This is a genomic window from Motiliproteus sediminis (assembly GCF_017912535.1).
In the GTDB taxonomy this organism is placed as follows: domain Bacteria; phylum Pseudomonadota; class Gammaproteobacteria; order Pseudomonadales; family Balneatricaceae; genus Motiliproteus; species Motiliproteus sediminis.
Map to the genome: position 1 here is coordinate 57,672 of NZ_JAERQK010000006.1, position 56,300 is coordinate 113,971.

Annotated in this window: 55 protein-coding genes and 9 tRNA genes (2 of these 64 cut by a window edge); 24 read left to right on the forward strand and 40 right to left on the reverse strand. The window is 59.0% G+C overall.

What is annotated here, in order from left to right:
* A protein-coding gene (locus JJQ76_RS11760; RefSeq protein ID WP_210397028.1) for a response regulator crosses the window boundary here: on the reverse strand, positions 1-1,153 show its 5' portion. Its footprint begins 449 nt before the window's first position; the window shows 1,153 of its 1,602 coding nt (coding positions 1-1,153); it begins with the start codon at positions 1,151-1,153; its stop codon lies beyond the left edge, outside the window.
* Between the two features lie 318 nt (positions 1,154-1,471).
* Between JJQ76_RS11760 and JJQ76_RS11765 the strand changes: the two genes are divergently transcribed.
* Complete coding sequence (locus JJQ76_RS11765) at positions 1,472-2,395, forward strand: histone deacetylase family protein (RefSeq protein ID WP_210397029.1); 924 nt, start codon at positions 1,472-1,474, stop codon at positions 2,393-2,395.
* Positions 2,396-2,409: 14 nt separating this feature from the next.
* Here JJQ76_RS11765 and thiI read toward each other — a convergent pair whose 3' ends face one another.
* Together thiI and JJQ76_RS11775 are read right to left on the reverse strand one after the other, a co-directional pair.
* On the reverse strand, positions 2,410-3,867 hold the full coding sequence (gene thiI / locus JJQ76_RS11770) for a tRNA uracil 4-sulfurtransferase ThiI (protein ID WP_210397030.1): 1,458 nt from the start codon (positions 3,865-3,867) through the stop codon (positions 2,410-2,412).
* A gap of 70 nt (positions 3,868-3,937) precedes the next feature.
* Positions 3,938-5,902 carry a methyl-accepting chemotaxis protein gene (locus JJQ76_RS11775; protein ID WP_210397031.1) on the reverse strand — a complete coding sequence of 655 codons (1,965 nt, stop codon included), beginning with the start codon at positions 5,900-5,902 and terminating at the stop codon, positions 3,938-3,940.
* A gap of 55 nt (positions 5,903-5,957) precedes the next feature.
* Here JJQ76_RS11775 and JJQ76_RS18155 point away from each other — a divergent pair, with 55 nt between their 5' ends.
* A complete protein-coding gene (locus JJQ76_RS18155; protein WP_281411997.1) occupies positions 5,958-6,086 on the forward strand; it encodes a hypothetical protein in 129 nt (42 codons plus the stop codon).
* A gap of 73 nt (positions 6,087-6,159) precedes the next feature.
* Positions 6,160-7,998 (forward strand): bifunctional diguanylate cyclase/phosphodiesterase, encoded by a 1,839-nt coding sequence (locus JJQ76_RS11780; RefSeq protein ID WP_210397032.1) that lies wholly within the window; start codon positions 6,160-6,162, stop codon positions 7,996-7,998.
* A 492-nt stretch (positions 7,999-8,490) separates the two neighbouring features.
* On the opposite strand, the gene JJQ76_RS11785 is transcribed toward JJQ76_RS11780, so the two are convergent.
* The 8 genes from JJQ76_RS11785 to JJQ76_RS11820 all read right to left on the reverse strand — a co-directional run bounded on the left by JJQ76_RS11785 (position 8,491) and on the right by JJQ76_RS11820 (position 13,860).
* Positions 8,491-8,567, reverse strand: a tRNA-Arg gene (locus JJQ76_RS11785).
* 44 nt (positions 8,568-8,611) lie between these two features.
* Positions 8,612-8,688 (reverse strand) — tRNA-Arg (locus JJQ76_RS11790).
* A gap of 52 nt (positions 8,689-8,740) precedes the next feature.
* Positions 8,741-8,817, reverse strand: a tRNA-Arg gene (locus tag JJQ76_RS11795).
* Between the two features lie 4 nt (positions 8,818-8,821).
* A tRNA-Ser gene (locus JJQ76_RS11800) sits at positions 8,822-8,911 on the reverse strand.
* A gap of 67 nt (positions 8,912-8,978) precedes the next feature.
* Positions 8,979-9,161, reverse strand: a complete 183-nt coding sequence (csrA, locus tag JJQ76_RS11805; RefSeq protein ID WP_210397033.1) for a carbon storage regulator CsrA — start codon at positions 9,159-9,161, stop codon at positions 8,979-8,981.
* A gap of 170 nt (positions 9,162-9,331) precedes the next feature.
* Positions 9,332-10,570: an aspartate kinase gene (locus JJQ76_RS11810; RefSeq protein ID WP_210397034.1), complete on the reverse strand. Its 1,239-nt coding sequence runs from the start codon at positions 10,568-10,570 to the stop codon at positions 9,332-9,334.
* Between the two features lie 33 nt (positions 10,571-10,603).
* Entirely contained in the window at positions 10,604-13,222 is a 2,619-nt protein-coding gene (gene alaS / locus JJQ76_RS11815) for an alanine--tRNA ligase (RefSeq protein WP_210397192.1), read from the reverse strand.
* Between the two features lie 167 nt (positions 13,223-13,389).
* Positions 13,390-13,860 carry a regulatory protein RecX gene (locus JJQ76_RS11820; RefSeq protein WP_210397035.1) on the reverse strand — a complete coding sequence of 157 codons (471 nt, stop codon included), beginning with the start codon at positions 13,858-13,860 and terminating at the stop codon, positions 13,390-13,392.
* A gap of 137 nt (positions 13,861-13,997) precedes the next feature.
* Here JJQ76_RS11820 and JJQ76_RS11825 point away from each other — a divergent pair, with 137 nt between their 5' ends.
* Positions 13,998-15,257 (forward strand): valine--pyruvate transaminase, encoded by a 1,260-nt coding sequence (locus tag JJQ76_RS11825; RefSeq protein WP_210397036.1) that lies wholly within the window; start codon positions 13,998-14,000, stop codon positions 15,255-15,257.
* 1 nt (position 15,258) lies between these two features.
* Here JJQ76_RS11825 and yciA read toward each other — a convergent pair whose 3' ends face one another.
* Genes yciA through JJQ76_RS11850 form a run of 5 tightly spaced genes read right to left on the reverse strand, consistent with a single transcriptional unit; the run spans position 15,259 to position 18,191 of the window.
* Positions 15,259-15,657: an acyl-CoA thioester hydrolase YciA gene (yciA, locus tag JJQ76_RS11830; RefSeq protein ID WP_210397037.1), complete on the reverse strand. Its 399-nt coding sequence runs from the start codon at positions 15,655-15,657 to the stop codon at positions 15,259-15,261.
* Positions 15,654-16,448, reverse strand: a complete 795-nt coding sequence (locus JJQ76_RS11835; protein ID WP_210397038.1) for a hypothetical protein — start codon at positions 16,446-16,448, stop codon at positions 15,654-15,656. Before JJQ76_RS11835 ends, yciA begins: the two co-directional genes overlap by 4 nt.
* Positions 16,449-16,465: 17 nt before the next feature.
* Positions 16,466-16,918 (reverse strand): hypothetical protein, encoded by a 453-nt coding sequence (locus JJQ76_RS11840; protein WP_210397039.1) that lies wholly within the window; start codon positions 16,916-16,918, stop codon positions 16,466-16,468.
* Between the two features lie 2 nt (positions 16,919-16,920).
* Entirely contained in the window at positions 16,921-17,532 is a 612-nt protein-coding gene (locus tag JJQ76_RS11845) for a DUF2589 domain-containing protein (protein ID WP_210397040.1), read from the reverse strand.
* Positions 17,532-18,191: a DUF2589 domain-containing protein gene (locus tag JJQ76_RS11850; RefSeq protein WP_210397041.1), complete on the reverse strand. Its 660-nt coding sequence runs from the start codon at positions 18,189-18,191 to the stop codon at positions 17,532-17,534. Before JJQ76_RS11850 ends, JJQ76_RS11845 begins: the two co-directional genes overlap by 1 nt.
* 213 nt (positions 18,192-18,404) lie before the next feature.
* Here JJQ76_RS11850 and JJQ76_RS11855 point away from each other — a divergent pair, with 213 nt between their 5' ends.
* The 5 genes from JJQ76_RS11855 (at position 18,405) to xdp1 (ending at position 24,362) form a co-directional block, all read left to right on the forward strand.
* Complete coding sequence (locus JJQ76_RS11855) at positions 18,405-19,037, forward strand: LysE family translocator (protein WP_210397042.1); 633 nt, start codon at positions 18,405-18,407, stop codon at positions 19,035-19,037.
* Between the two features lie 41 nt (positions 19,038-19,078).
* On the forward strand, positions 19,079-19,684 hold the full coding sequence (locus JJQ76_RS11860; RefSeq protein ID WP_210397043.1) for a DUF2238 domain-containing protein: 606 nt from the start codon (positions 19,079-19,081) through the stop codon (positions 19,682-19,684).
* A gap of 275 nt (positions 19,685-19,959) precedes the next feature.
* Positions 19,960-20,430: an Lrp/AsnC family transcriptional regulator gene (locus JJQ76_RS11865; RefSeq protein WP_210397044.1), complete on the forward strand. Its 471-nt coding sequence runs from the start codon at positions 19,960-19,962 to the stop codon at positions 20,428-20,430.
* A gap of 79 nt (positions 20,431-20,509) precedes the next feature.
* The gene (gene prsT / locus JJQ76_RS11870; RefSeq protein WP_210397045.1) at positions 20,510-23,320 is read left to right on the forward strand and encodes an XrtA/PEP-CTERM system TPR-repeat protein PrsT; all 2,811 of its coding nucleotides are present in this window, start codon (positions 20,510-20,512) and stop codon (positions 23,318-23,320) included.
* A 148-nt stretch (positions 23,321-23,468) separates the two neighbouring features.
* Positions 23,469-24,362, forward strand: coding sequence for an exosortase-dependent surface protein XDP1 (xdp1, locus tag JJQ76_RS11875; protein WP_210397046.1), 894 nt, complete (start codon positions 23,469-23,471; stop codon positions 24,360-24,362).
* Between the two features lie 66 nt (positions 24,363-24,428).
* Here the strand turns inward: xdp1 and pnp are convergent, their stop codons facing one another.
* From pnp to rlmE, 14 genes are all read right to left on the reverse strand, one after another.
* Positions 24,429-26,534 (reverse strand): polyribonucleotide nucleotidyltransferase, encoded by a 2,106-nt coding sequence (gene pnp / locus JJQ76_RS11880; protein ID WP_425515234.1) that lies wholly within the window; start codon positions 26,532-26,534, stop codon positions 24,429-24,431.
* 300 nt (positions 26,535-26,834) lie between these two features.
* The gene (gene rpsO, locus JJQ76_RS11885; RefSeq protein WP_210397047.1) at positions 26,835-27,104 is read right to left on the reverse strand and encodes a 30S ribosomal protein S15; all 270 of its coding nucleotides are present in this window, start codon (positions 27,102-27,104) and stop codon (positions 26,835-26,837) included.
* 93 nt (positions 27,105-27,197) lie between these two features.
* Positions 27,198-28,142: a tRNA pseudouridine(55) synthase TruB gene (gene truB, locus JJQ76_RS11890; protein ID WP_210397048.1), complete on the reverse strand. Its 945-nt coding sequence runs from the start codon at positions 28,140-28,142 to the stop codon at positions 27,198-27,200.
* 2 nt (positions 28,143-28,144) lie between these two features.
* The gene (gene rbfA / locus JJQ76_RS11895) at positions 28,145-28,537 is read right to left on the reverse strand and encodes a 30S ribosome-binding factor RbfA (RefSeq protein WP_210397049.1); all 393 of its coding nucleotides are present in this window, start codon (positions 28,535-28,537) and stop codon (positions 28,145-28,147) included.
* Between the two features lies 1 nt (position 28,538).
* Entirely contained in the window at positions 28,539-31,055 is a 2,517-nt protein-coding gene (gene infB, locus JJQ76_RS11900) for a translation initiation factor IF-2 (RefSeq protein ID WP_210397050.1), read from the reverse strand.
* 33 nt (positions 31,056-31,088) lie between these two features.
* Positions 31,089-32,573, reverse strand: a complete 1,485-nt coding sequence (gene nusA, locus JJQ76_RS11905; RefSeq protein ID WP_210397051.1) for a transcription termination factor NusA — start codon at positions 32,571-32,573, stop codon at positions 31,089-31,091.
* Positions 32,574-32,605: 32 nt separating this feature from the next.
* Positions 32,606-33,094, reverse strand: a complete 489-nt coding sequence (gene rimP, locus JJQ76_RS11910; protein ID WP_246480665.1) for a ribosome maturation factor RimP — start codon at positions 33,092-33,094, stop codon at positions 32,606-32,608.
* A 174-nt stretch (positions 33,095-33,268) separates the two neighbouring features.
* A tRNA-Leu gene (locus JJQ76_RS11915) sits at positions 33,269-33,355 on the reverse strand.
* A gap of 11 nt (positions 33,356-33,366) precedes the next feature.
* A complete protein-coding gene (gene secG / locus JJQ76_RS11920) occupies positions 33,367-33,732 on the reverse strand; it encodes a preprotein translocase subunit SecG (RefSeq protein WP_210397052.1) in 366 nt (121 codons plus the stop codon).
* 19 nt (positions 33,733-33,751) lie between these two features.
* Positions 33,752-34,501, reverse strand: coding sequence for a triose-phosphate isomerase (tpiA, locus tag JJQ76_RS11925; RefSeq protein ID WP_210397054.1), 750 nt, complete (start codon positions 34,499-34,501; stop codon positions 33,752-33,754).
* A gap of 83 nt (positions 34,502-34,584) precedes the next feature.
* Positions 34,585-35,922 carry a phosphoglucosamine mutase gene (glmM, locus tag JJQ76_RS11930; RefSeq protein WP_210397055.1) on the reverse strand — a complete coding sequence of 446 codons (1,338 nt, stop codon included), beginning with the start codon at positions 35,920-35,922 and terminating at the stop codon, positions 34,585-34,587.
* The gene (gene folP, locus JJQ76_RS11935) at positions 35,915-36,778 is read right to left on the reverse strand and encodes a dihydropteroate synthase (RefSeq protein WP_343232532.1); all 864 of its coding nucleotides are present in this window, start codon (positions 36,776-36,778) and stop codon (positions 35,915-35,917) included. Before folP ends, glmM begins: the two co-directional genes overlap by 8 nt.
* A 67-nt stretch (positions 36,779-36,845) precedes the next feature.
* Positions 36,846-38,807 carry an ATP-dependent zinc metalloprotease FtsH gene (gene ftsH / locus JJQ76_RS11940; protein ID WP_210397196.1) on the reverse strand — a complete coding sequence of 654 codons (1,962 nt, stop codon included), beginning with the start codon at positions 38,805-38,807 and terminating at the stop codon, positions 36,846-36,848.
* A 59-nt stretch (positions 38,808-38,866) separates the two neighbouring features.
* Positions 38,867-39,487, reverse strand: a complete 621-nt coding sequence (gene rlmE, locus JJQ76_RS11945; protein WP_210397057.1) for a 23S rRNA (uridine(2552)-2'-O)-methyltransferase RlmE — start codon at positions 39,485-39,487, stop codon at positions 38,867-38,869.
* 128 nt (positions 39,488-39,615) lie between these two features.
* Between rlmE and JJQ76_RS11950 the strand changes: the two genes are divergently transcribed.
* The 4 genes from JJQ76_RS11950 (at position 39,616) to JJQ76_RS11965 (ending at position 42,117) form a co-directional block, all read left to right on the forward strand.
* Positions 39,616-39,918, forward strand: coding sequence for a YhbY family RNA-binding protein (locus JJQ76_RS11950; protein WP_210397059.1), 303 nt, complete (start codon positions 39,616-39,618; stop codon positions 39,916-39,918).
* A gap of 152 nt (positions 39,919-40,070) precedes the next feature.
* Positions 40,071-40,271, forward strand: a complete 201-nt coding sequence (locus JJQ76_RS11955) for a hypothetical protein (RefSeq protein WP_210397061.1) — start codon at positions 40,071-40,073, stop codon at positions 40,269-40,271.
* Positions 40,272-40,349: 78 nt separating this feature from the next.
* Entirely contained in the window at positions 40,350-41,486 is a 1,137-nt protein-coding gene (gene dapE / locus JJQ76_RS11960) for a succinyl-diaminopimelate desuccinylase (protein ID WP_210397062.1), read from the forward strand.
* A 238-nt stretch (positions 41,487-41,724) separates the two neighbouring features.
* Positions 41,725-42,117, forward strand: a complete 393-nt coding sequence (locus JJQ76_RS11965; RefSeq protein WP_246480667.1) for a hypothetical protein — start codon at positions 41,725-41,727, stop codon at positions 42,115-42,117.
* Here the strand turns inward: JJQ76_RS11965 and JJQ76_RS11970 are convergent, their stop codons facing one another.
* Positions 42,118-42,546, reverse strand: a complete 429-nt coding sequence (locus JJQ76_RS11970) for a hypothetical protein (RefSeq protein WP_210397064.1) — start codon at positions 42,544-42,546, stop codon at positions 42,118-42,120.
* A gap of 278 nt (positions 42,547-42,824) precedes the next feature.
* Between JJQ76_RS11970 and JJQ76_RS11975 the strand changes: the two genes are divergently transcribed.
* On the forward strand, positions 42,825-43,826 hold the full coding sequence (locus JJQ76_RS11975; RefSeq protein WP_210397066.1) for a cytochrome c3 family protein: 1,002 nt from the start codon (positions 42,825-42,827) through the stop codon (positions 43,824-43,826).
* 4 nt (positions 43,827-43,830) lie between these two features.
* On the opposite strand, the gene JJQ76_RS11980 is transcribed toward JJQ76_RS11975, so the two are convergent.
* Positions 43,831-44,910, reverse strand: a complete 1,080-nt coding sequence (locus tag JJQ76_RS11980) for an NHL repeat-containing protein (RefSeq protein WP_210397068.1) — start codon at positions 44,908-44,910, stop codon at positions 43,831-43,833.
* Positions 44,911-45,007: 97 nt separating this feature from the next.
* On the opposite strand from JJQ76_RS11980, the gene greB reads away from it, so the two are divergent.
* On the forward strand, positions 45,008-45,508 hold the full coding sequence (greB, locus tag JJQ76_RS11985) for a transcription elongation factor GreB (protein ID WP_210397070.1): 501 nt from the start codon (positions 45,008-45,010) through the stop codon (positions 45,506-45,508).
* Positions 45,509-45,540: 32 nt separating this feature from the next.
* Here the strand turns inward: greB and JJQ76_RS11990 are convergent.
* The 4 genes from JJQ76_RS11990 to JJQ76_RS12005 form a co-directional block, all read right to left on the reverse strand.
* Positions 45,541-45,616: transfer RNA gene (locus JJQ76_RS11990), tRNA-Lys, on the reverse strand.
* A 32-nt stretch (positions 45,617-45,648) separates the two neighbouring features.
* Positions 45,649-45,724: transfer RNA gene (locus JJQ76_RS11995), tRNA-Lys, on the reverse strand.
* A 55-nt stretch (positions 45,725-45,779) separates the two neighbouring features.
* Positions 45,780-45,855: transfer RNA gene (locus JJQ76_RS12000), tRNA-Asn, on the reverse strand.
* 14 nt (positions 45,856-45,869) lie between these two features.
* Positions 45,870-45,960, reverse strand: a tRNA-Ser gene (locus tag JJQ76_RS12005).
* A gap of 363 nt (positions 45,961-46,323) precedes the next feature.
* Here JJQ76_RS12005 and JJQ76_RS12010 point away from each other — a divergent pair.
* From JJQ76_RS12010 to JJQ76_RS12050, 9 genes are all read left to right on the forward strand, one after another.
* Positions 46,324-47,436: a branched-chain amino acid ABC transporter substrate-binding protein gene (locus JJQ76_RS12010; protein WP_210397073.1), complete on the forward strand. Its 1,113-nt coding sequence runs from the start codon at positions 46,324-46,326 to the stop codon at positions 47,434-47,436.
* 72 nt (positions 47,437-47,508) lie between these two features.
* The gene (livH, locus tag JJQ76_RS12015; RefSeq protein WP_210397075.1) at positions 47,509-48,435 is read left to right on the forward strand and encodes a high-affinity branched-chain amino acid ABC transporter permease LivH; all 927 of its coding nucleotides are present in this window, start codon (positions 47,509-47,511) and stop codon (positions 48,433-48,435) included.
* Positions 48,435-49,694 (forward strand): high-affinity branched-chain amino acid ABC transporter permease LivM, encoded by a 1,260-nt coding sequence (locus JJQ76_RS12020; protein WP_210397077.1) that lies wholly within the window; start codon positions 48,435-48,437, stop codon positions 49,692-49,694. Before livH ends, JJQ76_RS12020 begins: the two co-directional genes overlap by 1 nt.
* Entirely contained in the window at positions 49,687-50,454 is a 768-nt protein-coding gene (livG, locus tag JJQ76_RS12025; RefSeq protein WP_210397080.1) for a high-affinity branched-chain amino acid ABC transporter ATP-binding protein LivG, read from the forward strand. The genes JJQ76_RS12020 and livG overlap by 8 nt, the downstream gene beginning before the upstream one ends.
* A gap of 3 nt (positions 50,455-50,457) precedes the next feature.
* Positions 50,458-51,159 (forward strand): ABC transporter ATP-binding protein, encoded by a 702-nt coding sequence (locus JJQ76_RS12030; RefSeq protein ID WP_210397083.1) that lies wholly within the window; start codon positions 50,458-50,460, stop codon positions 51,157-51,159.
* Positions 51,160-51,284: 125 nt separating this feature from the next.
* Entirely contained in the window at positions 51,285-51,554 is a 270-nt protein-coding gene (locus JJQ76_RS12035) for a hypothetical protein (RefSeq protein ID WP_210397085.1), read from the forward strand.
* Between the two features lie 128 nt (positions 51,555-51,682).
* Entirely contained in the window at positions 51,683-52,096 is a 414-nt protein-coding gene (locus JJQ76_RS12040) for an acyl-CoA thioesterase (RefSeq protein ID WP_210397087.1), read from the forward strand.
* On the forward strand, positions 52,089-52,703 hold the full coding sequence (locus tag JJQ76_RS12045; RefSeq protein ID WP_210397089.1) for an ankyrin repeat domain-containing protein: 615 nt from the start codon (positions 52,089-52,091) through the stop codon (positions 52,701-52,703). Before JJQ76_RS12040 ends, JJQ76_RS12045 begins: the two co-directional genes overlap by 8 nt.
* Before the next feature lie 32 nt (positions 52,704-52,735).
* Entirely contained in the window at positions 52,736-53,614 is an 879-nt protein-coding gene (locus JJQ76_RS12050) for a Dyp-type peroxidase (RefSeq protein WP_210397091.1), read from the forward strand.
* Positions 53,615-53,818: 204 nt separating this feature from the next.
* Here the strand turns inward: JJQ76_RS12050 and luxS are convergent, their stop codons facing one another.
* The 4 genes in view from luxS to prmC are tightly spaced (at most 3 nt apart) and all read right to left on the reverse strand, a layout consistent with a single transcriptional unit that may run on beyond the window.
* Positions 53,819-54,328: an S-ribosylhomocysteine lyase gene (gene luxS / locus JJQ76_RS12055; protein ID WP_210397093.1), complete on the reverse strand. Its 510-nt coding sequence runs from the start codon at positions 54,326-54,328 to the stop codon at positions 53,819-53,821.
* Positions 54,329-54,331: 3 nt separating this feature from the next.
* On the reverse strand, positions 54,332-54,784 hold the full coding sequence (locus tag JJQ76_RS12060) for a CoA-binding protein (RefSeq protein ID WP_210397095.1): 453 nt from the start codon (positions 54,782-54,784) through the stop codon (positions 54,332-54,334).
* A 2-nt stretch (positions 54,785-54,786) separates the two neighbouring features.
* On the reverse strand, positions 54,787-55,533 hold the full coding sequence (moeB, locus tag JJQ76_RS12065; RefSeq protein WP_210397097.1) for a molybdopterin-synthase adenylyltransferase MoeB: 747 nt from the start codon (positions 55,531-55,533) through the stop codon (positions 54,787-54,789).
* Positions 55,526-56,300, reverse strand: the 3' portion of a protein-coding gene (gene prmC, locus JJQ76_RS12070; protein WP_210397099.1) for a peptide chain release factor N(5)-glutamine methyltransferase. Its footprint extends 80 nt past the window's final position; the window shows 775 of its 855 coding nt (coding positions 81-855); the start codon falls outside the window, past its right edge — the gene reads right to left on this strand; its stop codon occupies positions 55,526-55,528. Before prmC ends, moeB begins: the two co-directional genes overlap by 8 nt.

The following is a 56,300-nucleotide window of genomic DNA, read 5'->3' on the forward strand; positions in this document are numbered from 1 at the left end:
GCTGCGCCGCCTGCTGAGCACGCTCATAACACTGCTGCGCCGCGTCGGGATTGCCCAGCGTCTCCTCCACTTTGGCTTGCAGCAGTTCACAACGAACCATCAGATCCGGCTCATTAGCAAAGCGCTTGCGAGCCTCGGCAACCATTTTCTCGATCGCCTGCAGCTTCGACTGCCGTTCCTCGGGTGCACCCTGTTCCATCTGCAGTCGGGTCACATTGGCCAGCTTCAGCAACGGCGCCGAACTGGCCCGACAGCTGTGCTCGCCCAGATGCACCGAACGCCGGTAAGCACGTTCAGCCACCGGCAGATCGGCGTTGTTGACCGCCAGCCGACCGAGGTTCATCTGCCGGTCAATGCTGCGCGGCGACTGGTCGGTGGCCTGCACCAGAATCAACTGCGCATCTCGCTGCTGACCACGTGCCTCATAAACCCGCGCCAGCAGATCGTAAGCCGGTATCAGCAAGGGGTGTTCTTCAATCACCGCCTGCAGGCGCTGCTCAGCCTGGTCCAGATCGCCCAGCAAAAAATCACATTCAGAGAGTTTGTAGCCCGGCAGCAAACCGTGACCGGCCCAATGTAACTGTTCAAAAACCGGACGCGCCTGAGCGTACTCGCCCATATCCATCAGCAATCGCCCTTTGATCAGTTGCGCCTGCACATAATTGGGATCGGATTTATTCATCAACGAATCGCACAGCTTGATGGCGCGATTGTAGGCCTGGCGCTCGACTGCACGTTCGATCGGCTCCATCGCCTGTTTGCGCTTGCACAAGGCGCGCAGCCGACGCTCCAGCGTCTGCATGGTGAAGGGCTTGGTGATCACTTCGTCGGGCTGGATCTCGATCGCAAACAACACCGACTCTTGCGAAGCATCGCTGGTCAGCAGCACCCAGCTGCAGGTAGGCTTGATCAGCCCCTTGTAGCGTGCCTCTTCCAACAGCTGCAGACCGGAATAGCGGTCATGAACGTTGTGGCCGATGAGAATGATGTCAAAGCTGCTGTCGGCAACGGTATCGAGCACGCTCTGGCTGATATTGAGGGTGGCGACCTCGCCGAAGCCCATCGACTCCAGCAGTCCTTTCACCGTCCAGCGCAAATTGCCGCTGCTATCGACCAGTAGTACCCGCTTATCTTTAAGCGCCGCTTCCGTCACTGCCTCACCGGCTCCCTTTCCTTCGCATCCACCCCCACAAATAGCGGAGCGCTCTCTTTTTCGCAACAAAAAAACGCCAGAGCGATGAAGCGTACTGGCGCCAAAACAGATCTATGCTGCCCCTGCATCATAAGACGATGCCCAGCCGTCCCTCGCTGACATAGATCAACCGCCACTCTTTTACTCTGCACCGAAATTACGCACAATCAGCACCAGAGGGATGCCAGGGAGCGGTGCGACCTTAGGATAAGCGCCGATGGCATCGACATTCGCTAGACTGTAACGTTCTGCGAGCCAGCTTATATAAGAACTCTAACTATGGTCACCACCTATATCAGCCACCGCGACTGCGGGCTGCACAACATGGGGCCGGAGCATCCAGAGAGCCCCATCCGCCTGCTAGCGATCGAGCGGCAACTGGAGCGTTCAGGCCTTCAGGACCACCTGCAGCGGATGCAAGCGGTCCACTGCACCGACGAGCAGATCATGCTTGCCCACCACCCGCTGCACGCCAAACGTCTGCATATGCGCCTGCCCGACAAGGGCGTGGTGTACACCGATGACGACACCGCCCTCTGCCCCGACTCGCTCCATGCGGCCAGCCTGGCCGTGGGCGGCGTGGTACTGGCTACCAACCGCGTGGCCGGCGGCAAGTCGCAGAATGCCTTCTGTGCGGTGCGCCCCCCCGGGCATCACGCCGAACACAACATTCCTATGGGGTTCTGCTTCTACAATAACGTCGCGATCGGTGCCATTCATGCGCTCTCCCTGCCCGGCATCGAACGGGTGGCGGTACTTGATTTCGACGTTCATCACGGCAACGGTACCGTCGACATCTTTAAGGACCGCCCCGAGGTGTTGGTGTGCTCGACATTCCAGCACCCTTTCTATCCCGAGCGTTACTGCGACATCAACCGCCCTAATATCGTCAACTGCCCGCTGGCGGCGTTCAGCGATGGCAACGCCTTCCGCGCAGCATTGGAGAGCCACTGGCTACCCGCACTACAGGCTCACAAACCGGACATGATCTTTATCTCGGCCGGCTTTGACGCACATATCGACGACCCTATGGCCGACCTGAAACTGACCGAAGAAGACTACCGCTGGGCCACACGGATGATCCTCGACCAGGCGCGCATCTACTCCCAGAATCGAGTGGTCTCGGTGCTGGAGGGTGGCTATAACCCGGTATCGCTGGCCCACAGCGTGCAGGCCCATCTGGAGGTGCTGGCCGGCTTTTAATTCGGCTGCTAACACTACCGAGAAGGTCGATAGACCTTAACGTTGCCAAAGCCCTGATCCTTGAGGTAGAGGGCGTGCAGCTGGCTCATCACCCCCTTGGGGCAATAGAGCAGGTACTGGCGCTGCCGATCCAGTTCTGCAAACCGGCTACCGATGCTATAGAAGGGGATTTTGATCACCTCGACGCCACTCACCTTCAGCGGAGCCTGCTCCTCTTCGTCCGGGTGGCGGATATCGATGATGACTTCGCCTGCGGTCACCTGCTGCTCGGTTTCCACTTCAACCTGAGCCTCGGCATCCTGTTCAATCTGATCGATACGAATCACCTTGGCACTGGCGATCGCCGCCTCCAGCACGCCGTTATCGAACTTGGACTCTTCCTCCTCAATCCGTTCGCGACGGGCATGGGTAGTCGGGCGATCAGAGATCACCCCACAGTACTCCGGCATGGTCTCGGCAAAGTCGAAGGTCCCGATAGCACGGGCGGTATCGATGATATCCTGTTTGTCGGACACCACCAGCGGGCGCAGCACCAGGCGGTTACAGACCGAATCAATCAGAGACAGGTTAGGCAGCGTCTGACTGGACACCTGGGCCACACTTTCCCCGGTCACCAGCGCATCAACACCCAAGCGTTCGGCCACCGCCTCACCGGCACGCATCATCATCCGCTTCAGCACCACCCCCATCTGAGAGTGATGGACATTCTTGAGAATTTCCTCGACCACCCCCTCAAAGGGCACGCTTACAAACTTGACCCGGTGCGAGGAGCTGTAGCGACGCCACAGGTAGTGGGAGACCTGTTTGACTCCGGTCTCGTGAGCAGCGCCACCCAGATTGAAAAAGCAGAAGTGGGTTTTGCAACCCCGTTTCATGGTCAGGTAGCTGGACACGGTGGAATCGAAGCCGCCGGAGATCAGCGACAACACGCCCTCCAGACTACCCATCGGGAAGCCGCCAAGGCCGGGAAAGCGGTTTTCCACCAGAAACAACCGCTGGTCGCGCACCTCTAGCTTGACCGTCACCTCGGGGTGATGCAGATCGACCCCGGCGGCTTCGGTATGCTGCAGCAAGCCGCCACCCACGTAGCGCTCCAGATCGCTGGAGGTGAAATCATGCTTGCCGGCTCGCTTCACCCTGACGACAAAGCGCTTCCCTTTGAGCTGCGCGGCAAAGGCATCGCGGGTAAGCTCAAACACCTGATGAAAGTCGCCAAGCGGGTATTCCTGAACCTGCAAAAAGTGGTTGATACCGGGCGTATCGCCCAGCGCCTCAATCACCGCCTGGTGAACCGCGGCATCCTCGCTGTGAACGTTGACTTCAACCTTATCCCATTTGCCGCTGACGCCGATTTCCGGATCGATACGCTTGAGAATAATCTGCAGGTTGGATTGCAGCCGCTGAATAAAGCGGCGCCGCACCGGCTTGCTCTTGATGGTGATTTCCGGAAACAGCTTGACGATAAACTTCATGGAGAAACGCTTCTGGGACGAGGGAAAGGGCAGAAATTATACCCAAGCCCTCCCCAGCGGCCAAACCGCTTTACACCGCGAAGCGCTCGACCAAAGCTCCCAACTCGTGACTGACACCGTTCAGCTGGCGGCTTTGGCGCCCCATCTCTTGGGTACGTTCAGACGAGCGCTGGGCATGCTGGAGCACCTGCCCCGCGCTTTCCTGCACCCCTGCCGCCGATCCCGCCTGCTCTTCGGTGGTTTGGGCAATCAGGGTGTTAAGCTCATGAATCCGGTCGATTGCAGCCACCGCCTCAGCCAGCGCCTCACGCACTTGCCGGGCCTGATCCGACGCCCCCAACGCTTTACTCTGCTGCCGCTCCATCAATGCAGAAACCTGATCAGAAGACTGGCGCAACCCCTCCACGGTGCCGCGCACTTCGTCTACTGATTCGGCGGTGCGCTGCGCCAGCTGCCGTACCTCATCGGCCACCACCGCAAATCCACGCCCATGCTCACCGGCCCGCGCCGCCTCAATCGCCGCATTCAGGGCCAGCAGATTGGTCTGTTCCGCGATAGCCACAATCACATTGAGCACTGCATTGATGCGTTGGGAGTCCTCCTTGAGACGGGCCACTACCTGCGCGCCATCGCGCGATTCGCTGGCCACGCTGTTGACCGTTGCGGCCAGATCACCCATGGCATCGCTGGATTGATGCATCGACTGGCGACCACTACCCGCCGCCCCGGAGGCGTCGCTGGCATGGCGCGCGACCTCTTGGAACGACAGCGCCAGCTCGCGCAGCGCCTGATTGGTCTCCTCCATCAGCTGACACTGCTCGGACGCGCCAGCCTGTATTGCCGCACTGGCCTTGTCGATGTCGGCACCGACCTTGTCCACCGCCGCCACTTCGGTGCGAATATCGGTAACGATGGTCACCATCGCATCACGCAGCTGATTGGCCGAATACTCCAGTGACACCATTTCGCTAAAGCGGCTGTTCTGGTGCATCCGCTCGGTGAAATTGCCGCCGCTCAGTCGCGCCAGGTAATCACCCACTCCGCTGACCGCTCTCAGCACCCGCTGCTGCAGCCAGCTACTGCCCAAACCGGCGGTGAAGATCAGCGCCAGACACACCACCATGGTGGCAAATACCTGGCGCTCGATCGCCTGCTTGATCGCCTCGACCTGCTGTTCCGCGCTGGCGACAACCTGCTCCACCGACGCCAACTGGCCGTTAACCCGTTGACGCGCGGCAAGCGCCTGATCGATCTGGGCAGTGGTGTTGTCCAGCTCGGAAGCATAGCGACGCAGCAACGATACCAGCTCGGACTTGATCTCCTCTCCCTGTTCGACCCGATCACTGCTCTCTTCGGCAAAACCCATCAGCGCGGCGAACTCATCCTCCTGGGCTTCGGCGTAGACCCCCAGCGGCGACAGCGCCTCAATGCGCTGCCCTTGCTCCAGCATCGCGCTGCTGAGCTCATTTAAGCTGGTACGCAACGTCTCGGAGGGCTGCGCAAAGTAGCTACTGCGCAGCACCGCACGGCGCCCCTGCGCCATCAGCAAGGCAACCGCGAGCTGGCGGTAGTCCTCGATCAGCGCGGGTTCGGCGCCCACCGCTTTGGCGCTGTAGCTTAACAACCGCTCCAGGGTGTCGATGGTTTCGCGCTCGTTGTGCAACAGCAGCCCCTGGGGATCAGCCGCCAACTTACCGGCAGCCCGCAGATCAACCGCCAGCGCCTGTTGCAGCGACGCCACCGCTGGCCGCAGCAGGTCGCTCATCGATGATGGCAGGCGATCGAGCCCCGGCACCACCTCGTCAGCCATAAAGCTCTCAGCCGCAACCAGATCGGTAGCGTCACCACTATCCAGATAACGCTCGACCAGATGCCGGGTCTCCACGGACAGCTGCTCGGCCAGAAAAAAATACTGCTGGCTCAGGACAAAAGGCTGCTGCAAACGCTGCAACCCCCACCAGACACCAAATGCCATTCCCAGGCAGGCGATCAGCAACATCCCGGCGCTGACCTTGGTTAACAGAGCTATACGCATAACACACCCGCAAACAGTCGATACCCCCACGGTAGAAAGCGAGGATGACGATTAGATGACAATTTCGGACAACGATGGCGTAATCGCGGCTTACCTGACACGCATCAACTCCGGTACCGCCGTGTTGCGTTCATGCGGCCGTCATATTCCCATGGTCGAATACGCCCACTTCGCAACGGAATAGCTAAACAACCAACACGTGACCCGCCCGCAGGAGCGCGACGGCTGTCGTCACCCGCCAGCAGCAGGGTAGAACCATGTGCGCTCAGATCATCATCTTTAATCAAGCCAAGGGATCGCCAGAGGGGTACCACCGCATGTCATGCGAGCTTGACCGGTTACTGTCCCAGCAACTGCTGATACCCCACTTCATGCCCATCATCGATAGCGGCCAGGGTGCCATTGTGGGCTACGAAGCACTGATTCGAGGCCCCGTGGACAGCCCTCTGCACGCCCCCGCCAGCCTGTTTCCGTTTGCCCACAAGGCTGGGCGACTGCTGGAACTGGAGCTTCTGTGCCGGCGTCTCTCGATTACCCGTTTTCGTGAACTGGAACTGCCCGGGCGCCTGTTTCTCAACGTAACGCCTAATACCCTGCTGGAAGCGGACTTCCGCGCCGGAGAAACCCAGCGGCTGATGACCCAGTTAGGTCTGGAACCGGAGCAACTGGTACTGGAGATCACCGAACAGCTGCCTATCAATGACTACGCCCTGATGCGCGAAGCCACCGACCATTACCGCCAGCAGGGTTTTCAGGTGGCACTGGACGATCTGGGTGCCGGTTACGCCGGCTTGCGTTCCTGGTCGGAGCTGCGCCCCCAGTTCGTCAAAATAGACCGCCACTTTATCGAGGGTATTGACCGCTCGCCGATCAAGCAGGAGTTCGTCCGCTCGATCACCGATGTGGCGCGCTCCATCGACTGCAAGGTGATCGCAGAGGGGATTGAGCAGGAAGCCGAACACAACTACCTCAACGACGTTGGCCTGACGTTGCAGCAAGGCTTCTACTTCTCCCCGCCACAACCGGTTCCCAGTCGCGAGCTCCCTCCTCGGCTGGGTCGGGCGCGCCCGGTGTTCGAAGCCCATGGCTCAAGGTCCGCATTGCTGGCTCGTATCGCCCGCCCGCAACCTACCCTCAAAGCCGACCGCACGCTGGGCGATGCTGCCCGGCGCTTTCGCAAGCATCCGGAGCTGCTCTCCATGGCGGTACTGGATCAGGGCAAGCCGGTGGGCATTCTGCACCGCGACACCTGCCTTAACCTCTATCTCGCCCCGTTCGGGCGCGAGCTCTACGAGCGCAAATCGATTCGCCCGCACATCGACACCCAGCCCCTAGTGCTTGAAGAGCATCACAGCCTGGAACAGATCGCCCGTCAGCTGGACCTGCTGGATCTAAACCGTCTGCGCACCGACTTTATCATCACCCGCAACGGCCACTATCTGGGAATGGGGGCGATTGTCGAACTGCTCAAGCTGGTCACCCAGCTACAGCTCAACAACGCCCGGCATGCCAACCCGTTGACCCTGCTGCCCGGCACCGTACCCACCAATGACGAGATCAACCGACGCCTTGAAGCCCAGCAAAGCTTTGCCATCGGCTACCTCGATATCGACAATTTTAAGGCGTTCAACGATCGCTACGGTTTTCATCGCGGCGACCAGGCGATTCAACTACTGGCAGACTGCCTGCGGCGCCATTGCGATCCCGAGCGGGACTTCATCGGCCATATAGGTGGGGACGACTTTCTGGTATTGCTGGAGGAGCGCAACTGGCGCCACAAGCTGCGCCATCTGCAACAGGAGTTCAGCACCGCACTGACGCAACTATACGACCCAGATGACCGCGAACGCGGCTATTTGGAAAGCACCGACCGCAACGGTGGACAACAGCGGCTGCCGCTGGCGACGTTATCCATCGGTGTTGCCCATCCGGCGCTGGATCGCTGCCGTTCTCATCTGGATGTAGCAACGCTCGCCAGCGATGCCAAAACGCTGGCCAAACAGCAGCCGGGAAACAGCCTGGTCATCAATCGCCGCCGCGGTCCGACCATGGAACAGCTCCAGGGTGAGCTTGCCCTGTCGTCCGAGCAGGCCTGAATCCGGCACATTAATCCACGGTAACCTTTGCAGATTTTGTCATTAGCGATGACGGAAGCAGGGCAACGGCGCGTTGAGATACCCGGTTCAAACTGGCGGCTATACATCAGCCAGACCGTACGGATAAAAGAAAAGGGCCCCGCTTGTAGAACCGTGCGAGACCTGAAAACCGAGAGGATGATTCGCGCCGCAGGCGCTCCCCCCTGCGGGGCCGTCACCGCAGGCGCGACGTTGTCTCGCTGCGCTCGGCTCGAACCGGAGGTCCTCATCAAACGCTCAGGTACGGATAAAAGAAAAGGGCCCCGCTTTTAGAACCGTGCGACCCCTGAAAACCGAGAGGATGATTCGCGCCGCAGGCGCTCACCCCTGCGGGGCCGCCGCGCAGGCGCGACGTTGTCTCGCTGCGCTCGGCTCGAACCGGAGGGCCTCATCAAACGCTCAGGTACGGATAAAAGAAAAGGGCCCCGCTTGCGCGGAGCCCTTTTCTTTTATTGGCGCACCCGAGAGGATTCGAACCTCTGACCGCCTGGTTCGTAGCCAGGTACTCTATCCAGCTGAGCTACGGGTGCAGTTGCTGCGGAATCGCGACCGTCCGGGTAACGTTCCTGTGTAATGGCGCACCCGAGAGGATTCGAACCTCTGACCGCCTGGTTCGTAGCCAGGTACTCTATCCAGCTGAGCTACGGGTGCGTGTTTAAACAGACAAAAAAGGTTTGCAGCCCTGCAAACCTTAAAAATTAAGTGGCGCACCCGAGAGGATTCGAACCTCTGACCGCCTGGTTCGTAGCCAGGTACTCTATCCAGCTGAGCTACGGGTGCGCAATGGCGGTGAGGGAGGGATTCGAACCCTCGATACCCGTTAAGGTATACGCCCTTAGCAGGGGCGCGCCTTCAGCCACTCGGCCACCTCACCAAACAAGGCGCGTATGTTACCCAAACGAGTTATGAAAAAAAAGCCATTCCAAGAGAAAAATTCGCTCTTATTCCTGATTCTTCTCTTTTTCTTTCTGGATACGCTGATAGATCTCTTCGCGGTGTACGGAAACATCCTTGGGCGCGTTCACACCAATGCGGACCTGGTTACCCTTAACACCCAAAACTGTCACGGTGACGTCATCGCCAACCATCAAAGTCTCACCCACGCGACGGGTCAGAATTAACATAAAGCTCTCCTTAACTTGGCATCCTTATACCGCCGTAATCAATGCCGGCAGTAAGTCTCCGTACGAGGCTGACCTGAATTATAGTCAGCGAAGCAGCCAAAGCTAATACAAATAGTTAAATTACCAGAGGGACTTAAAAGCAGCACTCACTCCCCGAGCACTGCTCACTTTCAAGACTCACTGACCACATCCACAGCATCCAGTTCGAACGCGGAATGTAAAGATCTGACAGCAAGTTCAAGATACTTTTCGGCGATTATGACCGAAATCTTAATTTCCGAGGTAGAAATTAACTGAATATTGATCGATTCATGGGCCAGCGTCTGGAACATTTTGGTGGCCACGCCGGCGTGAGAGCGCATGCCCACACCAACGATCGATACTTTGGCGATCTTGTTATCGCCCACCACTTCACGCGCTTTAAGCTCACCCGCCACCCGCTGCAGAATCGCTTCGGCCTGATCATAGTCGTTGCGATGCACGGTAAAGGTGAAGTCGGTGGTATTGTCCTGCTGAGCAATGTTCTGAACGATCATATCGACTTCAATGTTCGCGTCACCCACCGGACCCAGGATCTGTGAAGCCACGCCCGGCTGGTCGGGCACACCCAGAATGCTCAGTTTGGCTTCGTCACGATTAAAGGCGATACCTGAAATAATCGGCTTTTCCACGTTGTCTTCCTCTGTGGTAATCAGCGTTCCGGGACCATCTTCGAAACTGGACAGCACCCGCAGCGGGACATTGTACTTGCCGGCAAATTCCACCGAGCGAATCTGCAGCACCTTGGAGCCGAGGCTGGCCATCTCGAGCATCTCTTCGAAGGTGATGGTACTCAGTCGGCGGGCACCTTCAACGACTCGCGGATCCGTGGTGTAGACCCCATCGACATCGGTATAGATCTGGCACTCGTCGGCCTTGAGTGCCGCGGCCAAAGCCACAGCCGTGGTATCGGAGCCGCCCCGCCCGAGGGTGGTGATATTGCCCAGTTCATCAATCCCCTGAAAACCGGCAACCACGACTACGCGCCCGGCGTTGAGCTCCGAGCGCATGCGCTCGTCGTCGATCGACTGAATTCGCGCCTTGGTATGGGCACTGTCGGTCACGATCCGGACCTGTGATCCGGTAAAGGAGCGCGCGGGACAGCCGATGCTGTCGAGCGCCATGCAGAGCAGGGCGATGGTCACCTGCTCGCCGGTGGAGACCAGCACATCCATCTCCCGGGCCAGCGGTTTGCGCTGAATCTCCTTGGCCAGCCCGATCAGCCGGTTGGTTTCACCGCTCATGGCCGATACCACCACCACCACGTCGTCACCGCGGTCACGGAAGCCCTTGACCTTCGCGGCCACCGCCTGGATCCGCTCTACCGAGCCCACCGAGGTACCGCCATACTTCTGCACAATCAACGCCATGGTTGCGTCCTATCCCAGCACGCGCCGCCTCGATCAGGCGCGCTCTTTAATCCACGCGGCAACAGAATCCAGTGCTGCAGGCAACGCCGCCGCATCGGTACCACCGCCCTGCGCCATATCGGGTCGACCGCCACCCTTGCCACCAATCTGGTCCGCCACATGCTTGATCAGATCGCCGGCCTTGAAGCGGTCGGTCAGATCCTTGGTAACACCCGCCACCAGGCTGACCTTGTCGCCCTCGGCAGTGGCCAGCAGAACCACGGCCGAGCCCAGCTTGTTCTTCAACTGATCGAGGGTATCGCGCAACGCCTTGCTGTCGATCCCATCAACCTTGGCGGCCAGCACCGGCACACCCTCAATGGTCGTCGCCTGGCCCGCCAGATCGCTGCCGGCCGCACTGGCCAGCTTGCCCTTCAGTTGCTCCAGCTCTTTCTCCAGCAGGCGGGTACGCTCCAGCACACTGGCAACCTTGTCGGCCGCACCTTCACGACTGGACTTGACCAGACTGGCGATCTTTCCAAGCCGTCCTTCGGTCTCTTTCAGCCACTGCATCGCGCCTTCACCGGTGACCGCCTCAATCCGGCGCACACCCGCGGCGATGCCGCCTTCAGCCACGATCTTGAACAAGCCGATGTCGCCGGTGCGACGCACATGGGTGCCCCCGCACAGCTCCAGCGACACCTCACCCATGCTGACTACGCGTACGTCATCGTCGTACTTCTCGCCGAACAGCGCCATCGCGCCCTTCTCTTTGGCGGCATCAATGGCCATCACTTCGGTTTGCACCGCCCAGTTGGCACGGATCTGGGCGTTGACGACCTGCTCCAGCTGTAGCAACTGCTCCGGGGTGACAGCTTCGTTGTGGGAAAAATCGAAGCGCAGACGGTCGGCGTCCACCAACGACCCTTTCTGGGTCACGTGCTCACCCAAGAGGTTGCGCAGCGCCGCGTGCAACAGGTGAGTCGCGGAGTGGTTGAGCGCAGTGGCGCGCCGCTTGTCGGCGTCCACCAGCAGCTTCAGCCTGGCGCCCTGCTTGAGTTCACCCTCGACCACTTTGACATGGTGCAAGAATGCCCCGCCTTGCTTGGTGGTGTCGGTGACTTCAGCGCGCAGCCCTTCGGCCAGCAGCAGACCGGTGTCCCCCACCTGGCCACCAGATTCGGCATAGAACGGCGTATTGGCCAGCACCACCACGCCTTCGTCACCCGCCGCTAGCTGTGTCACCGCTTCAGCGCCGGCGAACAGTTGGTTGGCTTCAGCCTCGCCTTCCAGCGCTTGGTAGCCTTCAAACTCGGTAATCAGATCCAGCTTCAGTGCGTCGTTGTAGTCCACCGCAAAGTTACCGGCCGCACGGGCACGTTGACGCTGTGCCTCCATTTCACGTTCGAAGCCCTCCATATCCAGCGTCAGCTCGCGCTCACGGGCGATATCGGCGGTCAGGTCTACCGGAAAGCCGAAGGTATCGTAAAGCTTGAATACGGTTTCGCCGGCAATCTCGCTGCCGCTCATCTCCACGATCGCCTGCTCGAGAATCTTCATGCCCTGATCCAGGGTGCGGGCGAACTGCTGTTCCTCTTTCAGCAGCACCGCTTCAACCTGCGCCTGCTTCTCACCCAATTCCGGATAAGCTGCGCCCATCTCCGCGACCAGCGCGGCCACCAACTGGTGGAAGAAGGGACCATTGGCACCCAGCTTGTGACCGTGACGGATGGCGCGACGCATGATCCGGCGCAGCACATAACCGCGGCCTTCGTTGGAGGGCACTACGCCATCGACCACCAGAAACGCACAGGAGCGGATATGGTCCGCCACCACCCGCAGCGATTGGTTGCTCATATCGGTGGCACCGGTAACCTCGGCCACCGCCTTGAGCAGATTCTGGAACAGATCGATTTCGTAATTGCTGTGTACGTGCTGCAGTACCGCGGCGATCCGCTCCAGCCCCATGCCGGTATCAACCGACGGCTTGGGCAGCGGTGCCATCTCACCATCGGCGGAGCGGTTGAACTGCATAAAGACGATATTCCAGATCTCGATGAAGCGATCGCCGTCCTCTTCCGGCGAGCCGGGAGGCCCGCCCCAGATCTCTTCACCATGGTCGTAGAAGATTTCGGTACAGGGGCCGCAGGGGCCGGTGTCACCCATGGCCCAGAAGTTATCGGAGTTGTAACGACCACCCTTGTCGCCGATACGAACAATCTTCTCGGCCGGCACGCCGATCTGTTGGTTCCAGATCTGGTAGGCCTCGTCATCTTCCTGATAGACGGTGACCATCAGCTTGTCGGCCGGGATTCCCATCCACTCACTGGAGGTCAGGAACTCCCAGGCGAACTTGATTGCGTCCTGTTTGAAGTAGTCACCGAAGCTGAAGTTACCCAGCATCTCGAAGAAGGTGTGATGGCGGGCGGTGTAGCCGACGTTTTCAAGGTCGTTGTGTTTGCCGCCGGCACGGACACAGCGCTGGCTGGTGGTGGCGCGATTGTAGGAGCGCTTATCGCCACCCAAAAACACATCCTTGAACTGCACCATACCGGCGTTGGTAAACAGCAGGGTGGGATCGTTACCGGGCACCAGCGAGCTGCTGGGCAACACTTCGTGCCCCTGGCCCTTGAAATAATCCAGAAACGCCTGACGAATCTGCGCACTGCTCATCTGTTTCATAACGTAAACGATCCTGACACTGAGTAATCGTGGCGGCAGAGCCGGCTAATCAGTAACAACTGATTGATATAGCTCACCGCAGCTGCGAAAAATGGGGTGATAGTATACATGTCATGCCGGGGGCCGAAAACCGCTTAAGCTTAGAATTTACGCGGCTTTCAGTGCGTTAGCGCGGCGCGCTGACGGGCCTGGTCAAGCGCATGACGCACCTGGTCCTGATCAAACCCCCGATACAGCATAAAACGAACCTGGCGCGCATACTCTTTGGGCGTATCTGTGGTCACATCGCCGAAACGCTTCTGCTGCACCATCTCCGCCTGGGAGAACCAATCCACGTCGGCCGCTTCCAGCGCCAGTCGGGCCAGCTCGCCACTCACGCCCTTCTGCTTGAGACTTTGATGGACCCGCAACGGCCCCTGCCCGCGCGCCACCAGACTGCGTACCAGCGATGCGGCATAGCGCTCGTCACTTTGCAGGCCGTCGGCTTGTAGCTGTGCAATCACCTCCGCCACCTGCTCTGCACTGGCTTCACTACCCGCCAGCTTGGTCGTCAGTTCGTGCTGGCTGTGTTCGCGCCGCGCCAGCAGCGCAATAGCCCGATTTCTTAATTGCTGGGTGATCTCGTCCACGTCCCGTCCTTTGCCTGATGATGGGTGCATCGATAGAATAGCCGCCTTTTGACGGCAGACGGAAGCACCACCATGGGGCATTACGTCTTACACTAGGGTATACACCTCTTCTTGGCTTGAGGCTCAGGACTACTGCGATGAAACTTTCTGCGTTTGGGAACAAATTCACCCGCGATTCCGGCATCCTCAGCCTGATGGACGACCTCGGCAACGCCCTCGCCGGTGATCAGGAGATGATCATGATGGGCGGGGGCAACCCCAGCCACATTTCTGAAGTGGAAGCGGTCTTTCACCAGCGCCTGCAGCGCATTCTGGAGCAGCCCAAAACCTTCCGCCACCTGATCGGAGTCTACGACCCACCCGATGGCGAGCTGGCGTTCCGCAGCGACCTGGCCCGCCTGCTCAAACGCCAGTACGGCTGGAACCTGAGCGCCGCCAATATCGCCCTCACCAATGGCAGTCAGTCCGGCTTCTTCATGCTGTTCAACATGCTGGCAGGCCCCTGCGACGACGGCGCTCAGCGCAAGATTCAGCTGCCCCTGGCACCGGAGTATATCGGTTACGCCGACGCCGGCTTGTCGGGAGACTTCTTTACCGCTGCCAAGCCCCACATTGAGCTCCTGGGCAAGCGTCAGTTCAAGTACCGGATCGACTTCAACGACCTCAACCCCGGTGATGATATTGGCGCCATCTGCGTGTCACGCCCTACCAACCCCACCGGCAACGTGATCACCGATGACGAAGTCGCCCACCTGGATGCACTAGCCAGACAGCGTGATATTCCGCTGATCCTTGACAGCGCCTACGGCACACCGTTCCCCAATCTCATTTTTGGCCAGGCCAACCCGCACTGGAACGACAACACCATCCTCTGCATGAGCCTGTCGAAACTGGGTCTGCCGTCGGCCCGCACCGGCATCGTGATCGCCAACGAAGAGGTGATTCGGGCGCTGTCAGGGATTAACGCCATTCTCAACCTCTCCACCGGCAGCTTCGGCGCGGTGCTGGCCCATGACCTGGTTCGCAGCGGCGAGATAATCGAACTGAGCAACACCCTGGTGCGCCCCTTCTATCAGCAACGGGCACAGCTGGCGGTCGATCTGGTGGAACGGGAGATGGATCCCACGCTGCCCTACCGGATTCACAAGCCGGAGGGCGCCATGTTCCTGTGGTTGTGGTTCAGGGATCTGCCGATCACCAGCCTGGAGCTTTACCAACGCCTTAAAGCCCGCGGCGTGTTGGTGGTGTCCGGTCACTACTTCTTTACCGGTATCGGCGATGAGTGGCAGCACCGGCATGAATGCATCCGCGTCACCTACACCCAAGAACGCGACAAAGTGGAGCGCGGTATCGCCATTATCGCTGAAGAGGTGCTGCGCGCTTACCGGGAGGGCTGAATCACGGCTTCTGGATCGCCCGCTTGCTGCCCTGATCGTCGATGGCGACGTAGGTAAAGCGGGCTTCGGTCACCTTAAAGCGCTTGGGCCGACCATGGCGCAGTACCGGATTGACCCACACCTCAAGCTGCAGCGCCAGCGAGGTGTTGCCCATATGTTTGAGTTCCCCGTAGCAGCAGACGACGTCCCCCACTTTCACCGGCGAGATAAACTTCATCGACTCCACCGCGATGGTCGCCACCCGCCCCTGCGCCAGCTCTTTGGCCAGAATACCGCCGGCGATGTCCATCTGCGACATGATCCAGCCGCCAAAAATATCGCCGTTGGGGTTAGTATCCGCCGGCATTGCCATGGTCCGCAGCAGCAGCGCCCCGGCCGGCTCCAGATTCTGTTCGCTCATTGCACCTCCTTGGCGCCCTTGTCAGCAAACGCCGTAACCGGATACCCGCAGTACTCATCGGTACTGTAGCTTTCCAGAACATAATAGGTCGCATCCGGCGTCAGTATGTACTCACTACCACCCACCCCCCAACTTCCGTATTGCCAATCGTAGGTGTAACCGAGACGAGTCCACGGCGCCCCGTCAGGCTGATAACTCTTGCGTCGCATCTCCGCCATCCATAAGCGGTAATCCTCGATTCCGGAAACCCTCGGCGTCTGGTCGGGGGCCATCTGCAACTCGCAACGCCGGTCCGAAGGGTCCGGATCAGGACAGGGCCTGAACACCTGCTCCGGGCGCACCAGCAACTCCACAAAACGTTCATAGCGCCGGGCCGGATTGAGCCCCAGATACTGCTTCAAACGAAAAGAGGGATCGATGTCACGCGGCAAGCTGTTGCAGAAGTTTTTGACCTGGGGCGCGAGTGTTACCCAAAGATTAAACCCGGCGACCCGCTGCGGCTCCCCTTTTTTATCGTCGCCGTAATTGCTTGCTACCGAAGCATTGCTCTGCCAAGTCACCACCTTGACCCAGCGGCTGCCATCGCGGGTTTCCCAGTGCAGTTTGGGGTTATCGGGAGTCAGCGGAAACAACTGGTCACTGATTCGGGCCGCTGTCGGCCGCTCCGCATCGACGATGGTGCGCTGAAACAGGGTCAGCATCTCCGCGTCCGGCGTACCCTGCGAGCTGCGACTGCTCAGCATCAGCAGCGTCAACAGCAGATTTCCGCCGACCAGCGCGAATAACAGCATCCAACGCCGGCTACGGCTTATGCCGGTACTCCAGCCTCCGGGGCTACCCGCCAGCGGCCCTCCGCCGTCCGCGTGGCGACCAGCGTCAGCTGCAGGACGGGTGCGCCGGCGCCGGCGCCGGCGAGTCGGTACTTCGCCGGACGCGGAGGAGGTTTGCGCCCGATCAGTGTTGTCATCCATAGCCAAAGTCGCTGCCACCAGGGAGGTCGATAGAGTTCAAGGGTCAGCCCCAAGGATAGCCGATCCATGCCAAGATTCGCTTGCCGCCCCCACCCGGCAGCCAGATCACCATGGCCCAGCGCCGCACCGCGGTGATTGAGTTCTGCAGCGAAGCTTTTCCAAGCCGCGGCCTGCGCCAGCTGAAAACGCGCATCGGCACTGATGACGTCAGCCAACAGAGCATCGGTTACCTCTTCAAGACTCAACCACCGACGGCGCGGGTCGATGCTAAGCACAGACTCCAGAGGCATCGTTAGCTGTTATCTTTCTGGTTTCTTCGACCCGCTTGTCCACCGCCATTGGTGGGTGCCGGAAGCCCTTCTCCCGGCGCTGGAATTGCACTGGTCATCAGCGATAACACCCGCGCCAACCCCTCCGGCACTTCGGACTCACTGGCGTTGACATGGATCTGCAGCTGGCCGCTCCGATTCATGGTCGACTCGCGTGAGCCCTTGCTTGAGGCCGACCCCTTCATCGAGGCACTGACCCAGGGGCTCAGAGCCTTGCCAGAAGACACCGATACCTCCACACCCTTGCTGGTTTCCGAGGCATCCCGATAGGTCTGGCTGATCTCGAAGCTGAAGTCGATCGACAGGGAGTCGATGCGCAGATGCGGCACCGGCACCATCGCCAGCAACGGTGCGTTGACCGCCAGCTCATTGGTGCCGCCCTCGGCCAGGTGTTGCTCGACACTGAACTTCACCATGTACGGCTTGCCATCCTCGATCATGCTTTCAATAAAGCTCTTGGTCGACTCGGCAGCAATCCGCTGCGCCTTCACCGCCGCCACCAACGGGGCAGAAATCATGAAGTCCAGCGGCAGGGCCTGAAACTCGGCCCCCATCATATTTTTAGGTTCGGCCATTAGAGTTCTCCTTTACGCTCGGCGGCAGAGGTTCCGTCATCGGGCGCCGGCGGCGTCCGTTCAGAGACCTGCCCCATCTGGGTTAGCGAAGTCAGCAATTTGTCGAGGCCGGAAGGCATCGGCACCGATTTCACCTCGATATGGATCTTGATTGACGACATGGACTCCTGCCGCGCCGCTTCGGCCGGAGCGCTGGGAGGCGCGATAACACCACGGATATCCACCGGCTTGTCCACCAGATACCAGGGGCGGTTGGCAGCGGCGTCCTCTTCGGCAACGGCCGAGGCGCGTAACTGCCGCGCTCGCGCTATTTTTCGCACGGCCATCTCCAGATCAAAATTGGCGGAAGACACCGCCAGCGGTGCAATGGGCACCAGCGACAATGCCGGCACCGTGACCTCATGAATCTCGCCGTTGGGGCCTTCCTGATTGAAACTCAGACTGAAGGGTTTGCCGTCAAACTCGGGATCGCTCTGATCGCGGTAGCCCAGCTGCAATAGCAGGTTCAGGAACGAACGCGCCGAGTGCAGTTGCGCCTTGAGAATGGAATCGAGCGGCGCCAGCAGCGCCTGATCCAGCGAGATATCGGTTCGGGCAGCGTCACCACCCTCGCTGCCCCCCGCGGAGGGGGTTCCGTCCAATCCATCGGATTCGGCCATGCGACCATCCTCGCAGTGATATTTATCAACAGGCTAGCAGCCGCCCTGCGCCTCCCGTCGCTATTTTTCAAACAACTGTTTTCAGCGACGCCGTATGCAGCCCCGAAAAACCATGAGCTTTATGCAGTATTTTCAAATTGTTATGGAGCTAGAAAACAGCGCCCGCAATACCCTATGATGGCGTTTTAACCGGCCGGACCCTTTTTCCACGTGATGACTGAACTACTGAATCTCTCCCTGCTGGCGGTGTTCATACCTACCTTCTTCTTTGTCTCTGCCACACCCGGCATGTGCATGACCCTGTCGATGACACTGGGGATGACCATCGGTGTGCGGCGCACACTGTGGATGATGCTGGGCGAGCTGGTAGGGGTCGGCCTCGTCGCCCTGCTGTCGGTGATCGGGGTCGCCGCGTTGATGCTGCAGTACCCCGCGGCGTTCGAGCTGTTCAAGTATGCCGGCGGCGCCTATCTCGGTTATCTGGGTATCCAGCTCTGGCTGTCGCGTGGCAAGATGGCGCTGCAACCCGATGCAGCAGGACCGCGTCACATTCCCCCGCGCACCCTGATCACTCAAGGCTTCGTCACCGCGGTCGCCAACCCGAAAGGCTGGGCATTTTTTATCGCCCTGCTGCCGCCGTTTATCAGCGAGCAGCACCCCCTCGGACCGCAGGTCGCGGTATTGATCGCCCTCATTCTGCTGCTCGAATTTCTCTGCCTGGTGATCTACGCCAGCGGCGGCCGGTCACTCAGCCGCCTGCTCACCCACAGCGGCAATGTGCGTCTGATGAACCGTATTGCCGGCACCCTGATGCTCGGCGTCGGCCTGTGGCTGGCGCTGGGCTAGCCTTTAGGCCATCATCAACCGCGCCCCTGGCGGAGAAGCTTATGCGCACAACACTGTGGATTTTGCTCTATGCCAGCGTGCTGCTCTGGTCTGCCATCGAGCCCAAGGACCGTTTCACCTGGTGGCTGGAGGTGGCACCAGCGCTGATCGCTGCCGTCGTCATCTGGGCCACGCGCCGCCGCTTTCCCCTCACCCCCCTGCTCTACGGGCTGATCCTGCTGCACTGTGTGATTCTGATGGTGGGCGGCCACTACACCTACGCCGAAGTGCCGCTGTTCGACTGGTTGCGTGATAGCTTCGCCCTGCAGCGAAACAACTACGACAAGGTCGGCCACTTTGCCCAGGGATTTGTACCTGCGATGGTCGCACGCGAGCTACTGATTCGTTTGGCCGTCATTAATGGCCCGCACTGGCGCGACTTTCTAATCATCTGCTTCTGTCTCGCCTTCAGCGCTTTCTATGAACTGATCGAATGGTGGGTAGCCCTGCTTTCCGGCGCCTCAGCAGAGGCGTTCCTCGGCACCCAGGGTTACATCTGGGACACCCAGTCCGACATGGGCCTGGCGCTGCTGGGTGCAATCTGCGCCCTGGCAACATTAAGCAAACTCCACAACAGACAGCTCAAGCAGCTCAAACCAACATACTGAGACGCACAAGAGCCGATTTTTACTATTATTTGGAAATCCAGCGCACATTAGCTCCAACAACAGTGACAAATAATGGTGACTTTGCAGACATTCACTACCGACCCCTTGTTACGCTACTCGCGGATGGTTGGTCTGGCGCACAACACAGGCTTGCACCGGAAACTAACCACGGCTCACCCGCCGTATACAACCGCCCCACAAGGTCGAAACTTCAGATCCCACGCCCCAAAAGGGCCGGAGACCATCATCCACTTCCATTGCGGTAATCAACACCGATGACAACCACTCTTGATCGCATTGACCGCCACATTCTGTCGCTGCTGCAACAGGATGCTCGCATCAGCATCAGCGACCTGGCCGAGCGGGTCGGCCTCACCCCTACCCCCTGCAGCCGCCGTGTCCGCCAGCTGGAGCAGTCCGGACTGATCGAGCGCCAGGTCGTCCTGCTGGATCAGAAGGCGGCCGGACTACCGATGACGGTGCTAGTGCAGGTATCACTGGAAGCACAGACAAAAGACAAACTGGAAGCATTTGAACAGGCGGTAGCAGCACTGCCACAAGTAATGGAGTGCTATCTGATCACCGGTAGCGCCGCCGATTACATTCTCAAGATCGTGGTGCCGGACCTGGACCACTATCAACAGCTGCTACTCGACCGTATCACCGCCCTGCCCGGTATCAATGGGGTAATCAGTAACTTCGTCCTGCGCCAGCCAATACGCAAGACCGCGCTGCCGCTGCCGTAACACCTCGCGATTGCCTGGTTACCACCGCTCAATGCTACCCTATAGAACAAACCCCACTGACAACGGCCACGGATCTACCATGACCCCCTTCCGCCGCTATGCCCCCTGTGTTGTTACCGCCACCCTGCTGGCAGCGCTATCGCCTCCGGCTGCTGCGCTTGCCAGTGACGACAGCGCGGCGCTGTACGAACAAGCCCTACTGAGCTCCCAGCAGCAGGATTTCGCCACCGCCGAAATACATCTTAAGAATGCACTGAAGAGTGATCCCTACTTTGTCGCCGGACAGCTGCTGCTCGGCAAGATCTATCTGGCCCAGGGGCGCCCGGCGCTGGCAGAAAAAGCCTTTGTCACCGCTAAAAGCGCGGGGGCAGATGACGCTCTGGTGATCGAACCGTTGGCCGATGCCTACCTGATGCAGCGCAAATACCGCCAACTGCTCGACGAAATCTATCCACAGCGACTATCCGCTTCCCAGACCGCCAATGTGCTCATCTACCGCGCGCGCGCCTACTTTGAAACCAGCGCTTACGATCAGGCCGAGCTCGCCTTCGCAGATGCCCACCTCGCCGATCCCGGCGCGATTGCGGCGCTGATTGGTCAAGCCCGGGTAAAGCTGGCCCGGGGCGACATCGAGGCGGCTACCACGCTCGCCGACAGTGCCCGCTTACAGAATCCAGACTCAGGCGAAGTCTGGTATCTGATCGGTGCTATTGCCCACGCTCAGGGCGCATTGGATCAGGCGCTGAAGCATTATCAGCATGCCATATCTCTACAACCGCGCCACTATCAGGCCCGCCTGTCGCGAGCCGGCGTACTGCTCGACCGTAACCGCAGTGCCGAAGCAATGGAAGATATCAGTCAACTGGCGAACAGTGCCGCTTACGATCCACAAATTGCCTACCTCGCCGCTACCATTTATCGCAAGCAGGGCCGGACAGCCAATGCGCAGCAGGAACTAAAGCGGGCGCGGGAAATCATCGATGCGCTGCCACCAAAAGTACTCAACGAACACGGCCCAACGCTGCTACTGGCCGGACTGATCTACTTTGACCTGAACGAAACCCAGAAAGCACTATTCTATCTGGAGGCGTTTCAGCGCCAGTTCCCCGGCGGACTCCCGGTCAGCAAACTGCTGGCCCAGCTCTACCAACAGACCGGAAACCGTGACAAGGCGATACAGGCCCTGGAACGAGGCCTGCAACGAACTCCCAACGACTACGAGCAGTTAGTGCAACTGGGTCGCCTGTATCAGCAGCAGGGCAAACCGGCCAAAGCGGCACAGCTATTTGAGCGTGCAATTGCTGCCAGTGATGATCCGCAAGCCCGCATCGGTCGAGCTCTGAGCCATCTGGCCCTTGGCGAACAGCAGCAGGGAATGGCGCAGCTGGCATTGGCCGCTACTGAAGGAGGAGCTCAGCGCGCAGGGATTCTGCTGGCGCTGACCCAGATCGCACGCCGTGACTACGCGGCCGCACAGGCCTCGCTCGCGCAGGAATTGGAACGCAATCCCACCAACCCCGTACTGTTAAACCTGCGCGGTTCGGTCGAGGTTGCGCTGAAGGACAACGAGGCCGCCCGCAACAGCTTCCAACAAGCCCTGTCCAGCGATGCCGGTTTTCGACCCGCGAAAATCAATTTGGCCAAGCTGGAGCGGATCTCCGGCGACTTGGATGGCGCGGTCCTCAAGCTCAGGCAACTGCTCGAACAGGACCCGCGCGACACCCAAGTGATGCAGGAGTTGGCCCGAGTAAAACAGCAACAAGGCAAGGGCAGTGACGCGATCGGTTGGCTAGAGAAGGCCAGCGCACTGGAACCGGACAGCCTTACAATTCAGACACAGCTCAGCACACTAACCGCGGCCAACGGCGACCCAGATGCCGCGTTGGCGATTGCCGAGCGACTGAACACGATCTACCCCAATGATTGGCGCGCAACGCGTTTGCTGGCCCAGATGCAAGTGGCCAGCGGCAACCCCGGCGCGGCGACAATCACCCTCAAAGCACTTAACCGGCTATCAGGGTTCGAGCCGGAAAAGCTGCGCGACACCGCCCGCCTGCAGATTGCAGCCGGCGACCACAGCGGAGCCATTTACAGCCTGCAGAAGGCGACCGAGGAACAACCGCAAAACCACCCGCAACTGTTCTGGTATGCCAGCCTGCTCATCGATGCGGGCCGACTGGACGAAGCCACTGCGGTGCGCGACTCGCTGGCTGAATCAGCGCCAGAAAGCCGCGAGCTTGCCCTTATCAACGGTGATCTGGCGCTACATCAGGGAGATATCACTGGCGCGCTCCGGCATTACACAGCCCTGCATCAACACCAACCCTCGCCTACCACTTTGCTGCGCCTTCACCGTGCTTACCTCCGTGCCGGCCAACCCCGGCAGTCGATCGCGTTACTGGAGCAATGGGTCGACGCGCAACCCAATGATATCCGGGCTCGCCAACTACTGAGCGAAGGCTATCTGCACCTGGGCGAAACGGCCCAAGCCCGCGCCGGATTTGAAGCGCTGCTGAATACACCGGGCGGACGGACCCCCTCCGTGCTTAACAACCTGGCGACCCTCTACATCAACGCCGGCCATCCCGATGCCCTGATCCTCGCACGCGAAGCCTACCAGGCGGCCCCGGAAATCCCCGCAATCAATGACACCCTTGGCTGGGCGCTGGTCCGTGCCAATCAGCCCACAGACGGCCTGAAATACCTTCGCAACGCCTATACCCGCGCCGCCAATGACCCAACGATCGCCTATCACCTCGGGGTTGCCTTGCACCGACTGGGCCGCTTTGAGGAGGCAGTACGAGAGCTGAGCAGGGCGTTGGCTAGCGATGTTACGTTTAGCGGGCGGGCAGAAGCCAGTCAGCTTCTGGCCGAGCTCGAGCGGCGCTAAAGTGTCCGTTTTTTTTACATCGCTCAATAAAAACACCCATTGCTAATATTATTTTTTGTTTATTATCAACAATATAGTTAAAACGGCCCAACAATTGCCTTTTATCACCCATAGGCAATCACGATCCAACCTTGGCAGGAACTGACTTATGAACAAACATCACCTGCATCCGCTTCTCCCGGTTTACGCGCTCACCCTGAGCTGCCTGGCCGGCTCGGCCCACGCCGCCATGACCACGGAAAGCTGGACATGGGAGTTCGACGACGCCAGCCGCAACGGCACCACCTCAGCGCTGGGCGAAACCTGGAACTACAGCAGCGACAGCTTCACAAACAACAGCGCCAATCTGGCCGTTAACGCCTGGTCCAGTACCGGCGATGTGAGCGGCCCCGACACACTGGAAACCGCACAACTGGGTCAGTGGAGCGGCAACGGGATTGGGGTATTGAATCGAGAGTCAGACTGCCATTGCCTGGATGGTGCCACCACTACCAGCGATGCGTTCGAGAATATGGATGCGGTCCTGCTCTCCTTCGACCAGGACGTCACCCTGAGTGAGATCCGGGTGGGCTGGATTCAGTCCGGTTACGACGCTGATATCTCACTGCTGGCCTGGAACGGCGCTGGCGCGCCAAGCCTGTTCGGTGAGACCTATCCCGGTCTGGTTGGCGGTAGCTGGGATTTCCTTGGCCACTTCTATCACAGCCAGGATACCACCGCGGTCGGCGGCAGTGACGACCAGCTATATGACTTTAACAGCATCGCAGACACCGGTGGAGTATCAACCACCAGCTCCAGCTATTACCTGCTGACGGTACTCAATCCGGAACTCAACGTTGGAAACTGTGACAACCCTGCAGAACAGTTACGCTACTGCTCAGCAACGGCCTACAGCCCCAATGAGAAGTTCAAGATCTGGTCAATCAGCGCCCAGTCGAACATCCCGTCCACACCGACCAGCGAAGTGCCGGAGCCGTCATCCCTCTGGTTACTGCTAGCCGGACTGCCTCTTCTGCACCGACTGCGTCGGCAGGCGACGTAAGCACTACCTAACCACAACCAACAAAAAAGCGGGCCGAGGCCCGCTTTTTTAGTCTTGCGAAGAAGCTTAGCTAGAGTGCTCTTCGTCTTCGCGCAGGTCCTTCATGCTCAGCTTGATACGACCACGCGGATCAACCTCGAGCACTTTAACCTTAACGGTCTGACCTTCCTTGAGGTAGTCGGTCACTTTCTCAACCCGCTCTTTGGCGATTTGAGAGATGTGAACCAGACCATCCTTGCCAGGCAGGATAGTAACGAAGGCACCGAAGTCAGCGATACGCGCCACCACACCGTCGTAGATCTTGCCCACTTCGGCTTCGGCGGTGATCGCCATAACGCGGTCGATGGCTGCTTGAGCGCCGGCCTTGTCGACGGCAAAGATCTTGACGGTACCGTCATCTTCCAGATCGATAGACGCGCCGGTTTCTTCAGTAATGCCACGGATAACCGCGCCACCCTTACCGATAACGTCACGGATCTTCTCCGGGTTGATCTTCAGCTGGGTCATGGCCGGTGCGTTGTCTGACAGTTCAGGACGGGCGTAACCGATCACCTTGGCCATTTCACGCAGGATGTGCAGACGCGCTTCCAGCGCCTGACCGAGGGCGATCTCCATGATCTCTTCGGTGATACCTTCGATCTTGATATCCATCTGCAGCGCAGTGATACCGGACTCGGAACCGGCTACTTTGAAGTCCATGTCGCCGAGGTGATCTTCGTCACCGAGGATATCGGTCAGGACCGCGAACTTGTCCGCTTCCTTAACCAGGCCCATGGCAATACCCGCCACCGGACGCTTGACCGGCACACCGGCATCCATCAGCGCCAGCGACGCACCACAGACGGAGGCCATGGAGCTGGAGCCGTTGGACTCGGTAATCTCGGAAACCACACGAATGGTGTAGGGGAACTCGTCCTGGGAAGGCAGCATCGCCTGTACACCACGACGTGCGAGACGACCGTGACCGATCTCGCGACGACCCGCACCCATCATGCGCGAACACTCGCCGACCGAGTAGCCGGGGAAGTTGTAGTGGAACAGGAAGGGGTCTTTACGCTCGCCTTCCAGCGCGTCAATGATCTGTACGTCACGGCTGGTACCGAGAGTCGCAGTAACAATGGCCTGGGTTTCACCACGGGTGAACAGCGCCGAACCGTGAGTCTTGCCCAGTACGCCCACTTCCACTTCGATCGGACGCACGGTCTTGGTGTCGCGTCCATCAATACGCGGCTCACCATTAACAACGCGTGAACGCACGATGTTCTTCTCGACCGAACCGAACAGCTTCTCGACCTCTTTAGCGTCGACTCCGGACTCTTCAGTTGCCAGCTGGGCCACGGCTTCGGCGCGGACCTCACCCAGACGACCGTAACGAGCCATCTTGTCGCTGATCTGGTAGGCCTCGGTGATGGCGCCACCGAACGCGGATTTGATCTGCTCTTTCAGTGAAGAGTTCTCTTGCGCCGGCTGCCAGTCCCACTTGGGCTTGCCATTTTCAGCGGCAAACTCGTTGATGGCATCGATCGCCACCTGCATTTCGTCGTGGGCAAACAGTACCGCACCCAGCATTTCGTCTTCGGTCAGCTCTTGCGCTTCGGACTCAACCATCAGCACCGCGTCTTTGGTTCCGGCAACCACCATGTCCAGCAACGAGGCTTCGGTCTGCTCGAAGCTGGGGTTCAGCATGTAACCGTTCTCTTCGTCAAAACCGACACGTGCAGCACCGATCGGACCGTTGAACGGAATACCGGAGATCGCCAACGCAGCAGAGGTGCCGATCATGGCGGCAATGTCAGGGCAGTTTTTCTTGTCGGCCGACATAACGGTACAGATCACCTGTACTTCGTTCATGAAGCCCTTGGGGAACAGCGGGCGGATCGGACGGTCGATCAGACGCGAGGTCAGGGTCTCAAATTCGCTCGGACGCGCTTCGCGCTTGAAGAAGCCACCCGGGATTTTACCCACGGAGTAAGTCTTCTGCTGGTAGTGAACAGACAGCGGGAAGAAAGGCTGGTCGGCCTTGGCTTCTTTGTTACCGACAACGGTGGCCAGCACCTGATTCTCACCCATGGTCACCAGAACCGCGCCGGTAGCCTGGCGGGCGATGCGACCGGTTTCCAGAGTGACTGTCTGATTACCGAACTGGAAAGTTTTAGTCTTGGGATTCAGCATTGGAACTCCTCAATTAGTTACGCTTTGGTTACGCGCTGCCCGGTGGGCACCAATCTGATCTGCCTTCACAAGCCGTACTCGGTTGCACGTTGGTTCCCGTCATCAAAACGGCAATGCACAACAGAGTACGGGCTGATGATCAGATCGAGCACGCGCTCTTCGTGACTTCCGCCCAGCGGCAGAAGCAACAACAGGGCCGAAGCCCCGTAGTGACCGGATCACGCTACGCGTTCACCGGACTGCACCGGAGTGCAGAAAAACCAAAGGCCACCCCGGAGGATGGCCTTTGACAGGATCAGCTTAGCGACGCAGACCCAGACGACCGATCAGCGTAGTGTAACGCTGTGCGTCTTTGGACTTCAGGTAGTCCAGCAGCTTACGACGCTGGTTTACCATGCGAATCAGACCACGACGTGAGTGGTGATCTTTCTTGTTCGCTTTGAAGTGGGACTGCAGGCCTTCGATGTTGGCAGTCAGCAGGGCAACCTGAACCTCGGGGGAACCGGTATCGCCTTCTTTGGTCTGGTAGTCTGCCAGGATGGTCGCTTTCTGTTCAGCTGTAAGAGCCATGGGTTTTCTCCATTGCTAATGTGCATGCGGACACACCGCACTGGTTAAATTCAAACGTAGCCGCCGTGCACATTTACAGCGGAACGCGCCTCCTCAGGAGGTTTTCATCAATCGGCGCGCGGTTAACACACCGTCGGATGACACTTCACCCAGACCGTAGAAATTGCTTTCGGTCGGGTCGAACAGCAATACGGTACCGCGCTCTTCTGTTGCGTCAGCCACCGCCTGGCCGTTCTGAATTCGTTGCGCCTGGTTCGCGTCGAGCGCGACACGGGGGAAGTGATCCACCGCGCTCCAGACCGGCAATAATACCTTATCGAGGGCAGCAAATGCGCCCTCTTTTTCACCGTTTTTTGCCCCCTTTGCAGCAATTTCCTGCAATTGCTCCAGGGTCAGCATCTGCGGTTCACGGTAGGGGCCGGAATCGAGCCGGCGCAGCATGCTCACGTGAGCGCCACATCCAAGCATCAAGCCCAGATCTTCGACAATGGAACGGATATAGGTTCCCTTGCTGCAGAACACCTCGATATCAAGCTCGTCACCGCGAAAATCCAGTAGCTCAATACGGTGGATGGTCACCCTGCGGGACTTCACCTCCACCTCGATACCCTTGCGCGCCAGCTTGTACAACGGCTGGCCGTTGTGCTTGAGCGCCGAATAGATCGACGGCACCTGGGTGATTTCGCCGCTAAACTCGCTCGCCAACAGCTCGCGCACCCGCTCGGCGGTCACCCCAACAACAGGCTTCTCCTCGACCACCGCACCGTCGGCATCGCTGCTGTCAGTACGGATACCGAGCCTGGCAGTGGCGATATACCGCTTGTCGGCATCAAGAACAAACTGGGAAAACTTGGTCGCTTCGCCAAAACAGAGCGGCAGCATGCCGGTTGCCAGCGGATCGAGTGCGCCGGTATGGCCGGCCTTGTTGGCATCGAACAGCCGGCGTACCTGTTGCAGCGCGCGGTTGGAACTGATGCCGCCGGGCTTATCCAGCAGCACCACCCCGTTCACGTCACGACCACGAGAGCGTCGCGCCAAACTCAGTCGTCCTCACGTCCGTCTTGGCGCTGGCGATCTTCGCTCACTGCCTGCTCGATCAGCGACGACAGCTTGGCACCCCGCGCCACGCTGCTGTCGTAGTGGAAACGCAGGCTGGGCACAATACGCAACTTGATCAGTTGCGCAATGCGCCCGCGGAGAAAACCCGCCGCCCGGTTGAGAATCTTCACCGAGGCGGCGATCTCTTCAGGCGAGTCCTCTTTGCCCAGCACGGTGACGTAAACGTCGGCGTAGGCCAGATCCCGGGAGATGGTCACCGCGTTGACGGTCACGAACCCGAGACGCGGATCTTTGACTTCCTGCGGAATCAGCTGGGCCAGTTCGCGCTGAAGCTGCTCACCGACCCGCTGGGTACGACTGAATTCTCTAGCCATATTAGAGCTGACGCGCCACCTCGGTTACGGAGAATACTTCGATCTGGTCACCGACCTTCACATCGTAGTTCTTCACCCCGATACCACACTCCATACCGTTGCGGACTTCCTGGACGTTGTCCTTGAAGCGACGGAGCGAGTCCAGTTCGCCTTCATGGACGACCACGTTGTCACGCAGAACGCGGATCTTCTTGCTGCGGTAGACGGTACCTTCGGTCACCATACAACCGGCAACCTGACCAAACTTCGGCGAGCGGAACACTTCACGCACTTCGGCAATACCCAGGATCTCTTCACGCAGCTCCGGTGCCAACATGCCACCCAGAGCCTGCTTGACGTCGTCGATGATGTCGTAGATCACGCTGTAGTAGCGCATATCCACACCCTCTTTCTCGACCAGTGCCTTGGCACCACCGTCGGCGCGGACGTTAAAGCCGAAGATCACCGCGCTGGATGCCATCGCCAGGTTGACGTCGCTTTCGGTGATACCGCCAACGCCACCTGAGACCACGTTCACTTTGACCTCGTCGGTCGCCAAATCCACCAGCGCGCTGGTCAAGGCTTCGAGCGAACCACGAACGTCTGTTTTCAGCACCACATTCAAGACTGCAGCCTGATCCGCACCCATATTGGCGAACAGGTTGTCCAGCTTGGCTGCCTGCTGGCGAGCCAGCTTCACTTCACGGTACTTGCCCTGACGGAAGTTGGCCACTTCACGCGCCTTACGCTCATCAGCCACTACCGCGAACTCGTCACCGGCGGAGGGCGCACCGTCCAGACCCAGGATCTCGACCGGAATGGACGGCCCTGCTTCTTTAACCGGCTTACCATTTTCGTCCAGCATGGCACGAACGCGGCCGTAGTTGAGGCCGGCCAGCACGATGTCACCCTGACGCAGGGTGCCGTTCTGAACCAGCAGCGTGGCAACGGTACCGCGCCCCTTGTCGAGACGCGCTTCAACCACCACACCCACGCCAGGCGCACTCGGGACGGCTTTGAGCTCCAGCATTTCAGATTGCAGCAGCACCGCATCCAGCAACTGGTCGATACCCTGACCGGTCTTGGCGGACACTTCGACGAACTGAACGTCGCCGCCCCAGTCTTCCGGTACAACCTCTTTACCGGCCAGCTCGGTCTTGACGCGGTCCGGATCGGCCGCTTCTTTATCGATCTTGTTAATTGCGACCACCAGCGGCACGCCCGCGGCACGCGCATGCTGGATCGCTTCTTCGGTCTGCGGCATGACGCCGTCATCGGCCGCAACTACCAGAATGACAATATCGGTCGCCTTGGCACCACGGGCACGCATGGCGGTAAACGCAGCGTGGCCGGGGGTGTCCAGGAAGCTGATCATGCCGTGGCCGGTTTCGACGTGGTAGGCACCAATATGCTGGGTAATACCGCCGGACTCGCCCGCGGTAACCTTGGTGTCACGAATATAGTCAAGCAGCGAGGTCTTACCGTGGTCAACGTGACCCATGACGGTCACAACCGGCGCACGTGACGCCTCTTCACCTTCGTAGCTGATATCGTCAAGGACCTTGTCCTCGATGCTGCTCTGGTCAGCGGCAACAGCCTTGTGGCCCATCTCCTCAACCACCAGAATCGCGGTATCCTGATCGATAACCTGATTGATAGTCGCCGCTGCACCCATCTTGAACATCACTTTGATCACTTCGGCGGCTTTAACCGTCATCAGCTTGGCCAGATCGGCAACAGTGATCGCTTCCGGCACCTGCACTTCATGTACTACCGGCGCAGTGGGACGCTCAAACTGGTGCTTAGACTGGGCCGGCGCTTTAAGCTTGGTGCGTCGAGCCATCTTCGGACCACGGCGGTTATCGTCAAAGCTGGCATCAAAGCCCTGACCACGCTTAACGCCTTTACCCGGCTTGGGACCACGCTCTTCCCGCTCGTTGCGCTTGGGTGCAGCCGCTTTACGCTTGTGATCTTTCTTGGCGTCCGCGGGCTCTTCCTTGCGACCGGTCTTCTCTTTCGTGGTCGCCGCGGCCTCAGCCTTGAGTCGCTCTTCTTCAGCCTTGCGACGGGTCTCTGCGTCGATCCGCTCCTGCTCGGCCTTGGCCTTTTCATCCGCTTCGCGCTGGGCGGCAGCTTCAGCTTCGGCGCGCGCAGCCGCTTCAGCCTCAGCCTTACGCTGCGCTTCAGCCGCTTCATCAACCATCACTTCCGGCTCGTCCTGAGGCACCTCGGCTTCGGCACGCTTGACGTAGGTGCGCTTCTTCCGCACTTCAACCGCTACGGTTTTCTTACCCCGGCTGCCCTCAACCTTGAGGGTACTGGTGGTCTTGCGCTTGAGGGTGATCCGCCGCGGCGTGCCAGCCTCATCATCCTCTCCGTGGCTGCGCTTGAGGTGGACCAACAGGGTCTGACGCTCATCTTCAGTCACGCTATCACTATCTTTCTTCTGGCTCAGGCCAGCGTCGCTCATCTGCTGCAACAGACGCTCAACGGGTACCCCAACCACTTCGGCAAGTTGTTTTACGGTAACTTCTGCCATTTACTGGTGCTCCTGTATTCCGTTGGCCCTGACCTACTCGGCAAACCAGGGTGCGCGAGCGGTCATAATCAGCTCGCCGGCTTTCTCTTCGTCCATATCGTCAATCTCCATGAGATCGTCAATGGACTGCTCTGCCAAATCTTCCATCGTAACGATGCCTTTGCTGGCCAGAATATAGGCCAGATGACGATCCATACCGTCCATGTTCAGGAGGTCCTCGGCCGGCTCGGCCTGATCCAACTGTTCTTCTGAGGCAATCGCCAGATTGAGCAGCGCATCTTTGGCTCGGGCACGCAACTCATTAACCAAGTCTTCATCAAAGCCGTCGATCTCCAGCATCTCTTCCAGCGGCACGTAGGCCACCTCCTCAATGCTGGTAAACCCTTCATCAACCAATACCGCGGCAAATTCATCGTCCACATCGAGATGCTTGACGAACTGCTCGGCAATGGTACTGGCCTCGGCTTCCTGTTTGCTGGCCGCTTCTTCCGCGGTCATCACGTTCAAGGTCCAACCGGTCAGCTCACTCGCCAGACGCACGTTCTGGCCGCTCCGACCGATAGCCATCGCCAGATTCTCCTCGGCGACCGCCACATCCATGGAGTGGGCATCTTCATCAATAACGATGGAATCAACCTCCGCCGGTGCCATGGCGTTGATAACCAGTTGCGCAGGATTGTCATCCCACAGAATGATATCGACACGCTCGTTGTCGAGCTCGCCGGATACGGCCTGCACCCGCGAACCACGCATGCCAACGCACGCACCCACCGGATCGATCCGGCCGTCATTAGTCTTGACCGCAATCTTGGCGCGTGACCCGGGGTCACGTGCGGCACCACGAATCTCGATCACCTCTTCAGAGATCTCGGGCACTTCAATCTTGAACAACTCAATCAGCATCTCGGGACAGGTACGGCTGAGAAACAGCTGCGGACCGCGGCTTTCGCTGCGCACTTCCTGCAGAATCGCACGGACCCGGTCCCCGACCCGGAAGGTCTCGCGACCCACCAGTTGATCACGCCCCAGTAGTGCTTCTGCGTTATTACCCAGATCACAGATCACGTTGTCACGGGTGACTTTCTTGACCGTACCGCTAACCAGCTCACCGACGCGATCCAGATACAGAGCCACCACTTTGGCCCGCTCTGCCTCGCGCACTTTCTGCACGATCACCTGCTTGGCGGTCTGCGCCGCGATGCGACCGAAGGCGATGGACTCCACCGGCTCCTCGTAGAGATCGCCCGCTTGCAGCGAGGGATCTTTTTCGTGTGCTTCCTCAATGGTCAGCTCGGTACCCAGCAGCGCCAATTGATCGTCACTGACCACCGTCCAGCGACGGAAAGTGTCATAGTCGCCGCTCTTACGGTCGATCACTACGCGGATATCCGCGTCTTCTTCATAGCGTTTCTTGGTCGCGGTGGCCAACGCCAGCTCAATCGCCTCGAAAATAACGTCTTTGGAAACATCCTTTTCGTTAGATACCGCTTCTGCTACCAGAAGAATCTCTTTGTTCATTCCACTGCCTCGCCTAATGCCAGCTGCTTCGCTCAAAATTGAGGAACAATATTCGCTTTATCGATACTGTCGATGGGTAACAGGTATTCGTGATTATCAACCACCACGACTACGTCATCCCCTTCAATCCCTTTCAACAGTCCGCTGAAATTGCGCCGCCCTTCAAACGGAGCGCGCAATTTCACCTGTACCTTGTGCCCGGAGAACTGGGCGAACTGTGACAGTTCGTACAGAGGGCGGTCCATACCCGGAGAAGACACCTCCAGGGTGTACTCCACGTTAATGGGGTCTTCCACATCGAGGACACCGCTTACCTGGCGACTAACCTTGGCACAATCGTCCACGTCGATGCCGTTTTCATGGTCGATATAGATCCGCAGGACCGTATGCTTGCCCTGAGACAGGTAGTCCACCCCCCAGAGCTGGTAGCCCAACCCTTCAACGACCGGCCGGATCAGCTGATCCAACTGTGTACTTTTTGACGCCACATTCACCTCTGCCAGAAACAAAAAATGGGTCAAAGACCCATTCCAGCGCTCACCCCCGATCACGCCGGGTGAGTTATAGCTAGCAAAAAGCCCCTATAAAGGGGCTTCTCACAAAAACCTTGCCACTGGGTTCCGAACCTGCCGAAACCGAGGCGAGGATTATATAAGGAACGCGCGCAGGCATCAAGCAGCGCCGCATTCAAACGATGGTGCCGAGAGCGGGACTTGAACCCGCACGACCAAAAGGTCACTACCCCCTCAAGATAGCGTGTCTACCAATTCCACCACCTCGGCAAAAGTCGTCTTTAATCCGCTTTCGGTACGTCACCGTCAACGGCTGTCTTGGGCGCTTGTTGCAGCGCCGGAGCCTCACCCGGCTCTGCCGACTGCTGCTCAACCACTGCGGGCACCGGTATACCCTGATCAGAGATTGATGTCGCACGCTGCTTGGCGTACACAGCCAGTGCAAAACTGGTGAGGAATATACCAGTGGCCGCAACGGCTGTCACTCGACTGAGAAAACTCCCAGATCCCTGACTTCCGAACATGGTCTGCGATGCTCCACCACCAAAGGAGGCACCCGCTTCAGCACCTTTGCCCTGCTGCAGCAACACCAGTGCAATCAGCACGATAGCCAGCAGAACATGCGCAATAAGAATCAACGTTTCCATCTATACTCGCCCTTGTCACTCAGACCGCTGCGCGACAAATCGCCAAAAATTCATCCGCTTTCAAAGAAGCGCCACCGACCAAGCCACCATCGATATCAGCCTGGGCAAAGAGCGTTTCCGCGTTGGCGGCATTTACGCTGCCACCGTATAAAATCTGCAACCCGTCCGCGACCGTGGCATCATGCCGCGCGAACTGATCGCGAATTGCCGCATGCACCTCTTGCGCCTGCTCCGGCGTTGCCGTCCGACCGGTACCGATTGCCCAGACCGGTTCGTACGCAACCACCGCATCGGCAAACGAAGACACTCCGGCCTCCGCCAGCACCGCATCGATCTGCGCCGCGATAACCGCCAGGGTCGCCCCCTCTTCACGCTGCTCGAGGGTTTCACCAACACACAGTATCGGCTTCAACCCGGCCCGCTGGGCCGCCTGAAACTTGGCAGCCACACGTAGATCGGTATCACCAAACAGCGCCCGGCGCTCGGAGTGACCTACGATCACGTACGCACACCCCAGATCCTGCAGCATCACTGCTGAGCTTTCGCCGGTATAGGCACCCGCCGCGTACTCTGACACATCCTGAGCACCAAGACACAACCGCTCTGCCTTACCTGCCGCAACAGCGGAGAGATAAAGATGGGGAGGACAAACCAGCACCTCCGCCGCCAAATCAGCACTCAAGCCCTCATTCAGCTCCTGGACCAGCGACGCGATACTCGCGCTGTTGCCGTTCATTTTCCAGTTACCAGCGACGAGTGGTCGGCGCATGATCATCCCCTGTGTCTCAAGCGGGTGGCAATACTAAACAAGTTGATACCAAGATACAAGCGACCGGAAGAGCCGCTGTAAAATTAATTGATCGCCAGCTCCACGGCCCCGGCCAACTCCTCGGTCAAGCCGCAAACCATCTCCAGATCCTGCCCCTCAACCATTACCCGAACAACCGGCTCAGTGCCGGACGGGCGCAGCAACACCCGCCCCTCACCATTGAGCTTGGCCTCGACTTCAGCGACTGCCGCCTGCACTGCTGGCAGACGCGTAGGGTCACCTTTCTCGCTCAAACGCACATTGATCATGTGCTGGGGAAGTTTGTTCATCTGTGCCGCCAACTCCGCCAACGGCCTATCCTGCAACACCATCGCCCGAAGCACCTGCAGCGCCGCCACAATACCGTCGCCCGTGGTCGTCAGCTGCCGACAAATAAGATGACCGGAGGACTCACCGCCCAGCTGCCAGTCATTTTTCAGCAGTTCCTCCATCACGTAACGGTCGCCCACTTTGGCCCGAATGAAGGGAATATCGTGCTGCTTCAGCGCCAACTCCAAACCAAAGTTCGACATCTGGGTACCAACCACGCCGCCGCACAGCATCCCCTCGGCATGCATCTCCAGCGCCATGATCAGCAGCAACTCGTCACCGTCAACGACGCGCCCCTCATGGTCGACCATCACCACCCGATCGCCGTCACCATCGAACGCCACTCCCAGATCCGCGCCTTCAGCGACGACGATACGACTCAGCATCTCCGGCGAGGTTGACCCGCACGCCTCGTTGATATTGGTGCCATCCGGCGAAGAGCCGATCTCATAAACCTTGGCGCCCAACTCAGACAACACCTTGGGAGCGATGTGGTAGGTGGCGCCATGCGCGCAATCAACCACAATACGCAGCCCCTTGAGCGACATGTCGCGCGACACCGTCCCTTTGCAAAATTCGATGTAGCGCCCGGCTGCGTCTTCGATGCGGCGCGCCTTACCCAACGACGCCGGCGCTTCGGTGGTCATGGCAAGATCCATCTGCGCTTCGATGGCCGCCTCGATCTCGTCAGGAAGCTTGGTGCCGTTGGCAGAAAAGAACTTGATGCCGTTATCTTCAAACGGATTATGGGAGGCACTGATCACGATACCAGCGTCCGCCCGGAAGGTGCGGGTCAGATAGGCGATGGCCGGCGTCGGCATCGGCCCCAACATCAGCGAATCGACGCCAGCCGCAGACAACCCCGCCTCCAGCGCCGCTTCAAACATATAGCCGGAAATACGCGTATCCTTGCCGATCAGGATCTTGCTCTGACCACGCCGGGAAAACACCTTACCTGCGGCCCAGCCCAGCTTGAGCACAAAATCCGGCGTCACCGGAAACTCGCCCACCCGCCCCCGAATACCGTCGGTGCCAAAATATTTCTTACCCATCTACATCGTCTCCCTCTGACCACACCGCACGGCACAGCCGGACCATATCCATGGTCGCATCCACGTCATGCACCCGTAAAATCCAGGCCCCTTGCTGCAACGCCATTTGCGCAGCAGCCACGCTACCGACCAGACGCTGCTCCAGTGAACGGCCAGTAACAGCCCCCACCATCGACTTGCGCGACACTCCGATCAGCAATGGCAGACCCAGTTGGCGCAACTGCCCCAACCGATTCAGTAGCTGCAGATTATGCTGCAGGGTTTTACCAAAGCCAAACCCGGGATCAAGCAGCAACCGCTGGCGTTCTATCCCCGCCGCCTCGCACACCGATACCCGCTGGCGGAGAAACGCCGCCACCTCACTGACCACATCATCATAGCTCGGCGCCTGCTGCATACTACCCGGCTGTCCCTGCATATGCATGAGACAGACTGGCAGCCCGCTCTCCGCTGCGGCGGACAAAGCACCCGCGCGCTGCAGCGCTCTGACATCATTAATGAGATCACAACCCGCCGCAGCCGCAGCCCTGATCACCGCCGGCGTCGAACTATCCACCGACACGGCCACATCCAGTTCCGCCGCAATCATCTCTACTGCCGGCACCACCCGATCCAGCTCCTGCTGAGCCGATACGGGCTCGGCACCAGGCCGGGTCGACTCCCCCCCGATATCCAGTATCGACGCCCCTGCCTGCACCATCGCCTCGGCCCGCCGCAACAACGCCCCGCGACTGACCGCACTTCCGGCCAGCAACTGCCCACCGTCGGAGAAGGAATCAGGTGTGACGTTGAGAATCCCCATAACCTGGGGCTGGCTTGTGGACAGCGCATAGCGCCCCAGCTGAAAGGTAGACACGATGGACAACTCCTAACAACAGCAAAGGCAGGCCGGAGGCCTGCCTTTTAATAGCGGTACGCAGAGATCAGTGCGTGGGTTTTGACGGATCGCCCTCGCCATCCAACAGATCATCGACATCCGGCACATCACCAAGGTCCGTCTCGTCAACGGCGGCAGTGTCATCACCCACCGATTCGCTCTGATCGTTACCACCGGCAGCGTTGTCGTCACTCCAGCCCTGCGGTTCCCGCACCGCTCGCCGCGACATCAAATCATCTATCTGGCTGCTGTCCAGCGTTTCGTACTTCATCAGCGCTTCGGTCATCGCATCGAGAATATCCCGATTTTCTTCCAGGATCTGCCGCGCCTGCTGATAGCAGTTATCTATTATGCTGCGCACTTCCTCATCGATCAGGCGCGAGGTCTCACCGGAAACCCCTTTCGCCGGAGCCCCCATTCCACGCCCAAAGGGATCGGCATCTTCATCGTCATACAACAACGGCCCCAGCTTGTCGGACAAACCCCACTTGGTCACCATACTCCGCGCCAACTGAGTGGCGCGCTGAATATCGTTGGCGGCACCGGTAGTTACTCCCGCCGCGCCCAGCGTCATCTCCTCCGCAATGCGGCCACCGTAAAGACTGCAAATCTGACTGAGTATCGACTCTTTGCTGTGGCTGTAACGGTCCTCTTCCGGCAGGAACATGGTGACACCCAACGCGCGACCGCGCGGGATAATAGAAACCTTATAAACCGGGTCATGGGACGGCACCAACCGACCAACGATGGTGTGACCGGATTCGTGGTAGGCAGTGTTCAGCCGCTCGGCATGAGACATCACCATCGAGCGCCGTTCGGCACCCATCATCACCTTGTCCTTGGCTTTCTCGAACAGCTCCATCGACACCACGCGCTTGTTCTCACGCGCAGCAAACAGCGCCGCCTCATTGACCAGATTGGCCAGGTCCGCCCCGGAGAATCCGGGCGTACCGCGGGCGATAAGGTCGGGCTTGACGTCATCGCCGATCGGCACCTTGCGCATATGCACCTTGATGATCTGCTCGCGGCCACGAATATCCGGTAAGCCGACCACCACCTGGCGGTCAAAGCGGCCCGGCCGCAACAGCGCCTTGTCCAGCACATCCGGTCGGTTGGTAGCAGCGATAACGATAATACCTTCGGTACCCTCAAAGCCGTCCATCTCTACCAGCAACTGGTTCAAGGTTTGTTCGCGTTCGTCATTACCGCCGCCCATACCCGCGCCGCGATGGCGACCCACCGCATCGATTTCATCAATAAAGATGATGCAGGGCGCCTGCTTTTTGGCCTGCTCGAACATGTCGCGCACCCGCGAGGCACCGACACCGACAAACATCTCGACGAAGTCAGAACCGGAGATACTGAAAAAAGGCACTTTGGCTTCACCGGCAATCGCTTTCGCCAGCAGGGTTTTACCGGTACCGGGCGAGCCGGACATCAGCACCCCCTTGGGAATATGGCCGCCCAGACGATGGAACTTGCCCGGATCCTTCAGAAACTCTACCAGCTCCTGCACCTCTTCCTTGGCCTCTTCGACCCCCGCCACATCAGCAAAGGTGGTCTTGATCTGGTCTTCACTCAGCAATCGCGCCTTGCTCTTGCCAAAGGACATCGGCCCGCCCTTGCCGCCGCCGCCCTGCATCTGCCGCATGAAGAACATGAACACCGCGATGATCACCAGAATCGGGAAGCTGGCCACCAGCAACTGGCTCCAGATACTCTGTTGCTCCGGCTGCTTGCCTTCGATGACGACGCCGTGGTTATAGAGGTCATCAACCAGCTTGGGATCCTGCAGCGCCGGACGCACCGTCGCAAAACGCTCACCACCCTTGTATTCGCCGCGAATCTCGTAGCCATCGACCAGCACTCGCGAAACCTGATCGTCACGCACCTTTTCGATGAACTCGGAGTAACTGAGCTTGTTACTCTCCGGCTCAGCATTGAAGTTGTTGAACACCGTCAGCAACACCGCCGCGATGATCAACCACAACACCAAGTTCTTGGCCATATCGTTCAAAAGCAGATCCTCTACACATCGGTTGCGACCACGGCCGCGAATGACTTCACCTAGCCTTTAAAGCCGCGGCAAAGCTGATAAATTTCACGGGAACGCGCCCGCGACGAATCCGGTTTGCGCGACTGCACTTTAGCAAAACTGCCGCGCATATCCGTCAATAACTGGTCAAACCCTTCGCCCTGAAACACCTTCGCCAGGAACGTGCCATCAGGTTTTAGCACCTGGCGGGCCAAGTCCAACGCCAACTCGACCAGGTAGATTGCCCGGGGCTGATCAATGGCGTTCATTCCACTCATATTGGGGGCCATGTCCGAAATTACAAGATCCACCGACCGCCCATCAATCGCAGCCAGAATCTGCTCGTAGACCGACTCTTCAGTAAAGTCCCCCTGAACGAAACGCACTCCTGCCATCGCGTCCATCGGCAAGATATCGGATGCGATCACCACACCGCTATCACCAACCGCCTGCGCGGCGACCTGCGACCAGCCACCGGGAGCAGCCCCCAGATCAACCACCGTCATGCCCGGCTTCAGCAGCTTGTCTTTCTGATCCAGTTCAATCAGCTTATAACTGGCACGCGAACGATAACCTTCACCTTTGGCTCGTTGGACATAGTGGTCATCGAAATGTTCCTTGAGCCACGACCCACTGCTTTTTGAACGCGCCACCCGCTGATTTCCCCTGTTATATCCCGGCTACTCCGGAATGGCATAGTGAGGTAAAATGCCGGGCATATTAATCGCCGCACCCATTGCGGCCCTGACACCTGCATTTTCTAAGGATTCATCATTCTATTATGAGCCTCTCAGCCGCGCAAAAAAAGCAATACCGGACCATCGGCCACGGCCTCAATCCGATCGTCACCGTTGCCACCAAAGGCTTGACGGAAGGAGTGCAACTCGAAATCGACCGCGCCCTGGAGGACCACGAACTGATCAAGGTAAAGTTTGCCGTCGGTGATCGCGAGGTTAAGCGCGCCCTGATCAAAACCCTGTGCGAACAGGTGCAAGCCGAGATCGTGCAAGAGATCGGCAACATCGCACTGATCTATCGCGCTGCCCAAGAGCCGAACCCCAAGCTCTCCAACCTGCTGCGCTAACCTCACCGGGAGTCCCCGCCGGGCTCCCGCACCCCACATCCCGCCTTCGTTGATCTGAAACAATGCCGCCTTCGCCAAGGCACCGTATGCTGGCCCGACTCGCACCAAAGACCAGCTGACATCCAACCGGCCAACCGGCCAGGAAAGGCGACATGATCAAGCGAACCACATCGCGCACCGAAACCCTGCATACACGCCCGGAAATAAGCCTCAAGGACAGCTATCGACTGCTGCGCAACCTCCCACTCGGCAGCGCATCGGACCGGGAGCTGGATCAGATCAGCGACCAGATTTCCCAACTGGACAATCGCGACCAGATCGCCGCGCTACTGGCTCGCCTCCGGCACCGCTGAGCAATTCGAGAATGCGTTTCATTCACCGAACCCGCTATAATCGCCGCTTCTAACTTTCAGACAGATGGCCAGCTCGGTATGACTTCGCTCACCCCCACGTTGCAACTCGCCTCCAATCTTATCGCCCGAAAGTCGGTCACACCGGACGATGCCGGCTGCCAAGAACTGCTGATCGAACGACTCGAGCAACTCGGCTTCAGCATCGAACGCCTGCCATTTGAAGACGTCAGCAACTTCTGGGCGCGACGCGGCACCCAAGGACCACTGTTCTGCTTTGCAGGCCACACAGACGTAGTCCCCAGCGGCCCCGCCGAAAAATGGGACCATCCTCCGTTCGAGCCCCAGATCCATGAAGGCAACCTCTATGGGCGTGGTGCAGCCGACATGAAAGGCAGCCTGGCAGCATTTATCACCGCGCTGGAACGCTTCATCAACCACCACCCCGACCACCGCGGCTCCATCGCACTGCTGATCACTTCGGACGAAGAGGGCGACTTTATCAATGGCACCACCCGCGTCGTGGACGTATTGGAAGCGCGCAACGAAAAGATCGACTGGTGCATCGTCGGCGAACCCTCCAGCAGCCACCATGTGGGCGACACCATCAAGAACGGACGTCGCGGTTCACTCACGGGCAAACTGCGGGTACACGGCATTCAAGGTCACGTGGCTTACCCCCACCTGGTGCGCAACCCAATCCATCAGGCCGCCCCCGCACTGGCAGAACTGGCCGCCGAAATCTGGGATGAGGGCAACGAATTCTTCCCGCCCACCAGCTTCCAGATCGCCAACATAAATGCCGGTACCGGCGCACCCAACATCGTGCCGGGCGAACTGGATATTCAGTTCAATTTTCGCTTTTCCACCGAAGTCACCGAACAGCAACTACGCCAACGAACCGAGGCCATTCTGCAGAGCCACGCCCTGGACTATGCCCTCGACTGGACCCTGAGCGGCAATCCTTTCCTGACCGCTGAAGGCCCCTTGGTCGATGCCTGCCGCAGCAGCATTCAGGCGATCACCGGCCACAGGTCGGAGCTATCAACGTCGGGCGGCACCTCCGACGGGCGTTTTATCGCACCAACCGGAGCCCAGGTCGTCGAGCTGGGCCCCTGTAACGCCACCATCCACAAAGTGAACGAGCATGTGAAGGCGGCGGATCTGGACACCCTGTCCGACATCTACGAAAACATCCTTGCGCGACTGCTGGGCTAAACCGTGCCGGAACCGAACGACACCCGCTCGCCGCGGCACAGCCTGGAGCGGGTCATGTGGGGATGCACGCTGGGGTTCGGCGGACTGCTGTTGATCTGGGCCGCAGAGAGACTGCTGCCCAGCTCTGCTGCTCAGGAACTGATCGCACTGTGTGGGCTATTTCTGCTCGGCGGGGGAGGTATACTGGTCGCCAGCGGCTACATCAGCCTCAGCATCGTCCGCTTGATTAGGTTCTTATATGATCGAAAACCCTGAAACCCGCCACCCCGATATCGAGATCTATATCTTCGCCGCGAAAGCCAGCGATGTAGAGGCTTGGCTGCAGCAGCAGTTCGAGCAGTTAGAACAAAGCCATCAACAAGGTGGACGGACAGACTACCGTGCGACAACCAACGGCATCACCATACCGGTGATGGTGATCGAAAAAGCAGCGGGCAAGTTCACCAGCGTCTGGTTTGATTCGGCCGTGACTCCCTGGTCCAGAGACCTCGATTGCGCTCGCGCTGCCGCGGCAGCCTTCCATCGTGAAGTACGCTGTATTGCCTCAGGATGGCAGGAGGGGGACGACCCGGATGAGTGGTGGTCAATTACCACCGCCGAGGAAAAAATCATCAGCTGGCGAAACGCCTGATCAGGCCGCCACCGACAGTGAAGACTGCTGTATTTCCTCCAGCAAACTATAACTCTTGGCCAGCACGGCCGCTTGCGCCAGTGACAGCCCGCCGCCATCGCGCTGCTGGCGAGATTCAGCCGCCAACGGCGGCAAGGGCGCTTCTTCGAGCCAGGAGACAAGCATAGCCATCTCACCACGCGCGCCCGCCTGCAGCGCCCGCCCCAGTCGCCCGACGATCTCGGGCGAATAGAGTCGCTCCCTTCCCGCCGCCACCCCCGAGCCATCTGACTCGACAGCAGCAATACCCTGCACCGATTGCTGCGCGTGAAAGATCATGCTCAGCGCCAGCGCAAACGCCGCTCCGTCAGAACGAGCAACGGACGGGTTAAGCTGCCCGGTCAGGGCATCGATGCGATTGAGCAAAATGTCAGGGGACGGGGCCGGCATATATTCTCCTCGCCCTATCTCTCGGCCACAGCGCCGGACTCTTTAGCCCAGCCCTCCTATAAACTAAAGACGGCCTTAATATTGTCTTAATATACGTGCGGAATAGTCTGCCAAGGAGTATTGGTTCATATGGCAACCTTTTGAACCATAAATGCAAATGGCATATATCACTTTTAAACAGACGTATTAGTTTGGCGATTAGCCGCATGATATTTCGGGTTATACTGCGCAGCTAATATAGGCAAGCTACACACTGCCGGAAACAACCACGAGAACAGATGGCGGAAACACAGCTGCATCACCGCCACATACGCCACCAAGGTGACGACATGAAGCACACGCAACTCGGAACGCGGATAACCCTACCCCTGCTGCCCGCCCTGCTGCTGATAACGAACACAGCGATTGCCGGCCCGGAGATTCCAACAAAATTCACCTATAAAGGGTCGATTGCCAACACCCGCCACAACCTGACCCAGCGCCCGCCCGACAACCCCAACAATCTCAACGGGGTTTTCATGGACACCGTACGTAACAACTACGGCGAAGTCTGCGTGTACTGTCACACCCCGCACGGAGCCAACTCCCAGATCAACGCTCCGCTTTGGAACCGAACGCTGACACAAGCGGGTATCGACGGCACCTATGTCACCTACGACTCCCTCGGCACATCAACCCTGACCGCCTCAGTAGCACAGCCCGGTGTCAACTCTCTGACCTGCCTGTCGTGTCATGACGGCACCTTGGGGATGGACTCCATTATCAACATGCCAGGAAGCGGTCTGTACGATGTCAATCAAGAGACCAGCCAGAACGACAGCTTTTTGAATGATTGGAACAATGCATCGGGCACTGACGCAACATCGCACTGGGGCTTCGGCGCCAACAATACGGAGTGCCTGTCCTGTCACTCAAACCCGGGCTTTCCCGGCGCTTCCGACTTTTCCATCGCATTCATTGGCACCGACCTCACCAATGACCACCCGATCGGCGTAGACGTCCCGACCGGGCGCTTTGGCGATGATTTTTTTGCGCCTAATGGCGCCAGCTCCGGCGCCAACTGGAGCCTAGAGTACTACGACACCAACCTTAACGGCCGCGCCGACAAGGACGAAATCCGCTTCTATGATACCGGCTCCGGCGCTCGCGTCGAATGCGCCTCCTGCCACGACCCGCACGGGGTATCTCCGGACGGCAATCCGGCCACCGAGTTCAACCCCACATTCCTGCGCATCTCCAACGATGCCAGCGCAGTCTGTCTGACCTGTCACGACAAGTAAGATCTCAACGCCCCAGGCGCTGCCGATACTCGGCGAGCGCCTGGCGCCCCTCAACCTCACTCAGGCGCCGATACACCTCCACTTTATGGTTGTGCTGATCAGCAACGTACAGGTGACCCAACTCATCCACGGCCACTCCTGACACCAGCTCCAGCTCACCCGGCTTCACCCCGCGCTTACCGAGCGCCATCAGCAACTCCCCTTGCGGCGAAAACAGCTGCACATTGGCGAACTGAGCATCCGACACATACACGTTTCCGTCGCTATCCACCGCGATCGAACGGGGACGGGCAAACTGGCCAAACCCTTTGCCAACCTCGCCCCAACTGCGGACAAAGTTAAGCTCCTGATCAAAGACCTGTACCCTAAAATTACCCGAGTCCAGCACATAAAGGAGACCATCGGCACCGACTACAGCATCAACAGGCAGGTTAAACTGCCCCGGAGCCGCACCCCGGTCCCCAACCATAGCCACTAGATGCCCATCAGCATCATAAGCAACGACACGATGGCTTTGACTATCAACCCCACCGGTATCGACAACGAACACCCGACTGCCATTCCTAGTCACCGCCACTCCCGATGGACGCACCACCTCGGCACCAATGGCGATCTCCCCCAGATACAACCCGAAAGTATCGTACTTCACCACTCTGGGGCCGCCACGATCCACCGCATAAAGCAGACCCTGCCCATCAAGCGCTATACCACGCACTTTCGACAACTCACCCTCCAGACGAAAGCCCAACTGAAAATAGCGGCGACGTGGAAAATCAAAAACATGCACGCGATTGATCGCGGTGTCGGAAATATAAAGACGCCCCTGGCCAGCGGCGAGCGAGAACGGCTTTGGCAACGGCTTTCGCAGCAATTTCTGCCCGGTCATGGCCTGCCGAAAGCTTTGCTCGTCAAGGTCAGACCGGATCGCATTGCCATCATCAAGGGTGGCAACATGACGGTAGCGCGGCAGGTCAGGGGGCTCAGGCCAGTACTGAACCGGCTTGCCAGCCAGCTGCTCCGGCGCACCTGCACAGCCCACCAATAGCAGGACCAACATACCCAATAGACCAACACCTCGCCTCATCGAAAACCTCCTTTGACACTTATCCCTGCGAGCACAACAACCTATAATCCGACCACAAACCCAAAGATCAGCTCATCCCTTCTGACGCAGACACAACATGCAACCTGAAAAACAGCAACAGCGCGCGCTCTACATCACCCCCGAGGGCGAAAAAAAACTCCGGGATGAGCTCAAATACCTGTGGAAAGTAAAACGCCCGCAGGTAACTGACGCCGTGCGCGAAGCCGCTGCGCTCGGTGATCGCTCCGAGAATGCCGAGTATATCTATGGCAAAAAGCAGTTGCGAGAAATAGACCGACGAGTCCGCTATCTGGACAAACGCCTGGATCAGCTCACCGTGGTCTATCGACCACCCAGCGACCAGAGCAAGGTATTCTTTGGTGCCTGGGTCAGCCTGCTCGACGAACAGGATCAGGCCCGCGAATACCGCATTGTCGGCGCCGACGAAATCGACATCGACAGCGGCCTGATCAGCATCGACACGCCATTGGCACGAGCTCTGCTGAAACGCCAGGTGGGCGACGAGGTAGAAGTAACCACCCCGGGAGGGAAGCGCTGGTACGAGATCACATCAATCCGCTATCAGCCCGCAAGCTGACGATTGACACAGAGAGAAGAGGAAAAGCTGGATGGTGGGTTGTACAGGATTCGAACCTGTGACCAATTGGTTAAAAGCCAACTGCTCTACCAACTGAGCTAACAACCCGCCCTGCTCCAAGGGAGCGACCAGTATTCGGTTGGTGGGTTGTACAGGATTCGAACCTGTGACCAATTGGTTAAAAGCCAACTGCTCTACCAACTGAGCTAACAACCCAAACCGAATTACCGCGATCGAGACTTGGTAGACCATCTCGTCGCTTTGTTTTCAGTGGCTCCCCGAACTGGACTCGAACCAGTGACCCAATGATTAACAGTCATTTGCTCTACCGACTGAGCTATCGGGGACCTGCTGAAAAAAATGGCGGAGGAGGAGAGATTCGAACTCTCGGTGGGCTATTAACCCACGCCGGTTTTCAAGACCGGTGCATTCAACCGCTCTGCCACCCCTCCGCAGAGGGCGTGCATATTAACCCATTCACCGAAGGTGTCAATACGCGGTGCCAAATATTTGCACCACCTGTCTCCATACCCGGTCGCGCATTCGACTAAAGAGTGAAAAACCTTGAACATCTGCCAAGTATTATTTACATGCGTAAAGTTTAAAAAACGTTGCGTTTCATATTATTGACATCGCTTAAAATATTTGCATAAACCGAACGGTTAAAGTTAATGTTAGCCACCATGCTGATCTGCTCTGAAACGGGCGTGTTTACCCGCAGCTGGCGCAGAATCGGCACCCTTATTATAAAGGCACCTCCTCGTCGTAAGGCGGCTCGCCAAATACAACCAGAACAACAACCGGGATAGTCGAGAATGACAACGATCAAAAAGCACCTTATCGGTCTTAGCGTTTCTGCCATGATGCTGGGTGCAGCCAGCGCCCAAGCCGAGATCAAAATTGCCCTGGCTGGCCCCGTAACCGGGCCCGTCGCTCAGTATGGTGATATGCAGTTTATCGGCGCCAAGATGGCCATCGAACAGATCAACAAGGCTGGCGGCGTCAATGGCGAGCAGCTTGAAGCGGTTGTATACGATGACGCCTGCGACCCCAAACAAGCGACAGCGGTTGCCAACAAAGTAGTTAACGACGGCATTCAGTTGGTGGTAGGTCACCTCTGCTCCAGCTCCACCGAGCCGGCATCCGACATCTACGAAGATGAAGGCGTGCTGATGATCACCGCCGCCTCGACCAGCCCGACTATCACTGAAAAAGGCTACCAGCTGGTATTCCGCACCATCGGTCTGGACAGCCTGCAGGGCCCGTTTGCGGCCAAACACGTCGTCGATGCCATCAAGCCACAGCGCGTTGCCGTTATTCACGATAAGCAGCAGTACGGCGAAGGCCTGGCAACGTCCGTCAAGAGCGAGCTGGATAAAGCCGGCGTTAACGTGGTGATGTTCGAGGGTGTCACTTCCGGTGACAAGGATTTCTCTGCGCTGATCGGCAAGCTGAAGAAAGAGAATGTCGATTTCGTTTACTACGGCGGTTACCACCCGGAACTGGGCCTGATCCTGCGCCAGTCTCGTGAGAAGGGCTTCAATGCCAAGTTCATGGGGCCAGAGGGTGTCGGCAACCCGGATATCACCGCCATCGCGGGCGAAGCGTCCGAGGGCCTGCTGGTCACCCTGCCCAACAGCTTCGACCAGGACCCGAAGAACGCCGATCTCGTAGCGGCATTCAAAGCCAAGAACGAAGACCCCAGCGGTGCCTTTGTGTTCCCGGCATACTCTGCGGTACAGATCATGGCTGACTCCATCAAGGCGGTTGGCTCTGTCGATACCGACGCGATGGCCAAGCATATGCGCGCCACCACCTTCAGCACTCCGACCGGCGACTTGGCGTTCGACGCCAAGGGCGACCTGAAAGAGTTCAGCTTCGTGGTCTACGAGTGGCACGCTGACGGCAGCAAAACCGCCGTTAAGTAATCCAACGTAGCGTATTGAAACACCCTCTTTTCACGAGAAAGGGGGTGTTTTCTTTTAAGGGTCACGAGTCCTATGCTAGAGCAACTACTTTATTTCGTTCAGCAGCTGCTGAACGGCCTGACCATCGGTAGCACCTACGCGCTAATCGCAATCGGTTACACCATGGTTTACGGCATTATCGGCATGATCAATTTCGCCCACGGCGAAATTTACATGATCGGCACCTATGTCACCTTTATCGTCATCGCCGGACTGGCCTACATGGGCCTGGAAAGTCTGCCGCTGGTGTTTACCGCCGCACTGCTGGTCAGTATGGCTGTCGCCGCCAGTTACGGCTTTGCCATCGAGCGCGTCGCCTATCGCCCCCTGCGCGGCCAAACGCGCCTGCTGGCATTGATTTCTGCCATCGGCATGTCGATCTTCCTGCAGAATTTTGTGAGGTTGTCCCAAGGATCCAGGGACATCGCCATGCCCAGCCTGATTACCGGGGGCTGGACCTTCGGCGACCCCAGTAGCTTTGAGGCCAGCCTCTCCTACATGCAGGTCATTATCTGGGTGGTCACCTTGGTCACCATGGCCGCCCTCACGCTGTTCATCACCCGCTCCAAGTGGGGCCGCGCCTGTCGCGCCTGCTCCCAGGATCTCGGCATGACCAATCTGCTGGGCATCAATGCTAACAACGTTATCGCACTGACCTTCGTCGTCGGCGCCGCACTGGCTGCTGTCGCGGGTCTGCTGCTGGGGCTTTACTACGGCGTGGTTAACCCCTACGTGGGCTTTATCGCCGGCCTCAAAGCCTTTACCGCAGCGGTACTCGGCGGTATCGGCTCAATTCCGGGCGCGATGCTGGGCGGTCTGCTGCTGGGCGTTACCGAGGCCATGACCTCTGCCTACTTCAGCAGCGAGTACAAAGACGTAGTGGCATTCAGCCTGCTGGTACTGGTACTGCTGTTCCGCCCCTGGGGATTGCTGGGCAAACCTGAAGTGGAGAAGATCTGATGAAAAGCACTTTCTACTCCGCCCTGTTTGCTGCAGTCGTCACCCTGATCCTGACCTGCCTGATGCTGGGCGTTAACCTAAAAACCGAAGGGATCGCACTGACCGTATCCATGGCCAGCGAAGGTACCTGGAGCATGATCATCGGCGCCGTCCTGGCAGTGTTCCTGTTCCAGTTGTTCCGTGAAAAACTGGCCGACATGATCAACCTGCCGTCGCTGCCGAGCGCCGACCACTTTATTCCGGAAGGCAAGAAAGGCGAGAAACTCAAGCAACTGGCGATCAGCTTTGTGATCGCCGGCATGATCATCTGGCCATTCTTTGCTTCGCGCGGCGCAGTGGATCTGGCCACCCTGACGCTGATCTACATTATGCTGGGCCTTGGGCTCAACATCGTCGTCGGTCTGGCCGGTCTGCTTGACCTGGGTTACGTGGCTTTTTACGCCGTCGGCGCCTATACCTACGCGCTGCTATCGCTCTACTACGACGTATCGTTTTGGGTCGCGCTGCCGATCTGCGGCGCCCTCGCCGCGCTGTTCGGGTTTCTCCTCGGTTTCCCGGTCCTGCGCCTGCGCGGCGACTACCTGGCGATCGTAACCCTCGGCTTCGGCGAGATCATCCGTATCCTGCTGAACAACTGGACTGAGGTCACCGGCGGTCCCAACGGTATCAGCCGTATCCCGAAGCCCGACCTGTTCGGTCTGGAGTTCAGTCGCCGGGCATCCGAAGGCGCCACCACCTTCCATGATTTCATGGGTATCAGCTACAACTCCAGCCACAAGGTGATCTTCCTTTACCTGCTCGCAGTGCTGCTGGTGATAGTCACCATTTACGTGATCAATCGCCTCACCCGGATGCCGATCGGCCGTGCGTGGGAAGCGCTGCGCGAAGATGATATCGCCTGCCGCTCCCTGGGCCTGAATCCGACCGTGATCAAGCTGACCGCCTTCACCATGGGTGCCAGCTTCGCCGGCTTTGCCGGCTGCTTCTTTGCCTCGCGGCAAGGCTTTATCAGCCCTGAATCCTTCGTGTTTATCGAGTCGGCGATCATCCTCGCCATCGTGGTGCTCGGCGGCATGGGTTCCCAGCTGGGTGTCATCCTCGCCGCCATCGTGCTGACGGTACTGCCGGAACTCGCGCGCGAATTCCAGGAATACCGCATGCTGATGTTCGGCCTGCTGATGGTCTTCATGATGGCCTGGCGCCCGCAAGGCCTGGTACCGATGAAACGCCCCCACCTGGAGCTGAAAACCAATGAGTAAAGCACTGCTTGAAGTTTCCGGTCTGTGCATGCGCTTCGGTGGTCTGCTGGCGGTGAACAACGTCAGCCTGTCGGTGCATGAAAAAGAGATCGTATCCGTAATCGGCCCCAACGGCGCCGGTAAAACCACCGTATTCAACTGTATCAGCGGCTTCTATGCCCCGACCCAGGGCACCATTCTGTTTGATGGTGAAGAGGTCCAGGGGATGAAAGGCCACAAGATCTCGCGCAAGGGAATGGTTCGCACTTTCCAGCATGTGCGCCTGTTCAAAGAGATGACGGTGATTGAAAACCTGCTGGTGGCTCAACACCGCCAGCTCAATACCAACCTGCTAGCGGGCTTTTTCAAGACCCCCTCCTACCGCCGCGCTGAACGCGAAGCGATGGAGCGCGCCGCCTACTGGCTGAAGAAGGTCAACCTGCTGGAATTCGCCAACCGCGAAGCCGGCAACCTGGCCTACGGCCAGCAACGTCGCCTTGAGATCGCGCGCTGCATGGTGACCCAGCCGCGCTTGCTGATGCTGGACGAACCGGCCGCTGGCCTTAACCCCAACGAAACCAAGGAGCTGGACGAGCTGATCTGCTACCTGCGTGATGAACATGACGTTTCGGTATTGTTGATCGAGCACGACATGAGCCTGGTGATGGGCATCTCGGATTCAATCGTGGTGATCAACCAGGGCACGCCACTCGCCAGCGGCACCCCGGCCGAGATCCGCGACAATCCCGATGTCATCAAAGCGTATTTGGGAGAGGCCTAAGCGATGCTGAAACTGGAAAACGTATCCACCCACTACGGCAAGATTCAGGCGCTGCACGATATCTCACTGGAGGTGAAGCAGGGCGAAATTGTCACCCTGATCGGAGCTAACGGTGCCGGCAAGTCCACCCTGATGATGACCATCTGCGGCGACCCGCGTGCCAGCAGCGGCACCATCACCTACAAAGGGCGGGACATCAGCAAGGAACCGACCGACCAGATCATGCGCACCGGTTTGGCGGTCGTGCCTGAAGGCCGGCGTATCTTTGCGGGCATGACCGTTGAAGAAAACCTCAGCATGGGCGGTTTTTTTACGCCCTCCAAACGCTACAAGGACAATATGGAGCTGGTGTACGAGCTGTTTCCTCGCCTCAAGGAGCGGGAAAATCAGCGTGCCGGCACCATGTCCGGCGGTGAACAGCAGATGCTGGCCATCGGTCGTGCGTTGATGAGCAACCCGGAAATGCTGTTTCTGGACGAGCCCTCGCTGGGCCTCGCCCCGATCATCATTCAGCAGATTTTCGAGATTATTGCCAAGCTGCGCGACGAAGGCGTGACCATCTTTCTGGTGGAGCAGAACGCCAACCAGGCCCTGCGCATCGCTGACCGCGGCTACGTGATCGAAAACGGCCACATTGTACTGCAGGACAGCGGTGCCAACCTGCTGGTCAATGACGAGGTTCGCAACGCCTATCTCGGTGGCTAACCGCCCACAGGGCGCCCTCTGGGCGCCCTGATTTGCCATCATAGTCACTATTACTCGCAAGCATTTCCCGCAATCCCCGCCGCCGCGTAGTCTGACTCCCGTACCCACTGCGAGGAGTAAATAACATGCGAAGCGTCAAACTGATCGCCATGGCATCGGCCGTCGCCCAGCGCGGCTATCACGTTCTGGTCAACGAAACGGTCAACCGCGTTACTCTCTTTCATACCGATGGCCGCTGCTTCAGCCTGCTGCCAAACGCTAGCCAACGGATCATTCAGAATCTGCGCCACTTCCGTCTCAACTCCCAGCGACTCCCACTGCACACTCTGCAGATGGCCGCCGCCAAGCCGGTGCTCGAACAGCTATTCCGTCCGCAGCTGGCGACCGCCAGCTGAATATCACTGGTGATCAATCAACATTCTTTATTGATTGATCACCAGTCACTATTATCCGCCCTGGAACTGCCGCTGCCCGATCGGTCGTGCTAGCATCATGCTCCCCGAACCGACTGAAGGACCCGCCCGTGGAGCACAAAACCTTTATCACCATCCGCTGGGGTGAAATGGACGCCCTGGGGCACCTCAACAACGTGGCGTATTTTCGCCTGATGGAAGAAGCCAGGGTGCAGTGGCTGGAATCGCTCGATGTCACCCTCAGCAGCCACGAGGAAGGCGTCGTCGTTGTTAATGTCAGCTGTGACTTCCTCCGCCAGGTGCACTATCCGGCCACGATCCGGCTGCACTCCTTCGTTGATCGCATCGGCCGCAGCAGCATCGACCTGCACCAGCGGATGTACATCGAAGGCGGTCCGGAGGAACCGTGCGCCGAAGGTCATTCACGTATCGTCTGGATCGACTTTAAAACCGCACGTTCGGCACCCATTCCAGCCTGGCTGCGCCAACGCCTCGAAGCGGCCCGCGCTGACACCCATGTTTGACCAGCTTCGGCGGCGGCGAGCGAATGGCAAGATGCAACTGGCCTTCGACCGGCGGGATCCCGTGCTGCTGAAAAAAGCGCTGGATAGTGGCGCCTGCCCGGATCAAGCGGTGAGCAGCGACAGCGCGGCGGCGCTGCCCGCACTCGACCTCGCCATACGGCTGGGTCTCACCGAGCATGTCCGGCTGCTGCTTCATGCCGGTGCCGCCATTGAGCCCGAGGCGCCGCGACTGGTAGCTGCCGTTACCGCCGATACGCACAGCCTGCCCATTCTCACCCTGCTGCTGCAAGCCGGAGCCGACCCCAACAGCGCCGGCGGCCTGGCATTGTTTACCGCGTTGGACAGCGACGATGAAGCCGCCGCCCAGTTGCGACTCAGCCGCCTGCTGGAATACGGCGGCCAGATCAGTGCCGCCAACCACCGGGGTTGCTCGCTGCTGGAACTCGCGCTACAAAAGGAGTTCAGACAGCTAAGCTGCACCTTGATCAATGCCGGCGCACCGCTTCCGCCCGGTCTTGATCAGCTTGACTGCAGCGATGAACTAAAAGCTTTGGCCCGACGCTGGGCCGACGACGTGGCCATACGCCGGATGCTGCAGGGCCACTAAGGAAAACGATTCATCTCTATCAAGGACACAGGATGCAACACGCTCAACCCGGAATCCTCGCGGAGGTTCCGCTCCAGGCCCGTTATCTGACCTTTCAACTCAAGCCCGGCTGCAACATCAACGGCCTTCGTGACGAGCTGGAAGCGCTAGCGGTTTCCGAACGACTTGTGGTCGGGCTCGGTGCCTCATTGCTTGCCCGGCTGGAACTCTGTGTGCCACCGCTGCACGCCTTTCCTCAGTATGACGCGGCTTCAATCCAGTTACCCTCGACTCCGGCAGCGTTGTGGTGCTGGTTGCGTGGCAATGACCGCGGCGAGCTGTTACTGCAGAGCAGCGGCCTGCAGCAACAACTCGCTCCCTGGCTGGAGCTGAGCGAGGCCGTCGATGCCTTCCGGTTTCTGGAAGGGCGCGACCTCACCGGCTACGTCGATGGCACCGAAAACCCGCAAGGCGAGGAGGCCCGGCAAGCAGCCTTCACTCAGGAGGGCACGCTGCAGGGATCCAGCTTTGTCGCAGTTCAGCGCTGGCGTCACCGCATGGAAAGCTTTGACGCCATGTCACAAACCGAGAAGGACCACAGTGTAGGTCGCCGGCTGAGTGACAACGAAGAGCTCGACGATGCCCCCGAATCAGCCCACGTCAAACGTACCGCTCAAGAAAGCTTTGCCCCCGAGGCGTTCCTGCTGCGTCGTTCCATGCCCTGGAACCGGGGCCAGGAACAGGGGCTGATGTTTGTCGCCTTTGGCCATGACCTGCAGGCATTCGAGCAGCAACTGCGGCGCATGTACGGCCTTGAAGACGGTATTGTGGACGCCCTGTTCCGCTTTACCCTGCCCGAAACCGGCGCCTACTTCTGGTGTCCCCCGACAGATTCGGGCCAACTACAGCTTGATGCTGCAGCGCGGAAGTAATGTGCTTCATGTTCCGGGGAGATCGGATGCGATTTTTTCACTGGTGTGCCAGGACCCGGTCCCTATACTGAAAGCAAGCTCAGATGAGCAACCGGCTCTTCCCGCCGACTGTACGCCACGCAAGTGCGCTCAGCGGCGCCAGAGGAAAGAACGGAGCCCCGGATGTCCGGGACTCCGTTTTTTTTCGTCTTGATTCTGGCTTAATCAGGCGTCCTGCAGAAACGCGGGATCGAGCTTCAGCTCCTGATTGGAGTTCACCCCCACACCCCGTGAACTGATGTTGCGCGCGATCGCCTGGGCTTCATCGAGCGAATGCATCTCATAGGTGCCGCACTGATATTCGTTCAGCTCCGGTATCTGCTTCTGGTCAGCCACCCCCATAACGTCGTTCATCGACGCCAACCAAGCCTCGGCAACCTGCTGCTCATCGGGCGTGCCGATCAGACTCATATAGAATCCGGTTCGACAGCCCATCGGTGAAATATCGATGATCTCGACCCCGTCACCGTTGAGGTGGTCGCGCATAAAGCCGGCAAACAGGTGCTCCAGCGTGTGAATACCGCGCTCACTAAGAATCTCCTCATTGGGGCGGCAAAAGCGGAGATCAAAGACGGTGATGGTGTCGCCGCCGGGGGTGGTCATGGTTTTGGCGACACGCACCGCTGGTGCGTTCATCCGAGTATGGTCCACTGTAAAGCTGTCTAGCAACGGCATGGGTTATCCTCTTCGGTCTACCGGGTTCTGTTCCAACCCCAAGCGGGGAATCTCTAATTTCGGGCAACGATCCATGATCACAGTCAGGCCATAATCGGCGGCACGTCGGGCGGCGACACCGTGGATGACCCCCAACTGCCCCCAAAGCACCTTGGCACCGATACGGATGGCTGCTTCGGCGACCTCGGGCAACTCTTCAGAGCGGCGAAACACCTCCACCATATCAACCTTGATGCTGGCGGGAATGCTATCCAGGTCTGGGTAGACTCGCTCGCCCAGCAATTCGTCGGCGCCCGCCTGGGGATTAACCGGGATCACACGATACCCATGCGCCTGCAGATAGGCCATCACTCGGTGGCTGTCCCGCTGCGGTTTGGGGCTGGCCCCCACCAGTGCGATCACCTTCACCGAGGTCAACAGATCGCGCAGCAGCGAATCGTCATACTGTAGATGCATATTCAACGTCCTCCACAGGTGGGACAAGCCGGGTCGCGGCGAAGTTTCATGCTACGCCACTGCAGCCGCTTGGCATCCAGCATCAGCAAACGCCCTGTCAGGGTCTCACCGACGTTGCACAATACCTTTAGCGTTTCCAGCGCCTGGGTCGTACCGATCATACCGACCAGCGGCGCAATCACCCCGCTGTTGGCGCAACTCAGAGCTTCATCATCGCCGCCGTCCGGAAACAGACAGTGGTAGCACGGGCTGTCGGGGTTACGCACATCATAGACCGAAACCTGGCCTTCCATGCGGATCGCGGCGCCGGAGATGAGTGGTGTTCGCGCCGCCACACAGGCGGCATTGAGGGCAAAGCGGGTGGCGAAATTATCGCTGCAGTCCACCACCGCATCAGCGGCGCTGACTTCCGCCGCCAGCGCCTGATCCGCCAGCTGCGCGCGCGACAGCACCTGCACCTCTGGATTGATCGCTCGCACGCTGGCGGCGGCAGAAGCCACCTTGTCTTGGCCGATATCCGCCTGCCCATGTGCGATCTGGCGCTGCAGGTTGCTGAGATCCACCTGATCGAAGTCGCTCAGCACCAGAGTGCCGACACCCGACGCTGCCAGATACAGCGCCACCGGCGAACCGAGCCCGCCGAGACCGACCACCAGCACCCGCGCACGCAACAAGCGCTCCTGACCGGCGATGTCCACCTCGGGCAGCATAATCTGGCGACTGTAGCGTAACAGTTGGTCGTCATTCATCGATTGGGCTCCGCTGGGCCAAGGTGACCCGATCCCGGCCACCTAGATCCTGCCGGGTTGCAACGGCCTGCATGCCAGCCTGGCGCATGAGATCGCGCACGGCAGCGCCTTGATCATAACCATGTTCCAGCATCAACCAGCCGCGGGAGGCCAGATGATTCTGCGCGCCGGCAATGATCTGGGCGATATCGGCCAACCCCTGGTGCGGCGCCACCAGTGCCGACAACGGCTCAAAGCGCACATCGCCCTCGCTAAGGTGGGGGTCGTCCGGATCAATATAGGGGGGATTGCTGACAATCAGATCAAACGGCCCTTGCAGCGGCTGGTACCAGCTGCCTTCCAGCACCCGTACGTTGTCCAGCTGCAGCCGGGCGCGGTTACGCTCCGCCAGCGCTGCGGCCGCAGCCACGCACTCGACAGCGACCAGCTCCCACGCCGGGCGCTCCCGCGCCAGCGCCAACGCAATGGCACCGGTACCGGTGCCCAGATCAGCCACGCGGCAGCGATCGGCAGGCAGCTGAGCCAGCGCCAGCTCCACCAGCAGTTCGGTTTCAGGGCGCGGGATCAGGGTGCTGGCGTTGACTTCGAGATCCAGATCCCAGAACCCTTGCCAGCCAAGAATATGCGCCACCGGCTCGCCCTGCTGTCGCCGGGCAAGAGTCCGCTCAAGCCGCGCCTGCTGCGGCGCTGTCAAAGCACGTTCGGGCCAGGTGTACAGGTAGGAACGCGGCTTATCCAGCGCTGCGGCCAGCAGCAACTGCAGATCG

Excerpts from the sequence above, each read along its gene's own strand:
- JJQ76_RS11765 (WP_210397029.1), top strand. The coding sequence starts at position 1,472 with ATGGTCACCACCTATATCAGCCACCGCGACTGCGGGCTGCACAACATG.
- thiI (WP_210397030.1), bottom strand. The coding sequence starts at position 3,867 with ATGAAGTTTATCGTCAAGCTGTTTCCGGAAATCACCATCAAGAGCAAG.
- JJQ76_RS11775 (WP_210397031.1), bottom strand. The coding sequence starts at position 5,902 with ATGCGTATAGCTCTGTTAACCAAGGTCAGCGCCGGGATGTTGCTGATC.
- JJQ76_RS18155 (WP_281411997.1), top strand. The coding sequence starts at position 5,958 with ATGACAATTTCGGACAACGATGGCGTAATCGCGGCTTACCTGACACGC.
- JJQ76_RS11780 (WP_210397032.1), top strand. The coding sequence starts at position 6,160 with ATGTGCGCTCAGATCATCATCTTTAATCAAGCCAAGGGATCGCCAGAG.
- csrA (WP_210397033.1), bottom strand. The coding sequence starts at position 9,161 with ATGTTAATTCTGACCCGTCGCGTGGGTGAGACTTTGATGGTTGGCGAT.
- JJQ76_RS11810 (WP_210397034.1), bottom strand. The coding sequence starts at position 10,570 with ATGGCGTTGATTGTGCAGAAGTATGGCGGTACCTCGGTGGGCTCGGTA.
- alaS (WP_210397192.1), bottom strand. The coding sequence starts at position 13,222 with ATGAGCAGTGCGCAGATTCGTCAGGCGTTTCTGGATTATTTCAAGGGC.
- JJQ76_RS11825 (WP_210397036.1), top strand. The coding sequence starts at position 13,998 with ATGAAACTTTCTGCGTTTGGGAACAAATTCACCCGCGATTCCGGCATC.
- yciA (WP_210397037.1), bottom strand. The coding sequence starts at position 15,657 with ATGAGCGAACAGAATCTGGAGCCGGCCGGGGCGCTGCTGCTGCGGACC.
- JJQ76_RS11835 (WP_210397038.1), bottom strand. The coding sequence starts at position 16,448 with ATGCTGTTATTCGCGCTGGTCGGCGGAAATCTGCTGTTGACGCTGCTG.
- JJQ76_RS11840 (WP_210397039.1), bottom strand. The coding sequence starts at position 16,918 with ATGCCTCTGGAGTCTGTGCTTAGCATCGACCCGCGCCGTCGGTGGTTG.
- JJQ76_RS11845 (WP_210397040.1), bottom strand. The coding sequence starts at position 17,532 with ATGGCCGAACCTAAAAATATGATGGGGGCCGAGTTTCAGGCCCTGCCG.
- JJQ76_RS11850 (WP_210397041.1), bottom strand. The coding sequence starts at position 18,191 with ATGGCCGAATCCGATGGATTGGACGGAACCCCCTCCGCGGGGGGCAGC.
- JJQ76_RS11855 (WP_210397042.1), top strand. The coding sequence starts at position 18,405 with ATGACTGAACTACTGAATCTCTCCCTGCTGGCGGTGTTCATACCTACC.
- JJQ76_RS11860 (WP_210397043.1), top strand. The coding sequence starts at position 19,079 with ATGCGCACAACACTGTGGATTTTGCTCTATGCCAGCGTGCTGCTCTGG.
- JJQ76_RS11865 (WP_210397044.1), top strand. The coding sequence starts at position 19,960 with ATGACAACCACTCTTGATCGCATTGACCGCCACATTCTGTCGCTGCTG.
- prsT (WP_210397045.1), top strand. The coding sequence starts at position 20,510 with ATGACCCCCTTCCGCCGCTATGCCCCCTGTGTTGTTACCGCCACCCTG.
- xdp1 (WP_210397046.1), top strand. The coding sequence starts at position 23,469 with ATGAACAAACATCACCTGCATCCGCTTCTCCCGGTTTACGCGCTCACC.
- pnp (WP_425515234.1), bottom strand. The coding sequence starts at position 26,534 with ATGCTGAATCCCAAGACTAAAACTTTCCAGTTCGGTAATCAGACAGTC.
- rpsO (WP_210397047.1), bottom strand. The coding sequence starts at position 27,104 with ATGGCTCTTACAGCTGAACAGAAAGCGACCATCCTGGCAGACTACCAG.
- rbfA (WP_210397049.1), bottom strand. The coding sequence starts at position 28,537 with ATGGCTAGAGAATTCAGTCGTACCCAGCGGGTCGGTGAGCAGCTTCAG.
- infB (WP_210397050.1), bottom strand. The coding sequence starts at position 31,055 with ATGGCAGAAGTTACCGTAAAACAACTTGCCGAAGTGGTTGGGGTACCC.
- nusA (WP_210397051.1), bottom strand. The coding sequence starts at position 32,573 with ATGAACAAAGAGATTCTTCTGGTAGCAGAAGCGGTATCTAACGAAAAG.
- secG (WP_210397052.1), bottom strand. The coding sequence starts at position 33,732 with ATGGAAACGTTGATTCTTATTGCGCATGTTCTGCTGGCTATCGTGCTG.
- tpiA (WP_210397054.1), bottom strand. The coding sequence starts at position 34,501 with ATGCGCCGACCACTCGTCGCTGGTAACTGGAAAATGAACGGCAACAGC.
- glmM (WP_210397055.1), bottom strand. The coding sequence starts at position 35,922 with ATGGGTAAGAAATATTTTGGCACCGACGGTATTCGGGGGCGGGTGGGC.
- ftsH (WP_210397196.1), bottom strand. The coding sequence starts at position 38,807 with ATGGCCAAGAACTTGGTGTTGTGGTTGATCATCGCGGCGGTGTTGCTG.
- JJQ76_RS11950 (WP_210397059.1), top strand. The coding sequence starts at position 39,616 with ATGAGCCTCTCAGCCGCGCAAAAAAAGCAATACCGGACCATCGGCCAC.
- JJQ76_RS11955 (WP_210397061.1), top strand. The coding sequence starts at position 40,071 with ATGATCAAGCGAACCACATCGCGCACCGAAACCCTGCATACACGCCCG.
- dapE (WP_210397062.1), top strand. The coding sequence starts at position 40,350 with ATGACTTCGCTCACCCCCACGTTGCAACTCGCCTCCAATCTTATCGCC.
- JJQ76_RS11965 (WP_246480667.1), top strand. The coding sequence starts at position 41,725 with ATGATCGAAAACCCTGAAACCCGCCACCCCGATATCGAGATCTATATC.
- JJQ76_RS11970 (WP_210397064.1), bottom strand. The coding sequence starts at position 42,546 with ATGCCGGCCCCGTCCCCTGACATTTTGCTCAATCGCATCGATGCCCTG.
- JJQ76_RS11975 (WP_210397066.1), top strand. The coding sequence starts at position 42,825 with ATGGCGGAAACACAGCTGCATCACCGCCACATACGCCACCAAGGTGAC.
- JJQ76_RS11980 (WP_210397068.1), bottom strand. The coding sequence starts at position 44,910 with ATGAGGCGAGGTGTTGGTCTATTGGGTATGTTGGTCCTGCTATTGGTG.
- greB (WP_210397070.1), top strand. The coding sequence starts at position 45,008 with ATGCAACCTGAAAAACAGCAACAGCGCGCGCTCTACATCACCCCCGAG.
- JJQ76_RS12010 (WP_210397073.1), top strand. The coding sequence starts at position 46,324 with ATGACAACGATCAAAAAGCACCTTATCGGTCTTAGCGTTTCTGCCATG.
- livH (WP_210397075.1), top strand. The coding sequence starts at position 47,509 with ATGCTAGAGCAACTACTTTATTTCGTTCAGCAGCTGCTGAACGGCCTG.
- JJQ76_RS12020 (WP_210397077.1), top strand. The coding sequence starts at position 48,435 with ATGAAAAGCACTTTCTACTCCGCCCTGTTTGCTGCAGTCGTCACCCTG.
- livG (WP_210397080.1), top strand. The coding sequence starts at position 49,687 with ATGAGTAAAGCACTGCTTGAAGTTTCCGGTCTGTGCATGCGCTTCGGT.
- JJQ76_RS12030 (WP_210397083.1), top strand. The coding sequence starts at position 50,458 with ATGCTGAAACTGGAAAACGTATCCACCCACTACGGCAAGATTCAGGCG.
- JJQ76_RS12035 (WP_210397085.1), top strand. The coding sequence starts at position 51,285 with ATGCGAAGCGTCAAACTGATCGCCATGGCATCGGCCGTCGCCCAGCGC.
- JJQ76_RS12045 (WP_210397089.1), top strand. The coding sequence starts at position 52,089 with ATGTTTGACCAGCTTCGGCGGCGGCGAGCGAATGGCAAGATGCAACTG.
- JJQ76_RS12050 (WP_210397091.1), top strand. The coding sequence starts at position 52,736 with ATGCAACACGCTCAACCCGGAATCCTCGCGGAGGTTCCGCTCCAGGCC.
- luxS (WP_210397093.1), bottom strand. The coding sequence starts at position 54,328 with ATGCCGTTGCTAGACAGCTTTACAGTGGACCATACTCGGATGAACGCA.
- JJQ76_RS12060 (WP_210397095.1), bottom strand. The coding sequence starts at position 54,784 with ATGCATCTACAGTATGACGATTCGCTGCTGCGCGATCTGTTGACCTCG.
- moeB (WP_210397097.1), bottom strand. The coding sequence starts at position 55,533 with ATGAATGACGACCAACTGTTACGCTACAGTCGCCAGATTATGCTGCCC.